We start from the raw sequence: 57671 nt of genomic DNA, 5'->3' as shown, positions 1-57671 counted from the left end.
AGTCGAACGTCGACCTCGCACACAGCACCCACAGCGTTCTCGAGGGTGCCCGCACGGTAGCGCCCGAGCGCGTCACCGGTGCGCAGTCGGTCGTCCGCTCGCTCGAGGAGATCGGTGTGGACACGGTCTTCGGCATTCCGGGTGGCTGCATCCTTCCGGTCTACGACCCGCTGCTCGACTCCACGAAGGTGCGCCACGTCCTGGTGCGCCACGAGCAGGGTGCCGGCCACGCCGCCACCGGCTACGCACAGGCCACCGGCAAGGTCGGCGTGTGCATGGCCACGTCGGGCCCCGGCGCCACCAACCTGGTGACCCCGCTCGCCGACGCGCAGATGGACTCGGTTCCGATCGTGGCCATCACCGGACAGGTGGGGCGTCCGCTGATCGGCACCGATGCCTTCCAGGAAGCCGATATCTCGGGCATCACGATGCCCGTCACCAAGCACAATTTCCTGGTCTACGACGCCGCCGAGATCCCGCGCGTGATCGCCGAGGCCTTCTATCTGGCACAGAGCGGTCGCCCGGGCGCGGTGCTCGTCGACATTCCGAAGGACGTGCTGCAGGAGGACACCGTGTTCTCCTGGCCCCCGCAGATCGACCTGCCCGGCTATCGGCCCGTGACCAAGCCGCACGGCAAGCAGATCCGCGAGGCCGCGCGGCTCATCGCGGCGGCGAAGTCGCCGGTGCTCTACGTCGGCGGCGGAGTGCTCAAGGCCGAGGCCTCCGACGAGCTGCTCAAGCTGGCCGAGCTGACCGGTATCCCCGTCGTGACCACGCTGATGGCGCGCGGTGTGTTCCCGGACAGCCATCAGCAGCACATGGGTATGCCCGGCATGCACGGCACCGTCGGCGCCGTCGCCGCACTGCAGCGCTCCGACCTGCTCGTCACCCTGGGGGCGCGGTTCGACGACCGCGTCACCGGCAAGCTCGACTCGTTCGCGCCCGACGCCAAGGTGATCCACGCCGATATCGACCCGGCGGAGATCGGTAAGAACCGGTTCGCGGACGTGCCGATCGTGGGCGACTGCAAGGAGGTCATCGCCGAGCTCATCGCCGCGATCTCCGAGGACCGTGCCACCATCGCGGCCCCGGACCTCACCGCGTGGTGGGAGTACCTCGACGGCATCCGCGAGACCTACCCGCTGGCGTACAACACCCCGTCCGACGGTGCTCTGAGCCCGGAGTACGTGATCGAGCGTCTCGGTGCCGCCGCCGGCCCCGACGCGATCTACTGCGCGGGCGTCGGCCAGCACCAGATGTGGGCGGCCCAGTTCGTCAAGTACGAGAAGCCCCGCACCTGGCTGAACTCGGGCGGTCTCGGCACCATGGGCTACGCGGTCCCCGCGGCTCTCGGCGCCAAGATGGGCGCGCCCGAGAAGGAGGTCTGGGCGATCGACGGTGACGGCTGCTTCCAGATGACCAATCAGGAGCTCGCCACTGCCGCGATCGAGGGCGCGCCGATCAAGGTGGCCGTCATCAACAACGGCAACCTGGGCATGGTCCGCCAGTGGCAGACGCTGTTCTACGAGCAGCGCTACTCCAGCACCGACCTGTCGACGCATTCGATGCGGATCCCCGACTTCGTCAAGCTGGGCGAGGCCCTGGGGTGCGTCTCCTTCCGCTGCGAGCGCGAGGAGGACGTCGACGCCGTGATCGCGCAGGCCCGCGAGATCAACGACCGTCCGGTGGTCATCGACTTCATCGTGGGCGCCGATGCCCAGGTGTGGCCGATGGTCGCTGCCGGCACCAGCAACGACGAGATCATGGCGGCGCGCGACATCCGTCCGCTGTTCGACGAGGACGACGCGGCCGACGAGCCCGCCGTCATCCACGCTGCGATGGAGCGTCCCGACGCTGCGACGCTGTCCGGGGAGGAGCACAAGTGAGCACCACGCACACGCTGAGCGTTCTGGTCGAGGATCGTCCGGGCGTGCTCGCCCGCGTCTCGTCCCTGTTCTCCCGCCGGGGTTTCAACATCGAATCCCTCGCGGTGGGCGGCACCGAGCTCAAGGGCGTCAGCCGCATGACGATCGTCGTGACGGTCGATGAGCTGCCCCTCGAGCAGGTCACCAAGCAGCTGAACAAGCTGGTCTCCGTGCTCAAGATCGTCGAACAGGATTCGACGACCTCGGTGGCGCGCGAGCTCATGCTCATCAAGGTGCGCGCCGACGCCACCTCCCGGGGCCAGGTCACCGACACCGTCGACCTGTTCCGGGCCAAGATCGTCGATGTCTCACCGGATTCGGTGACCATCGAGGCCACCGGCACGCCGGACAAGTTGGACGCGCTGCTGGCCGTGCTGGACCCGTTCGGGATCCGCGAGATCGCCCAGTCGGGTGTGATCGCACTGGGCCGGGGTCCGAAGTCGATCACGGCAACGCGATAATCATCACAAGTTTCTAGGAACCGAAGGGATACCGAACCAAGTGGCAGTGGAAATGTTCTACGACGAGGACGCCGACCTCTCGATCATCCAGGGCAAGAAGGTCGCCGTCATCGGCTACGGCTCGCAGGGCCACGCGCACTCGCTGAGCCTGCGCGACTCGGGCGTCGACGTGCGGATCGGCTTGCAGGAGGGCTCGAAGTCGCGCGCCAAGGCCGAGGAGCAGGGCCTCACCGTGGACACCCCGGCGCACGTCGCCGAGTGGGCCGACGTCATCATGATCCTGGCGCCCGATACCGCGCAGGCATCGATCTACACCAACGACATCGAGCCCAACCTCAAGGACGGCGACGCGCTGTTCTTCGGCCACGGCCTCAACATCCACTTCGACCTGATCAAGCCCCCGGCGAACGTCACGGTCGCGATGGTCGCGCCGAAGGGCCCGGGCCACCTCGTGCGCCGCCAGTTCGTGGACGGCAAGGGCGTTCCCGCGCTGATCGCCGTGGATCAGGACCCGACGGGAGAGGGGCAGGCCCTCGCGCTGAGCTACGCCGCCGCGATCGGTGGCGCCCGCGCCGGCGTCATCAAGACCACCTTCAAGGAGGAGACCGAGACGGATCTCTTCGGTGAGCAGGCCGTGCTGTGCGGTGGCACCGAGGAGCTCGTGAAGACGGGCTTCGAGGTCATGGTCGAGGCCGGTTACGCGCCCGAGATGGCCTACTTCGAGGTGCTCCACGAGCTGAAGCTGATCGTCGACCTCATGTACGAGGGCGGCATCGCTCGCATGAACTACTCGGTGTCGGATACCGCGGAGTTCGGCGGCTACCTATCGGGCCCGCGCGTCATCGACGCCGGCACCAAGGAGCGCATGAAGGAGATCCTGTCCGATATCCAGGACGGCACCTTCGTCAAGCAGCTCGTCGCGAACGTCGAGGGCGGCAACAAGCAGCTCGAGGCGCTCCGCAAGGAGAACGCCGAGCATCCGATCGAGGTCACCGGCAAGAAGCTGCGCGACCTGATGAGCTGGGTCGATCGGCCGATCACCGAGACCGCGTAACACGGTCTTTCCGCACGCGAGAGCCCCGTCGAACCGGTGAGGTCGACGGGGCTCTCGCGTCACCGGGTATACGGACGCGCTCGGTGAACGTCTCGTCGGCCACGAAGAAACCAGCACTGCTGATTGATAGTGATAGAGTGGCGCCAATCGGCTATCAAACGATGGTCCGTGGACGAAAGCGAGACGTGAGATGCGACTGGCACTGACGCACATGAGCCGGACCATGAACGATCCGTTCCCGGGGCAGGCGGAGTACGAGCAGACGCTCACCGACCTCTCCGAGGCGTCGGTGCGCCGCAATTTCGACCCGTACCTCGACATCGACTGGGACGACCCGGAGCTCGCGATCGTGCCGGACGATCCGCGCTGGGTGTGTGACTCCCGTTTCGATCCGATCGGCCGCCACCCCTGGTACCAGGCCCAGCCGCTGGCGAAGCAGATCGAGATCGGTATGTGGCGTCAGGCCAATGTGGCCAAGGTCGGCCTGCAGTTCGAGTCCATGCTGATCCGCGGCATCATGCAGTACACGGCGGCACTGCCGAACAATTCGCCGGAGTTCCGCTACGCCACGCATGAGGCGAAGGAGGAGTGCCAGCACACGCTGATGTTCCAGGAGTTCGTCAACCGTGTGGGAATGGACGTGCCCGGCGGCAGCTGGTTCCTGCGCCGCATCTCGCCGATCGTGCCGCTGGCCGCGACGATCGCGCCGCTGTACTTCTACATGATGGTGCTCGGCGGCGAGGAGCCGATCGACCACCTGCAGAAGCAGTTCCTGCGTTCGGGCTCCGAGCAGCATCCTGCGATGAGTTCCATCATGCAGATCCACGTGGCCGAGGAGGCCCGGCACATCGGCTTCGCGCACCAACTGCTGGAACACAAGATTCCCACCCGCGGCGCCTTCCCGCGCCTGGTGCTCTCACTGATGCTGCCCATCACGATGCGCGTGATGGTCACCATGATCATGATGCCGCCCAAGCAGTTCTGGGACACCTTCGATATCCCGCGATCGGTGAAGAAGGACATCTTCTGGCGCTCGCCCGAGTCGCAGCAGATGAAGCGCGACGTCTTCGGTGATGTGCGGATGATGGCCGACAAGGCCGGCCTGATGAATCCGCTCGCCAAGCTCATGTGGCGGATCTGCGGCATCGACGGACGTATCTCCCGGTTCCGAAGCGAGCCCGCCTACGCCGCGCAGTAGCTACAGTTTCGCGAGCGCGCGGCTCGCGGCGTGGAAGCCGCACATGCCGTGTGCGGCGGGACCGGGTGGTGTCGCCGCCGAACAGATGTACATCCCAGGCACCCCGAGGTCGTAAGGCTGCAGCGTGATCCGCGGCCCGAACACCAGCTGCATCGGATCCTTGGCGCCCGTGTTGATGTCGCCGCCCACGAAGTTCGCGTTGTAGCGCGACATCTCGGTGGTCGAGCACACCGCCGTGCCCACGATCCGCTCCCGGAATCCGGGGGCGAAGCGTTCGATCTGCGCGATGATCGCCCCCGTGGCGTCACCGGTGAACCCCGCGGGCACATGCGCGTACGACCACACCGGGTGCACATCGCCTGAGCTTCGCGACGGATCGGCGAGATACTGCTGCCCTACCAGGACGAAGGGCCGCTCGGGCATCCGTCCGGCTGCGATCTCCCGCTCGGTGGCGGCGACCTCGGCGAACTCACCGCCGAGGTGCACGGTGCCGGACCGTCGCGCATCGGGATTGGTCCAGGGCACCCCGCCCTGCACCGCGAAGTCCACCTTGAACGCGCCGGGGCCGTGCCGGAATCGGTTCAGCGCGCGGCCGATCCGCCGCGGGAGCCGATCGCCGAGAATACCGGCGACCTGGCGCGGATCCAGGTCGAACAGGGTGACATCGGTCTCGGGCAGGTTGCCCGCCGTGACCCGTGCCCCGGTCTCGATCCGCCCACCCAGATCCTCGAACTCGGCGGCCAGCGCGGCCGCGATCCGGCCCGATCCGCCCTCCGCCACCTGCCAGCCGTGGCGATGACCGGCCGTGATCAGCCCCAGGCCGATAGCGGAGGTCATCGGCCGGTGCAGCGGCTGGAAAGTGTGCGCGGCGATGCCGGCCCACAGCCCGCGCGCCGTCGGGGTCCGGAAGGCGCGCGCCACGGCCGCTGCGGGCAGCGGCGTCGGCATCCCGAATTCCGCGAGCGCCACCGGGTGGCGCGGTACCCGGAGCATCGGCCCCATCATGGTCGGCGCGATGGCGTCGAAGTTGCGCACCGACCGTCCGAACAGGCTCCGCCACACGCGGCTGTCGGGCCCCATGCCGGCTGCGGTCTCGTCCACACCGCGGTGCAGCACCCCGGCGCTGCCGTCGTCGAGCGGGTGCACGCAGTCCAGCTCGGCCGAGCGCCAGCGCAGGCCGCGCTTCGCGATGTCGATCGTCGCGAGGAACGGGGAGCCGACCGCCATCGGGTGGATCGCCGCGCAGTGGTCGTGGACGAGCCCCGGGGCCAGGGTCTCGAAGGACCGCACACCGCCGCCGACGGTCGCTCCCGCCTCCAGCAGGGTGGTCTCGATTCCCGCGCGGGCCAGGGTGATCGCTGCGGCGAGCCCATTGGGGCCGCCGCCGACGACGGTGCCGGTTGTCATACCGACGAGCCTACGGGGAAGCGCACCGGATCGGCCGTCCACGTGATCTCGCACGGGACCGGACCGTCGGGCAACCAGGGCTGGCTGGTCACGCAGTCGGTCACGTTCCATCGCCCGCGCGCGATCACACCCAGTGCGGCGTCGATGATCTTGAAGTCCTGGCTCATCCGGGTCACCGGCTGAGACTCGGCCCATACCACGATCAGCTCGCCGGGATCGAAGCCGACCTGCTCCTGTACAGCGGCGATCAACCGCTCGTCGTGCAGGTGGCCGTCACCGAAATTGAAGCCGATCAACGTATTGCACACCAGCTCGCCCTCGCGGAGCGTGCGCTGCTCCACATCCGGTACATGCCGCAGCATCATGGAGAACAGGCCCCGGCCGTTGCTGTGCAGCGCTCGCCAGCCGAGTCCCTTCTCCAGCAGCACCTCCGCCCATTTCCGCTCGATCCCGAAGGACACGAACTGGTCGACGGTGTTGTGCACCGGCCGCTGCACCCGATTGAGCTTCTCCTCAGCACCCGGCGCGAAGGCCCACATGCCCGTCGCCCAGTTACCGGCGTACTGCCGCAGCGAGGGTAGGAACGAGACCTTGTCGGGCCGGATGTTGCCGAGCACCGGGAAGAAGGCGAGCGCCGCAAGTGTGGGCAGCGCCAGCCACGCCGGCGACATGTCGAGCACGGAGAACCCCTCCTGCGCGGGGAATCCCACGAACAGGAAGACGGCAGTGTAGGCGAACAGCAGGTTCCACTCCAGCGGAACCGCCAGCGGGAAGGTGGAGATGATGAACAGGTGGTAGCACACCATGAAGACGGCGCAGACCACGGTGAGGGTGCGGTTCGTGGAGAACAGCAGAATCAGGGGAGCAGCGATCTCCACGAAGGTGCCCAGCCCCTCGGCCATGAACCGGGATAGCTTCGATGGCAGCAGATCGTTCGGGGCGTTGCGGTAGTGCGCCCGGCGCAAGCCCGTGAAGGGCATGCACGGGGAGTTGGAGACCATCACCGGGATCACCATGATGAAGTGTCGGCCGATCTTCGACAGCCCGGCGCCCACCCAGATCGACACGATGAGCAGCTTGAGGCCCACGATCATGGTTGCGAAGGACAGTAGTGGGAACACGGCGAACATGATCATCGCGGGCAGGTACTGTTCGCCGCGGGCGCCGAGGAAGATCGTCTTGTCGCGCAGGCCGATCAGGATCAGCAAGGCGATCGGCGCGACCATCGACCAGGACGGCAGAAGTGCAGAGGGGGAGTCGCCGACCGGCCCGCCGGGAAGTGCGATACCCACGATCAGTGCGGTGAGCAGGCCCAGGTACAGCCCCACGTCGACGCCCGTGCGCCGGTTGCCCTCCGTGAGCGGCACCCAGCTGTAAGGCCGCAGACGGATCGTCCCGGTGCGGGCCCAGAAGCGGATCCCGCCGGTCATCGGCTTGATCTTGAAGGTCAGCGGGCCCCACGCGCCGGCGATGCCGATGGCCTCGAGCAGCGTGGTCCACAGCACCAGCTTCTGGTAGACGATGGGCTGATTCCACCACTGCCCGATCTCCCAGAAGCGCAGGCCAGAGGTCGCGGTGGCCACGAGCACGCCGCCGAAGGCGAAGAGCACCACCAGTTTCGCGATGTACACGAGGTATATGCCCCACGCGCTGCCGAAGCCGTTGTCCACCCAGTGCTGGGTGGCGAACGTGACCCGCTCGCGGATCGGGCGGGCGAGGAACTCGTCGGGATCGACGGGCGGGAACGCGGGCTGCAGGAATCCCATGGCTGTCTTCTCTCTTCGCTACGGGCTCAGTGTGCGGCGTCGATGCGGCGCAGAGCGGGCTTGTCGATCTTGCCGACGGGGTTCTTGGGCAGCGCATCGACGATCGATACGGCGGTGGGCTGCTTGTACTTCGCGAGATGCTCGGCCGTATGCGCCAGGATGCGGTCTGCGGAGAGTGCTGCACCCGGCGCGGGCGCCAGATACAACACCGGCACTTCGCCGTACTTCTCGTCCGGACGGCCGATCACCGCTACCTCGGCCACACCGTCGAGCCCGTACACGACGGTCTCGATCTCCTTGGGGTAGATGTTCTCCCCGCCGCGGATGATCATGTCCTTCGCCCGGTCTACCAGGGTCAGGTACCCGTCGGCGTCGATGAGGCCGACGTCGCCGGTCCGGAGCCATCCGTCCGCCACCGTCTTCGCGGTCTCCTCGGGGCGGTTCAGATAGCCGCGCATGATGTTCGGCCCGGCGAGCAGAACCTCGCCTGCCTCACCCTGCGGCAGCTCGGTGCCGTCGCCGCCGACGATCTTCAGCTGCTGTCCGGGCAGCGGCAGCCCCACGGTGCCCACCTTGCGGACCCCGTCCAGCGGATTGCAGGTGGCGGCGCAGGTACATTCGGAGAGGCCGTACCCCTCGATGAGCGGGAAGCCGTACCGTTCCTCGAAGCCGACGAGCAGTTCGCGGCTCGCCGGGGCCGCGCCGCACACCGCGAACCGCATTCGAGAGGTATCGGGCTGCACCTCAGGTGGCAGGCCCGCGAGCATCGTGTAGATCGTGGGCACGCCCGAGAAGTAGGTAGCGCCGGTGGATTCGACGATGTCGAAGAACGTGCGAGGGTCGAAGCGGCCGATGATGGTGACCCGTCCTCCCGCGCGCAGCGGATTCAGCGTCGAGACCACGATCGCGTTCACGTGGAACAGCGGCAGGATCAGCAGGCTGTGCTCGCCGGGCCGGATCTCGAAAGCGGCGCTGGACATCTCACTCATGGCGGTGAGATTCGCGTGGTCGAGCATGACGCCCTTGGAACGGCCGGTGGTCCCGGAGGTGTAGATCAGTAGCGCCAGGTCCGACGGTGCCGCGACCGGCGCCGTCTCATCGGGGGCGTTCTCCAGCAACGCCTCCGGATGAAGGACGGGAACACCGTCGGGTGCGCCGCCGTCGGCGGCGATGAGAACCCGCGCTCGCGCATCGGTGATCTGGAACGCCGATTCATTCGGCGTGAGATAGGGATTGATCGGGGTGACGGCGGCGCCGAGCCGCCACGCCGCGAAGAGGCCGACCACGAGGAGCGCCGTGTTCGGCAGCCGGATGGCGACCACATCGCCGCGGCCCACCCCGGCCGCACGCAGTGCGGCGGCCGTCCGCCGCACGGCGTCGAGGAAGGCGGCGTTGTCGAGATCGAGCGCATCGTCGGCGACGGCGGGATCGTGCGGTGCGGCTGTCGCGCGGTCGTCGGGGACGGAGGCGAAGGTCGTGCTCACGGGGGCTCCTGTTCGGTCGGTGCCAGTAACGCTATGCCGATGTGATCGCGATCACTCCGTCTCTTTGCGACCAAGCTTCGGCCGGTATTCGTCTCCGGAGGACAAAGAAACCGGCACACGACGCATGATCAGCGACCTAGTCTGACCTCATGCGACAGACCTCCGGGAACGAGGAGCTCGGCGTCGATCCGATCGGCGCCGTGGTGGCGGGGGTGCTGCGGGAGCTCGAACCGCGCCTCGTCGCCGACCGGATGACCGCACTGATGCTGGCCGAGATCCCCGAACTGCGCGCTGATCACGCCCTCGACATGGCGCTCGCGGCCAGCGTCGCGGGCAATGTCGACACGGTGCTGCATGGCATGATGCTCGGCGTCGAGCCCGGTCGTATCGAGGCGCCGCTCGCCGCGATGGAGTACCCACGCCGCCTCGCGCAGCGCGGCTTGCCGGTCACGGCTCTGGTACGTGCTTACCGGCTCGGACAGGCCAGCATGGTGCGACAGATGCACGACGCAGTGCGGGCCACCGGGCTCACCGTGGAACAGAAGCTCGCCGCACACGAATGGATCACCGACTGGTCGTTCGCGTACTCGGACACCGTGATCGAGACCGTGATCACCGCCTACCAGCGCGAGCGCGACCGGTGGATGCAGGCGCGGTCGGGCGCTCGCGTGGCGCGGGTGCGCGAGCTGCTCGCCCACGACGGCGTCGTCGACGCCGACGCCGCATCGCTCGCCATCGGCTATCCGCTGCGTCGCAGTCACCTCGCGCTCATCGCCTCCTACTCCGATTCCGACGACACCGACGGCCCCGACCGTGTGGAGGTGTTCGTACGCGAACTCGCCGCCGCCGTCGGTCCCGTGGAGGCGCCGCTCCTACTCGCGGCCGATCAGCGCACCGTTTGGGGCTGGCTGCCCGTCGGCGACCCCGTCGAGGCGGTGGACCGGGCCCGCCGGCATGCGGCGGCATCGTCGGGCGACGGTCCGCGGGTGGCCTTCGGGGCCGTGCGTCCCGGTATCGAGGGGTTCCGGCGCTCGCACACCGAGGCGGCCGCGGCACGACGGACCGCGGGCGAGCGCCCCGTGGTGTTCGCCGGTGACCCCGGCGTGATGGTCGCGGCGCTGGTCGGGACCGATCCCGGGGCGGCGCAGCGCTGGGCTCGCGACGTGCTGGGCCCGCTGGCCGAGGACACCGAGGCCGATGCCCGCTTACGCCGCACGCTGGCGGTCTATCTACGCCACGGGGGTGGCTACAAGGCGGCGGCCGCCGAACTCACGCTGCATCCGAACTCGGTGAAGTACCGGGTACAACGCGCCCTGGAGCGCCGCGGCCGCGGTATCGGAGCCGATCGCCTGGATGTGGAGGTCGCGCTGCTCGTGTGCGACCCGGCGGTGAGCGGCGGCACCGCAGGTCACTAAGCTTCAGGCCACAACCGGCACCCTGATTGAGGAGCGCAAGTGAGCCGTCCCGTGGTATTGATCGCCGACAAGCTGGCACCGTCGACTGTGGAGGCGCTCGGCGACGGCGTCGAGGTGAAGCGGGTCGACGGTCCGGACCGTCCCGCTTTGCTGGCCGCGGTCCCCGAGGCCGACGCGCTGCTCGTGCGCTCGGCGACCACCGTCGACGCCGAGGTCCTCGCGGCCGCCACCAAGCTGAAGATCGTGGCCCGCGCCGGCGTCGGCCTCGATAACGTCGACGTGCCCGCCGCCACCGAGCGCGGTGTGCTGGTGGTGAACGCGCCCACCTCGAACATCCACACCGCCGCCGAGCACGCGGTCGCGCTGCTGCTGGCCACCGCGCGACAGATCCCCGCCGCCGATGCCACCCTGCGCGAACACGAGTGGAAGCGCAGCAAGTTCAACGGTGTCGAGATCTTCGGCAAGACCGTCGGTGTGGTGGGCATGGGCCGCATCGGCCAGCTCGTCGCGCAGCGCCTGGCCGCCTTCGAGACCAAGATCATCGCCTACGACCCCTACGTGAGCCCGGCCCGCGCCGCGCAGCTCGGCATCGAGCTGGTGACCCTCGACGAGCTCGTCGAGCGCGCCGACCTCATCACCGTGCACCTGCCCAAGACCCCGGAGACCAAGGGCCTCATCGGCCGCGAGCTGCTGGCCAAGACCAAGAAGGGCGTCATCATCGTCAACGCCGCCCGCGGCGGCCTCGTCGACGAGCAGGCGCTCGCCGATGCCATCACCTCGGGCCACGTCTTCGGCGCCGGCCTCGACGTCTTCGAGACCGAGCCCTGCACGGACAGCCCGCTGTTCGAACTCCCGCAGGTCGTCGTGACCCCGCACCTCGGCGCCTCCACCTCCGAGGCCCAGGACCGCGCCGGCACCGACGTCGCCAAGAGCGTGCAGCTCGCGCTCGCCGGCGAATTCGTCCCGGATGCCGTGAACGTCAAGGGCGGCGCCGTCGACGAGGAGGTCGCGCCCTGGCTTGAGCTCACCCGCAAGCTCGGCGTGGTGCTCGGCGGCCTGCCCGGCCCGCTGCCGGAGAAGGTCGGCGTCACGGTGCGCGGCGAGCTCGCCAGTGAGAACGTCGAGATCCTGCAGCTCTCGGCCCTGCGCGGCCTGTTCTCGGCCGTCATCGAGGACGCCGTCACCTTCGTCAACGCTCCCGCGCTGGCCGAGGAGCGCGGTGTGAGCGCCGAATTGGAGAAGCTCTCGGAGAGCCCCAACCACCGCAGCCTCGTGGATGTGCGTGCCGTGTACGGCGATGGCACCGTGCACAACGTCTCCGGCACCCTGTCCGGCCTCGGTCAGGTGCAGAAGGTCACCAACATCAACGGCCGCAACTTCGACCTGCGAGCCGAGGGCCTCAACCTGTACGTCGCGTACCCGGATCAGCCCGGCTCGCTGGGCAAGCTGGGCACCGTCCTGGGTGACGCGGGCATCGACATCCAGGCCGCTGCGCTGAGTCAGGACGCCGAGGGCAACGGCGCCACCGTGCTGCTGCGCGTGAGCCAGCCGGTCCCGGCCGATGTGCAGCAGAAGATCAGCGACGCCGTCTCGGCCACCACCGTGGTGCAGGTGGACCTGTCGTGAAGCTCGCGGTGATCGGTGGGGACGGTATCGGCCCCGAGGTGGTGGCGGAGGCACTCAAGGTGCTCCGCGTGGTGGCCGGTGATATCGAGACCACCGACTACGACCTGGGTTCGCGTCGCTATGAGCGCAACGGTGAGCTGCTGACCGACGAGGATCTGGCATCGCTACGCGAGCACGACGCGATCCTGCTCGGCGCCATCGGCGATCCGCGCAAGGTGCCGCCGGGCGTGCTCGAGCGCGGTCTGCTCCTGAAGATGCGCTTCGCGCTCGACCATCACGTGAATCTGCGGCCCTCCAAGCTGTTCCCCGGCGTGGAATCGCCCCTGAAGAACCCTGGTGAGATCGACTTCGTGGTGGTCCGCGAGGGCACCGAGGGTGCGTACACGGGCAACGGCGGCGCGATCCGCGTGGGCACCCCGCACGAGGTGGCCAACGAGACCTCGGTGAACACGCGTTTCGGCGCCGAGCGCGTGGTGCGTTACGCCTTCGCGCTCGCACAGACCCGCCGCAAGAAGCTGACGTTGGTGCACAAGACCAACGTGCTGGTCTACGGCGGCGGCCTGTGGCAGCGCACCGTCGACGAGGTCGGACGCGAGTTCCCCGATGTCGCAGTGGATTACAGCCACATCGACGCGGCCACCATCTACCTGGTGACCGATCCGTCGCGATTCGACGTGATCGTCACCGACAACCTGTTCGGCGACATCCTCACCGACGAGGCGGGCGCGATCTCCGGCGGTATCGGTCTCGCCGCGTCGGGCAACATCGACGCGACCGGCACCAATCCGTCCATGTTCGAGCCCGTACACGGCAGTGCGCCCGACATCGTGGGCCAGGGGATCGCGGACCCGACAGCGGCCATCTTGTCCGCGGCGATGCTGCTGCGTCACCTCGGGAACGAGGACGGCGCGCAGCGCATCGAGACGGCCGTCGCGGCCGATCTCGAGGCGCGCGGTGACGCCCCGGTCCGCACCGTCGAGGTCGGCGACCGCATCGCCGCCACCCTCAGCGTCTAGCAGCCACTCCGGCTTAACAGCGTTAGCCCATACTGTTTCCCCAGGAAGCGGTGTGGGCTAACGCTGTTAAGTCAGGTGGTGGGGGTCGACGGTGCCGCCTCGGGATGTTCCGGCACGTCCGCGGGCTTCGCGTCGGAGGGCACCAACGGGTAGGCGATCAGCGGCGCGAGGGCGACGATGGCGAAGGCCGCGGCGAAGCCGGTGGCGTGGATCAGGGTTCCCAGGACCGGCCCCGCGGCGGTGGTCACGATGAACTGCCCGGTGTTCTGGATTCCCAACGCGCGTCCGCTGTAATACGGGCCGGCCTTCTCGGCGATCGCGGTGAAGGCCAGGCCGTTATCGGCGACGGTGACCACCGACGCGATCAGGAACACCGCCACCGCGATCGGAGACCCGACGGCGGTGAGTGCGCCCAGTGCACCCATTGCCGCGGCTGCTCCCAGCGCGATCCACTTGATCGGCGCGGTGCGCGATCCCAGCCGGTCCGACCAGGCGCCCGCCGCGATCCGGCCTAGGGCACCGCACAGCTGGCTGGCGGAGACCAGCAGTCCGGCGGTGGCCGGTGCCCAGTTCAGGCCGACGATCAGCCATGTGATGCCCCATGTCCATATCGCGCCCTGCGGCAGCACGAGCAGCAGCGAGACTGCGTGGATGCGAGCAAGGAACGAGTCCTCGCGATAGGGATTCGTCCGCGCCTCGATAGCGGCCGCACCGGATTCGGGGCGCGGCGGGTCGACGATGAACGCCCACACCAGGATCAGGGACACCGCGGCGACCACGAGCGGTACGGTCATGGCCGCGGTGAGGCCGACCCGGTTCGCCAGCAGCGGCATGGTCAGCGACAGGATCGCGATGCCCAGCGGTTGCGAGGTCTGCCGGATGCCCATCGCGGTGCCGCGACTCGATGCGGGGAACCACCCCACCACGATGCGACCGCTCGCTCCGTTCCCGCTCGCCGCCATCGCGGACGAGACGAAGAGTCCGATCGCCACCATCGGTAGCGGAAGGTGCGCGGCGAACGCCGCGACGGTGCCGGCCAGTCCGGCGGTGGCGCTGGCAAGGCTCACCAGCAGCACGCGGCGCTCGCCGTAGCGGTCGATCATCGCCCCCCACAGGATCGTGGTCAGGAGCAGGCCCGCGGGCGCGGCAGCGGCGAACACCCCGGCACGCTGTGGACTGAGCCCGTCGCGGATGAGCTGGGGGAGGAGGAACGCCGTGCAGTTCACGGTGGCGGTGGTGGTGATCGCGGCGGTCATCGAGACCGCCAGGATCCACCAGCGGCGGGCGGCGGACATCTCCATCGCGACTCCCAACTGATGAGACGACATGCTTAACATCTGAGACAAAGCCTAGCTGATCGAAGTATTCCGGTCGACCGGTAGGCTCGCCTCATGCGCCTTGCACGAATCGCCAGCAGTGACGGAGTCGCGTTCGCGGCCATCGAGGGTGACCCGGACGACGGTGCCCGTGCCCGCGAAATCTCCGAACATCCCTTCGGCACACCGGAGTTCACCGGCCGTAGCTGGGCACTCGACGATGTGCGACTGCTCGCCCCGATTCTGGCCAGCAAGGTGATCTGCATCGGCAAGAACTACGCGGCGCATGCCGCTGAGATGGGCGGCGAGGCGCCCAAGGATCCCGTCATCTTCATCAAGCCCAATACCTCGATCGTCGGGCCGCTGGCTCCGATCAAGCTGCCGCGCAACTCCCAGCAGGTGGACTACGAGGGCGAGCTCGCCGTGGTGATCGGCCAGCCCTGCCGCGATGTCGCCGCCGCACGCGCCAAGGACGTCATCCTCGGCTACACCGTGGCCAACGACGTGACCGCCCGCGATCAGCAGGCGCACGACGGCCAATGGACCCGCGCCAAGAGTTACGACAGCTTCTGCCCGCTGGGGCCCTGGATCGAGACGGATTTCGACCCGTCGGATGCGCGGATCTACACCGAACTCGACGGCGAGATCAAACAGGACTCCCGCACCTCGCTGATGATCCACTCGATCGGCGACATCGTGGAGTGGATCTCCTCGGTGATGACCCTGCTCCCCGGTGACGTGATCCTCACCGGTACCCCCGAGGGCGTCGGGCCGATCCGTGCCGGCCAGCAGGTGGCGGTCACCGTCGAAGGCATCGGCACGCTCACCAGCCTTGCCGAGGACCGCTGATCACCGGTCGATGATCGCCGCCGTCCCGGGCTCGCCCGGGCGGTACGGCTCCCACGCCGGGGCGCCGGGACGTCCCGTCGCGACGAAGCCGGCGACGGCGCCGCAGAACCGCCGGGCCAGTGCGCGATCCGCGGCGCTCACGTCGCCGAGCATCGCTGCGCCGGCATAGCTGTCGAGTGTGTTGAAAGCGAACGGCAGGTCCGCGCAGTGCGTGGCGCCGAGCCCGGTCGGGTCCGGTGTCGTGGCGCGGTCGAAGCGATACGCGTACACGAGGTTTCCGGCATCGGCGTGCCGGTCGGCGATCGATCGGATGCCGAAGAGGGCGTCCCCCGCCGCGCTCTCGGCGTTCCGGTCGCGGGCGTGGCGCGGATCGACCGCGCGGAAGGCCGTCATCTCGTCGCGTACCGTCCCGATCATCAGCGCCTTGCCATTGAGCGCGCCGGCATCGAGCGACTCCTCCCACGGCCGCTCGGTTCCGAATCCGCCCAGTACCGGATACATCGGCGGTGCCACGGTGCCCGGTATCGAGGTCACCCCGGCCAGGTCGCGATACGCGTCGAGCAACTGAGCTGCCGCCAGCCCGCGCAGCGCTGCCGGATCGTCGACTCCTGCGAGCGCCACGTAGCGATCGGCGCGGGCGACGGCCTCGTCCTCGGGCTGTGGCGCCATCCCGAACGGCCCGCTCTGCGCGAGCACCGCATGCACTCGGGAGGCGGTCGCTGGGGACAGTGCCAGGTACAGAGCCGAATACGCCCCGGCGGACTGGCCGCCCACGGTGATCCGCGCCGGATCTGCGCCGAACGCGGCGGCATTGCGCGCCACCCAATTCAGCGCCCGGGCCTGGTCCTGGATGCCGAGATTGTCTGCGCCGAGGTCCGGATGGTGGATGAAGCCCAGCGGTCCCACGCGATAGTTCGCCGTGACCACCACGATGTCGCCGGCCCCGGCGAGCTGCGCACCGTCGTACCAGTCCCAACCGCCGCTGCCGCTGGTGAACCCACCCCCGTGGAACCACGGCAGGATCGGGCGGTCCGCGGCGCCGTCCGGGGCCCAGACGTTCAGGGTGAGACAGCCGTCCTCGTCCCAATCCGGCACGCGCCGCCCCATCACCGCCTCCAGCCGGGACGGTCCCTGCGGCACCGACGGCCCGGCGTGCGCGCCGTCGAGGACGCCCGCCCACGGCTCGCACGGCTGCGGTGGCGCGAAGCGCAGCGACCCGACGGGTGATGCCGCGTACGGGATGCCGCGGTACGTGGCGATTCCGTGAGCGACGGTGCCGCGCACCGTTCCCGACTCGGTCACGGCGATGCGTTCGGTCATATCCCGAGGCTAGGCCGGTCGCCCGGTGTGCGGCGACTACCCTGGTAGCCGTGACTGAACTGCCCTCGAACCCGACCGATCGCGCCGTGCGCGTGCGTTTCTGCCCGTCGCCCACCGGCACCCCGCATGTGGGCATGGTGCGCACCGCGCTGTTCAACTTCGCGCACGCCCGCCACACCGGCGGCACCTTCGTCTTCCGCATCGAGGACACCGACGCCGCCCGCGACAGTGAGGAAAGCTATGCCGCGATCCTGGAATCGTTGCGCTGGCTGGGGCTGGATTGGGACGAGGGGCCCGAGGTGGGCGGCCCGTACGGTCCCTACCGGCAGTCCGAGCGTAGGGAGCTGCACCTCGACGTGGTGCGGAGGTTGCTCGACGCCGGGCTCGCGTACGAGGCCTTCTCCACGCCCGAAGAGGTGGAGGCGCGGCACGTGGCCGCCGGTCGCAATCCGAAGCTGGGGTACGACAATTTCGACCGCGACCTCACAGCGGAACAGAAGGCGGCGTACGTCGCTGAGGGTCGCAGCCCCGTGGTGCGGCTGCGGATGCCCGACCATGATCTGGCGTGGAACGACATGGTGCGCGGCGAGACCACCTTCGCCGCCGGGAGCGTGCCGGACTTCGCGTTGACGCGGGCGAACGGCGATCCGCTCTACACCCTGGTCAACCCCGTCGACGACGCATTGATGAAGATCACCCACGTGCTCCGCGGAGAAGATCTGCTCAGCTCCACCCCGCGGCAGATCGCGCTGTACGAGGCACTGCAGAAGGTAGGGCTGGCCGAATTCACGCCGGAGTTCGGGCATCTGCCATTCGTCATGGGGGAGGGCAACAAGAAGCTCTCCAAGCGCGATCCGCAGTCGAACCTCTTCCATCACCGGGACCGAGGCTTCATCCCGGAGGGGCTGCTCAACTACCTCGCACTGCTCGGCTGGGGGATCTCCGCCGACAACGACGTTTTCAGCCTCGACGAGATGATCGCCGCGTTCGATGTGCACCGGGTGAACTCGAACCCGGCCCGATTCGACCAGAAGAAGGCCGATGCGATCAATGCCGAGCACATCCGTTTGCTCTCCGCCGAGGACTTCGCCGCCCGCCTGCGGGCGTTCCTGATCGAGCGTGGGCATGTGAGCGATGCGCAGCTCGGGCCCGAGTTCGTCACCGCCGCCGACCTCGTGCAGACCCGCATCGTGGTGCTCGGGGATGCGTGGGATCTGCTGAAGTTCCTGTACGTCGATGAGACGGAGTTCATCGTCGACCCGACTGCGGCCGCGAAGAACATCAAGGCCGACGCCGGCGCGGTGCTCGACGCCGCCTCCGAGGTGCTCGCGGACCTCGACGACTGGACGACCGAGGCCATCGAGAACGCGCTCAAGGTCACGCTGATCGACGAACTCGAACTCAAACCGCGCAAGGCGTACGCCCCGATCCGCGTGGCCGTCACCGGCTCGCCCGTGAGTCCGCCGCTGTTCGAATCGCTCGAGTTGCTGGGCCGCGAACGGACCCTGGGGCGCCTCGCCGCGGCGCGTGCTCTGGTGCCTGCGGGCGGTGCCACGGACCAGTAGGGGTTGACCAGCCGATTTGGCGTATCCGTTTCCGGTGGGTACGCTGAATCGCGGCTCAAAACGGGGTTGGAAACATCCCCGAGGCGAGTGATTGGCCTATGGTGTAATTGGCAACACAGCTGATTCTGGTTCAGCCATTCTAGGTTCGAGTCCTGGTAGGCCAGCGTGACAACGCTTCTGTGAACGCGGAAGCGTGTCCTAGCCCCCGTCGTCTAGCGGCCTAGGACGCCGCCCTCTCACGGCGGTAGCGTGGGTTCGAATCCCATCGGGGGTACGTTCGATGTCGGTTGTGCTACCTTCATCGGCAGTTCTAGCCCCCGTCGTCTAGCGGCCTAGGACGCCGCCCTCTCACGGCGGTAGCGTGGGTTCGAATCCCATCGGGGGTACGCAGACGAAAGGCCCGGACCGAGCGGTCCGGGCCTTTCGCGTTCTCGAGGAGGGCACGTGCTCGAACCGGACTTCTTCGATGCTCTTGACCGCCTGCTCGCCACCAGCGAGCTGATCGTGGATCGCCGGCATGGCACTGCGCACCCGCGCTATCCGGGCATCGTCTATCCCGTCGATTACGGCTATCTCGCAGGTACCGTCTCCGGTGACGGGCAGGGCATCGATGTGTTCCGTGGATCGGACCGCGGGCGCGGCGTGGTGGGCGCCTTCGTGACCGTCGACCGCGGTAAGCGCGATACCGAGGTGAAGCTGCTGGTGGACTGCACTATCGCCGAGATCGTCGCCGTGGACGCACTTCTCGGCCGTCTCCATCTGCCCCGCGCGCGACTGGTGCGGTGAATTCACTGGCCGCGCAAGAGCTCGTCCGGATCGGCGCGGATCTACAGCCGGCGTTGCAAGGCCTCCGCGGCCTGGAGAAGATCTGCGGCCCACCGCGCACCCGGGCGGCGGCCCATCCGATCGATGGGTCCCGAGACGGAGATCGCGGCGATCACGTCGCCGCGCGCATCGCGCACCGGCGCAGAGACGCTCGCCACGCCCGCCTCTCGCTCTCCGGCGCTCTGCGCCCAGCCGCGCTTGCGGACATCGGACAGGGTGCGGTCGCTGAACGAGGTATCGGACGCATCCGCCCACGCGGTGAGGACTTTCGCGCCCGAGCCCGCGGTCATCGGCAGTCGGGTGCCCACCGGTACCGTGTCGCGTAGGCCGGACGGAGGTTCGGCCGCTGCAACGCAGACGCGGTGATCGCCTTCGCGGCGGTACAACTGCACCGACTCTCCGGTGATCTCCCGCAGCCGGGGGAGCACCATGGCGGCCGCGTCCACCAGAGTGTCGGTCGTGCTGGCGGCCAACTCGCGCAGCGCGGTTCCGGGGCGCCACAGGCCGTCGCCGTCGCGGGAGAGCAGGCCGTGGAGCTCGAGTCCCACGGCCAGACGGTGCGCCGTGGCGCGGGGAAGCCCGGTGCGGCCGCAGAGGTCGGCGAGGCTGGCCGGCTCCGCGGCGGCGGCACGCAGTACGGCTACCGATTTGTCGAGTACTCCGATGCCGCTCACGGGGGCCGGAGCCGGACTTTCGGTCGGATCGGCCAGTGAGCTATTCTGTCCCATAGTTCGATACTAAGCTCTCGCATGGTGGGATTCAACGCACAGCCCGCGTCCCTCTGCGGAGCCCGATCGTAGGAGCAGGTGGAATCCATGCAGCCGCGCACCATGGCCGAGAAGGTCTGGGATCAGCACGTCGTCGTCAAGGGGGAGGGCGAGGGCGCATCGCGTGAGCCCGACCTGATCTACATCGACCTGCACCTCGTGCACGAGGTCACCAGCCCACAGGCGTTCGACGGTCTGCGCCTGGCCGGCCGCACCGTGCGCCGCCCGGATCTCACCATCGCCACCGAGGATCACAACGTGCCGACCGACACGCTGGTCCAGCCGATCGCCGATGAAGTCTCCCGCACCCAGGTCGAGACGTTGCGCCGCAACTGCGCCGAGTTCGGCGTGCGCCTGCACTCGATGGGGGACGGCGAACAGGGCATCGTCCACGTGATGGGACCACAGCTCGGTCTCACTCAGCCGGGAATGACGGTGGTGTGCGGCGACAGTCACACGTCCACGCACGGCGCCTTCGGCGCGATCGCCATGGGCATCGGTACCTCTGAGGTCGAGCATGTGCTGGCCACCCAGACATTGGCGCTCAAGCCCTTCAAGACCATGGCCATCAATGTTTCGGGCGAGCTGCAGCCGGGCGTTACCTCCAAGGATCTGATCCTGGCCATCATCGCCAAGATCGGCACCGGCGGCGGCCAGGGATACGTGCTGGAGTACCGCGGCAGCGCCATCGAGAAGCTCTCGATGGAGGCGCGGATGACCATCTGCAACATGTCGATCGAGGCCGGCGCCCGCGCCGGGATGATCGCGCCCGACCAGATCACCTACGACTACATCCGAGGGCGCGAGCACGCGCCGCAGGGCGAGCTGTGGGACGAGGCCGTCGCGGCGTGGGATGCCCTGCGCACCGACGAGGGCGCCGTCTTCGACGCGGAGATCGACATCGACGGCGGTGCGCTGACACCGTTCGTCACCTGGGGCACCAACCCCGGTCAGGGCCTGCCGCTGAGCGGTTCGGTTCCCGATCCGGCGTCCTTCGGCTCCGACGGGGAGCGCGAGACCGCGGCGAAGGCGCTGCAGTACATGGGGCTCGAGCCCGGCACACCGCTGCGTGAGATCGCGGTCGATACGGTCTTCGTCGGCTCCTGTACCAACGGACGGATCGAGGATCTGCGCGCCGTCGCCGAGATCCTGCGTGGTCGTAAGGTTGCCGACGGGGTGCGAATGCTGGTGGTACCCGGGTCGATGCGGGTCCGTGCGCAGGCCGAGGAGGAGGGGCTGGGGCAGATCTTCCTCGACGCCGGTGCCGAATGGCGGCAGGCCGGATGCTCGATGTGCCTGGGAATGAACCCCGATCAGCTCGCGCCCGGTGAGCGTTCCGCGTCCACCTCGAATCGCAACTTCGAGGGCAGGCAGGGCAAGGGGAGCCGCACCCATCTGGTCTCGCCCGCGGTGGCCGCCGCCACCGCGGTGCGCGGCACGCTGTCGTCGCCTGCCGATCTGGCCCCCGCCGATCTCGCTGCCGCTGGCGCCTGATCGCCGAATGCCCCGAGACCTCAGTCGCATCTAGGAGAGACCCGATGGAAGCCATCGTCACCCACACCGGTATCGGCGTACCGCTGCGCCGCACCAACGTCGACACCGACCAGATCATCCCCGCTGTCTACCTGAAGCGAGTCACCCGCACGGGATTCGAGGACGGGCTGTTCTCGGCCTGGCGCGCCGATCCCAACTTCATTCTCAATACGGCACCCTACGACCGGGGATCGGTCCTGGTGGCGGGCCCGGACTTCGGTACCGGCAGCTCCCGGGAGCACGCCGTCTGGGCGCTGATGGACTACGGCTTCCGCGTGGTCATCTCCTCGCGGTTCGCCGATATCTTCCGGGGAAATTCGGGCAAGGCGGGCCTAGTGGCAGCTCTGGTCGAGCAGGAGAACGTGGAACTGCTCTGGAAGGCACTCGAGAACGAGCCCGGACTGGAGGTCACGGTCGACCTCGAGGACCGCACGGTGACCGCCGGGGATCTTGTGGTCCCGTTCACGATCGACGATCCGGTCCGCCATCGGCTGATGGCCGGATTGGACGATATCGGCACCACTTTGCAGCAGTCCGACGCGATCGCCGACTACGAAAGTCGCAGGCCCGCATACAAACCCGTCACTATTTAGGCGGACTCAATTGCGTGGGGCGGTGCCGATTCGATCCGGCGCCGCCCCACGTGATTCCGACACACCCTGGATCAAATCTGGCGTGGCACTTGGATTGAATGCAATCCTGCGTTTACGGTATCCGTAGTTGGCTCAGCGGTGAGCCACCGACTGCAGAGGAAAAGCGTTCATGAACAAGGCAGAACTCATCGAGGAGCTCACCGAGAAGCTGGGCACCGACCGACGCACCGCCGGTGCCGCCGTCGAGGCGATCGTGGACACCATCGTCCGCGCCGTCCATGCCGGTGACTCCGTGACCATCACCGGTTTCGGTGTCTTCGAGCAGCGCAAGCGCGCCGCTCGTGTCGCCCGTAACCCCCGTACCGGCGAGACCGTCAAGGTCAAGCCGACTTCCGTGCCCGCGTTCCGTCCGGGTGCCCAGTTCAAGGCCGTGATCTCGGGTGCTGCCAAGCTGCCCGCCTCCGGCCCGGCGGTGCGTCGCAGCTCGGCGACCGCGACCCCGACCAAGGCGGCCAAGAAGACCGCGGCGAAGAAGGCTCCGGCCAAGAAGGCCGCGCCCGCCAAGAAGGCGGCGGTGAAGAAGGCGGCTCCGGCGAAGAAGGCCGCGCCTGCCAAGAAGGCCGTGGTGAAGAAGGCAGCTCCGGCCAAGAAGGCCACCCCGGCGAAGAAGGCCGTCACCAAGGCCGCACCCGCGAAGAAGGCTCCGGCGAAGAAGACCGTCACCAAGGCCGCACCCGCGAAGAAGGCTCCGGCCAAGAAGGCTCCGGCCAAGAAGGCCGCGCCCGCGAAGAAGGCTCCGGCCAAGAAGGCCGCAACCAAGGCCCCCGCCAAGAAGGCGCCTGCGAAGAAGGCTCCTGCCAAGCGCGGCAAGAAGTAACGAACCCCGCTCGCTGCCCCTGGAAGCCTCAGCGCTCCAGGGGCAGCGGCGTGTCGATGTGATCAGCGGTGAGTAGCACGCCGTCGGAGGTGGTCAGCACCCACACGCTGGCCTTGCGATTACGGGCGGCCGGAAGGCGCACACCGTCGACACTCGCCCACCATGCTGTGAGATCCGGGATCACGCCGCCCTGGCTGCACACCACGGGCACCACTCCCGATCGCTCGCCCTCGCGGGCGATCTCGCGGATCCGGCGGTGCGCCGCCACGGGGTCGCGGGCGTAGGCCCGCTCCGAGACCGTCGGCTCTTCGGTGATCGCCAGCCCGGTCTCCTCAGCGAGCGGCTCCAGAGTCTGCAGGCACCGCTGCGGCGGGGCCGACAGCAGACGTCCGGGACCGAAGGCGCCCAACAGATCCACCAGCGCCTCCGCCTGCGCCCGGCCGTTGCGGTCGAGCGGGCGCGCGAGATCGTCGCCCTGATAGCCCTGTTTGCGCCCGGCCTTGGCGTGCCGCACGATCAGCATCGTCGCGGTGGACGCGGGTTGCCGCGCGAAATCGCGCAGGATCCGCTGATCCATCGGGTAGGTCAGCAGTTTCATACCCGCCTGTACCGGCACCCAGCGCAGCTCGTCGGTCTCCTCGTTCGGCACGAAAGCGCCGTCACCGGCACGTGCCGACCAGTACGTCACGCGTTTGCGCGCGGTGTCGCCGCCACCACCGTGCCGTTTGCGACGGGGCACGTCGTAGGCCACCTTGCCCACCGCCCGTACGAACCGAGCCTCGAAACCGGTCTCCTCGACCACCTCTCGCAGCCCGCCCACCACGGGGTGCTCATCGGGCTCGACGTGGCCCTTCGGAAGCGACCAGTCGTCGTACCGCGGCCGGTGCACCAGCGCCACCTCCGGCCCGGCGGTAGCGGGACGCCACAGCACGCCGCCGGCGGCGTGGACCACCGGGCGCTTGCCGCCAGCGCTCATCGCCGCCCCGCGCGGTGCGCCCGCATGAGCTCGCGTTGATGGTCACGGACCGGATCACCCGGTGCCGGTGAGGCGTTCCAATTGCCGTCGGCGTCGAGCACCCAGCACCGGGTCGCAGGATCCAGCGCGGAGTCGAAGATGTCGCCGAGCTGTTGGGTGAGTCGCGGGTCCTTCACCTGCGCCATGACCTCGATGCGGCGATCCAGGTTGCGGTGCATCATGTCGGCGCTACCGATCCAGAATTCACCGGCGCCGCGGAAGTGCAGGATCCGCGAATGCTCCAGGAACTGTCCCAGAATCGAGCGCACGGTGATGTTCTCACTGACCCCGGCCATACCCGGCCGGAGCGCACAGATTCCGCGGACCACGACCTCGACCGGCACACCGGCCTGGCTCGCGCGATACAGCGCATCGATCACCTGCTCGTCGACCAGCGCGTTGGCCTTGAGCCGGATCCCGGAATCCTTGCCCGCGCGGTGCAGATCGATCTCCCGGTCGATCCGGTCGATGATGCCCGAGCGCACCCCGTGCGGCGCCACCAACAGGTTCCGGTACTCCTCCTTGCGGGAATAGCCCGTGAGCCGGTTGAACAGATCGGTCAGATCGGCACCCAGATCCGGATCGGCGGTGAGCAGGCCGACGTCCTCGTACAGCCGCGCCGTCTTCGGGTTGTAATTGCCGGTGCCGATGTGGCAGTACCGGCGGATGTGCGAGCCCTCCCGGCGCACCACGAGACAGGTCTTGCAGTGGGTCTTGAGACCCACCAGCCCGTAGACCACATGCACGCCCGCCTGTTCCAGCTTCCGGGCCCACTTGATGTTGGCCTGCTCGTCGAAGCGGGCCTTGATCTCCACCAGCGCCACCACCTGTTTCCCGGCCTCGGCGGCGTCGATGAGCGCATCCACGATCGGGGAGTCTCCCGAGGTGCGGTACAGGGTCTGCTTGATCGCCAGCACCTGCGGGTCGGCCGCGGCCTGCTCGATGAAGCGCTGCACGCTGGTCGAGAAGGAGTCGTACGGGTGGTGCACCAGCACATCGCCTTCGCGCAGGGTCGCGAACACGCTCTTGGGTGTCTCACGCTCTCCGAACGCGGGATGAGTGACCGGGACGAACGGGGCGTCTTTGAGCGCCGGACGATCCACCCCGTACAACTGGAACATGCATGACAGGTCGAGCAACCCGGGAACGGTGATCACATCGGCCGGGTCCACATCGAGCTCGCGCAGCAGTAGTTCCAGCATGTGCTCAGACATGTCCTCGGCGACTTCGAGACGCACCGGCGAGCCGAACCGGCGGCGTGCGAGCTCGCGCTCCAGCGCCTGCAGCAGATCTTCGTCGCGATCCTCCTCGACCTCGAAATCGGCGTTGCGCGTGATCCGGAAGACGTGGTGCTCGGCTACCGTCATCCCGGGGAACAACACATCGAGGTGTGCAGCGATCAGGTCTTCCATCGGCAGCACGGCGTTGTCCATCCGGTCCGACCGCACCGTCACGAGCCGACCGACGTTGTCCGGAACCTTGATACGCGCGAAATGCTCGCCCCCTGAGGTGGCGTCGCGGACCGCTACGGCCAGGTTCAGCGAGAGACCGCTGATGTACGGGAACGGGTGCGCCGGATCGACCGCGAGCGGAGTGAGCACCGGGAAGACCTGGGTGTGGAAGTACTCACCGAGCCGATCGCGCTCCTCCGCCGACAGCTCGTCCCAGCGCAACACCGAGATGCCCTGTGCCGCCAGCTCCGGGCGCACCGCGTCGCTGTAGACCATCGCGTGCTTGCGAGAGAGTTCCTGGGTGCGCTGGGAGATCAGGCGCAGTTGCTCCCGGGGCGACATGCCGTCGGCCGAACGGACCGACAGGCCCATCTGATCGCGTCGTTTGAGCCCGGCGACGCGGACCATGAAGAACTCGTCCAGGTTCGAGGCGAAGATCGCGAGGAACTTGGCGCGTTCGAGCAGCGGCTGCGAGGCGTCCTCGGCCATCGCCAGCACGCGGGCGTTGAAATCGAGCCAGCTGAGTTCGCGGTTGAGGTACCGGTCCTCGGGGAGATCACTCACCGCCTCCGTGGGCGCAGCCGGCGGGGCGGCGGGGATCGCGGTGATGCGCCCGGGCAGGACCGAGGCGGGAGGATCGGTCGGCGGGGCCGGTTCCGGTGCGGAATCGGGGGACTGCGGCTCGTTGGTCACAGTCCCATTCTGGCGTATCAGCCGCGCGAGTTCGACGCGATGCCGTGATCGCGGGCGGCGATCGCGGCCGTCGTGTGCGGGCCCAGCGCGGGACCGGCGCTCAGATCGGCGGGAGTGTCGATATCGGTCCGCAGGCCGGGCCACGGGCCGGCGAGGGGGACGGCGCCGCCCGCGGCGTGCGCGGCGGCCGAATCCGGCCCGAAGGCGGGACGCAACTCGTCGTCTGCCGGACTGAACAACGCTGCCGTGCCGGTGCCCGCGTGGTCCGGTACGAACGCGCGGCGACCGACGGTGGCATCGAGGAAGGCCGTCAGCTGATCGACGGTCACGCCGGGCAGGTCCGGCTGCAGAGCGAGGACGGCGATCGCGCCCGCGGCTCGCGCCGCCGCGGCGCCGGCCGAGAGCGCGGCGTTGAGGCCGCCGGGGGACGGCTCGGCGACGGTCCGCGCTCCGGCCCGCTCGGCGGCCGCACGGACGTCCGGATCGGGCGAGACCACGTAGGCGGCCACGATTCCCGGGGTGGCGAGCGCCGCGTCGAGCACGTCGCGCAGCATGGCCAAGACCAGGCCGGGTACTGCTTCCCGGTGGTGCGCACCGGGCGCGGCGAACCGCGACTTCGCGGCGTCGAGCGCCTTGACGGCGGTGACGACCACGATGGCGGGGGGCGCATCGGCGCCGCGCGGTGCGGTCATGACCACCAATCTAGGCGGGTGGAACGTGACCTGCCGATAGCGGGCGGACGATACGCTCGTTCTCGGGTTCCGTCGCGCGCCGGCGGGATGCAGTACGCGATGCGAGAAGGGTGGCCGAATGGTCGACGTTGCAGTGATGGGCGCCGGTTCCTTCGGCACCGCGATGGCGAAGGTCTTCGCGGAGGCCACCCGGCCGGAGGCGCACCGGGTCACCATGTGGTGTCGCCGCCAGGAGGTCGCCGACCAGATCAATGAGACCCGGATCAACGCCCAGTACCTTCCCGAAGGTGTGCTTCCCGAGAACCTCAGGGCCACACACGATCCCGAGGAGGCGATGCGCGGTGCCGGGCTGGTGGTGCTTGCCGTGCCCTCGCAGACGCTGCGCACCAACCTGGCGGAGTGGGGCGGACTGATCCCTCCCGATATCACCGTGCTCAACCTCGCCAAAGGTATCGAGATCGGCACCCTGAACCGGATGAGCGAAGTGGTCAGCGAGGCCGCCGACATCGACCCCGACCGGATCGCCGTGCTCACCGGGCCGAACTTCGCGAAGGAGATCGCCAAGCGGCAGCCGACTCTCGCCGTGATCGCCTCGACCAACGAGCGCCGAGCGCAGCACACCCAGTACGTGGCCCGCACCGACTACTTCCGTCCGTACACCAACGACGATGTGGTCGGCTGCGAGATCGGCGGCGCTACGAAGAACGTGATCGCCCTGGTGTGCGGTATCGCCTCGGGTATCAACCTGGGCGAGAACTCGCGGGCGGCGATCATCACTCGCGGTCTCGCCGAGACGCTGCGGCTCGGCACCGCCCTCGGTGCGCAGCCGCTGACCTTGGCCGGTCTCGCCGGGGTGGGTGACCTCGTAGCCACCTGCAGCTCGCCGCAGTCGCGCAACTTCAGCTTCGGTGCCCGGCTCGGTCAGGGAATGACCGTCGAGCAGGCGCAGGCCGCCGCCCACGGACAGGTGGCCGAGGGGGCGAAGTCGTGCATATCGATCGCCGACCTCGCCCGTAAGGTGGGCGTGGAGATGCCGCTCACCGAGGCGGTGCGGGCGGTCTGTTACGACGGTGTGCCGGTCTCGCGCGCCATCGACGACCTGCTCAATCGCGACGTCGGCGGAGAGTGGCACCGGCCCGGCGGAGCGTAACCACGTGGCCCCGTCCTGGGGTTCACCCGTAAGGTGGTCTGCCGTGACGGACTCGCGGATCAAGGTGGCAGTGGTATTCGGCGGACGCAGCAGCGAGCATGCGGTCTCGTGCGTCTCGGCCGGCAGCATTCTCGGCCATCTCGATCCTGCTCGGTACGAGGTGGTGCCCGTGGGCATCACCCAGTCCGGTTCCTGGGTGCTCTCCGACGCCGACGCGCAGAGCTTGCGGTTCGCCGACCGCGCGCTGCCGAGCGTGCCCGAGGGACCCACTGATCTCGCCCTGCTGCCCGGAGCCGAGCTGGTGTCGGTGTCCTCCGACGCCGCCGGTTCGGTGCTCGGCTCCGTCGACGTGGTCTTCCCGGTCCTGCACGGCCCGTACGGTGAGGACGGCACTCTGCAGGGCCTGCTGGAGATGGCGGGTGTGCCGTACGTGGGTGCGGGCGTGCTGGCGTCCGCCGCCGGGATGGACAAGGAGTTCGCGAAGAAGCTGCTCGCGGCCGACGGCCTACCGGTGGGCGACTTCCATGTACTGCGCCAGCGGGAGACCGAGGTACCGCCGGAGGTGCTGCATCGGCTGGGATTGCCGCTGTTCGTCAAGCCCGCTCGCGGCGGATCGTCGATCGGGATCACCCGAGTCACCGACCTCGCGGCGCTGCCGGCCGCGATCGCCGAGGCCCGCCGCTGGGATCCGAAGGTGATCATCGAGGCCGCCGTGATCGGCCGGGAGGTGGAGATCGGCGTGCTGGAGCGCCCCGATGGCACCGTGCACGCCTCGGCCATCGCCGAGATCGAGATGGCAGCCGACGCGGAGCACGCCTTCTACGACTTCGAGACCAAATACCTCGACGATCGCGCGCAGTACACCGTGCCGGCCGATCTCACTGAGGAGCAGACGTCCGCGATCGCTGAACTGGCGGTGCGCGCCTTCCACGCCTTCGACGGCCAGGGCCTGGCCCGCGTCGACTTCTTCCAGACCGCCGAAGGGCCGGTGATCAACGAGGTCAACACCATGCCGGGGTTCACCTCGACATCGATGTATCCGCGGATGTGGGCCGAATCGGGGATCGGCTACGCCGAACTGCTGAGCCTGCTCATCGACACCGCACTCGCGCGCGGCACCGGCCTGCGCTGATCAGTTCCCGAGGTCGAGTGACGCGGCCTGCAGGTTCTCCCGGATCGCGTCGGACACGGCCTGGATCGCCGCTGTGCCGGCACCGTCGGGCACCCACAGCACCACGTAGGGCCGGTGGTCGACCGCCGCCCAGTAGGCGCCGCCGTCCGGTGCGGGCGCTCCCGCGGGTGTGCTCTGCAACCACTGAACGCCGTTGACCACCTGCAACTTCGAGGTATTGGTCAGATCCGCCGGGCGCTCGGTGCCGCACCGCACCTCGACGGCGCCCTGCTTGTCGCTGGTCCACCGCGCGAAGCCGGTGGGATCGCTGCTGTCATCGCGCCGGAACGAGCCGAGTTCGGCCGGGATCGCGGCGAGGAGTTTCGTGCACGTGGGATCCCCGGCAGTCGGGGCCGTTACCGACTTCACATGGCCGGCCTCGGCGCTGGCGCGCAGTTCATCCTGCTTCTGCTGGGCGAGGACGAGGAACACCGCGAAGCAGACCACGACCGCCACCGGTAGGGTCACGACCGTCGCCAGAAGAGCCGGACTGCGGCGGGGGCGGGGCGCGGGGGCCTTGGTCTCGTCTGTGTCGTCCACGTTCGATACGGTAGCCGCGATGACAACTACGGGTCCGGACCGGGCCGGGCCGCCGGCCCGGCGCACCGTCGCCGAACTGGGCGAGGAGGGCGTGATCGCGCTCGCCACGGCGCCGATCGGGCCGGACCCGCGGGTTCTGCTGGGCCCGGGCGACGATGCGGCGGTGGTCGCCGCCCCCGACGGGCGTGTGGTGATCTCCTCCGACGCCCTCGTGGAGGGCCGGCACTTCCGCTTCGATCTCACCACCGGCGAGCACGTGGGTCGCCGGGCGATCGCGCAGAACGCCGCTGACATCGCCGCGATGGGCGCGGTCTGCACGGGTTTCACGGTGACCCTGGGCTGCCCGCCGCAGACGCCGGCCGCGCTGGTCGAGGCGATCTCGCGCGGAGTGGCACGCGGCGCGGCCGATGCGGGCGGCGCGGTCGCCGGCGGCGACGTGGTACGCACCGAGCAGGTGTTGCTGGCAGTCACCGCGCTCGGCGACCTCCAGGGTCGGGCGCCGGTGCTGCTGTCCGGAGCGCGCCCCGGCGATGCGGTCGCGGTGTGCGGGACACTCGGCCGGTCCGCAGCCGGGCTGGCCGCGCTCGATGCGGGCCGTGGTGTGGACTTCCCCGAGGTCGTCGAGGTGTATCGCTGCCCGGTGCCGCCGCTGGCCGCGGGTCCACACGCGGCCGAGAGCGGTGCCACTGCTCTGACCGACATCTCCGACGGGCTGCTCCGGGATGCGCGGGCGATGGCGGCGGCCAGCGGGGTGCGGATCGAGCTCGACGGTGCCGCCCTGCGTCCCGACGACGTGCTGGCCGATTGCGCCGCCGCCCTCGGTGCCGACCCCGATGCCTGGATCCGTACCGGCGGTGAGGATCATGCCCTCCTCGCGACCTTTCCGGCCGGCACCGTCCCTGCCGGATGGAGGGTGATCGGCGCGGTTCTCCCCGCCGAGGGCGCGGCGGGCGCCGTCACCGTGGACGGGCAGACAGGCCCGGAGCGCGGCGGGTGGAATACCTTCGAACGCGGTACCGACGACACCGGGAAGGAACGGCCATGACGGCGAGACCACTGACGGAGACCGTCGAGGCGGGCTGGGCGCGGGCGCTGGCCCCGGTCGAGGACGACATCGCGGCGATGGGTGCCTTCCTCCGCGCCGAGATCGCCGAGGGGCGCGGCTATCTGCCCGCGGGGGAGAACGTGCTGCGCGCCTTCACCCAGCCATTCGATGACGTGCGCGTCTTGATCGTCGGGCAGGATCCGTACCCGACGCCGGGACACGCTGTGGGCCTCTCCTTCTCGGTGGACCCCGCGGTGCGGCCGGTGCCGCGCAGCCTGCAGAACATCTACCAGGAGTACACGGCCGATCTCGGCCTGCCGGCGCCCGCCAACGGAGACCTGTCGCCATGGGCTCGCCAGGGTGTGCTGCTGCTCAACCGCGTCCTCACGGTGCGGCCGGGGGAGCCGGCGTCGCATCGGAAGAAGGGGTGGGAGAAGGTCACCGAGTGCGCCATCGACGCGCTCGTCGCGCGCGATGCTCCACTGGTCGCGATTCTCTGGGGCCGCGATGCGGCCTCGCTCGGGCCGCGGCTCGGTGACACGCCGCGGATCGAATCCGCGCACCCGTCGCCTCTGTCGGCCTCCCGCGGTTTCTTCGGCTCGCGGCCGTTCTCCCGCGCCAACGAGGCCCTGGTCGGGTTGGGTGCCGAGCCCGTCGATTGGCGTCTTCCGCACCTGGCCCAGGTGCGCTGACCCGGCTCCGACTGTTGACAGGATCGCTCATGATCCGCAAACTCGAATACGAATCGAGTTTGAAAATGGAAGGATCATCATGACCGAGCAGGTACGAGAAGAGAGCCGCGAGGTCGTCGTGATCGGCGCGGGCATGTCCGGGCTGATGGCGGGCAACACCCTCGCCGACCGCGACGTGATCGTCCTCGAAGCGAGCGATCGCCCCGGCGGTCGCGTCGAATCCGTCCGGCGGGGCGACTACTGGATCAACGTCGGCACCCAGTTCACGGAGGGCACCGGCACCCTCATCGAGGAACTCGACAAGCACGGCATCGAGCGCGGCACCCTTGCCGGCAAGAAGGTCGCACTCGTGCTCAACGGCCGCCTGGTCGATACCGCGAACCCCGTCGCGCTCCTGTTCCGCACGAAGATGACCATGCGCGACCGGCTCGGCATGGCCCTGGTCGGTGCCCGCATCGTCTCCGGCGCGATCGCCCTGGAGGCCAAGCCCGACGGTGCCATCGGTTCTCGGGTCCGGGCGGCACTCGACGACCGGCCCGCGTCGTACATCCTGCGGGGTGTGCGCTCGAAGGTCGCCGATGCGGTGGTCCGCGCGTTCTCCGGTCAATGGATGGGCTGCGAGCCCGAGGAAACGGCAGCGACGCAGTTCGTCACCTCGATCGGGATTGCCCTGGCGGATCCCGCCAAGGTCCCCAACTTCTCGCTCCCGGTCGGCGGCAACCAGACCCTCACCGACATCCTCGCCGAGGACCTCGGCGACCGGTTGCGGTTGGGCGCCACCGTCGACTCCGTCTCCCGCGACGGTGACGGCGTGCGGGTCGAGTACCACGATGCCGGCGGTCCCGCCCGAATCCGGGCGAAGCGGGCCGTGGTGACCGTTCCCGCCGACATCGCAGTGCGCATTCTGCCGGAGCTGCCGCGGGCGTACCGGGACGCGTACACGGACATCGCGTACGGCCGCTACGTGGTGGTCGGCTTCTTCACCGACGAGCAGGGCCCGCAGCGTTGGGACGACTTCTTCGCCGTCTCCACCCCGTTGCTGTCCTTCCAGGCCATGTTCAATCACGCTGCCGCGGTGCGCGGTCCGGGTGCGCGGAAGCCCGGGGGTGCGCTGGCCTGCTTCGCCGGCGGTGCGAAGGCCGACGAGTTGTTCCGCCTCACCGACGAGGAGATCGCCGAGCGGTTCACCCGCGATCTCCTGGGTGTGTACCCGGAACTCGCGGGCAAACTCGGTGAGCCGATCGTGCGCCGTCACCATCGTGTGGTGCCCTTCTGGGGGCCCGGCGAGCGGGCGTCGCTGCCCATCCTGCGCGAGCCGCTCGGTCCGATCCACCTCGCGGGAGACTTCCAACTCGACATGCCCTCGCTCGCCGATGCCGCGACCTCCGGCGAGCGCGCGGCGCGAGCGGTCCTCGCGAGCCTGTAACCGATCCGCCGTCAAGCCCTGTCCCGCCGCCGTGGGGCAGGGCTCGTCAGGTCATGGGGGCGTACGAGCCGAGATAGGAACTCAGCAGCCGCACCGCCTCGGCGATCACCGCATCATCGCCGTGCCGGTCGTCGCCGAAGGCGAGGTCCAGCAGGCGAGCACCGGCCTCGTACGCCAGGCGCACCACGAGCGCGGGGGTGTCGGCGGCGATCAGGTCGCGGTCGATCAGTAGCCGCCAGAGCTTGTCCGACTGGACCATGTCGAACTCCTCGGCGACCTCACTGAGTACGGCGTTGCGCCTGGCCAGCCACAATTCCACGAACCCCGGGTGCCGGCGGTAGTACCCGACGAACGCATGCACCACCAGGCTGAGCACCCGGTCCAGATCGGAGCGCCGGTCGGCCTCCTGTACTGCCGAGACGACGGATGCGGTCAGGTCTTCGGCATGTCGCCGCGCCACCTCGCCATCGACCTGCCCACGGTCCTTGAAGTAGTGGTAGACGGACGCAAGAGGAATCCCGGTGCGCTCACTGATCGCCTTCAGCGTGGCGCCCTCGTAGCCGGATTCGATGAACAGTGCCTCCGCGGCGTCAAGGATCGCGTCCCGCCGTACCTGCCCGCGGCGCTGCACGGGCGCCGGACGCCGCTCGGCGGAGGGGGAATCGGCCACGTCACGAACCTATCAGCGAACGAGACGAAGGCCCGCGACCGAAAAACGGTCGCGGGCCTTCGTGGATGTTCTCGCGGATCAGCCGCGAACGACCTTGCCGGCCTTGATGCACGAGGTGCACACGTTCAGGCGCTTGGTCTGACCGGGTGCCACCTGGGCACGCACGGTCTGGATGTTCGGGTTCCACCGGCGATTGGTACGCCGATGCGAGTGCGACACCGACTTACCGAAGCCGGGGCCCTTGTCGCAGACGTCGCAGACGGCAGCCATGTCGTGTACTCCTCGCAATAGATGAATCTGTCGTTCCGCCTCGCCGGTCGATACCCGAAGGACACGCCCGGACGCGAGGCAACCCTGCAATCATAGACCGATAGGGGTCTACAGGCCAAACCGCTCCGGCGCCCCTGTCCTGTGTGACGGCCCACTAGGCTGGTGGCCGTGACGGGACCGAGCGAGCAGGACGGCCGCGTGGTGGTGGCCTGGCTCCGGCGCGCGGTGCTCGGTCTCGAGCGTTCCGTCGACGAGATCAACGCCCTCAACGTCTTCCCCGTTGCCGACGCCGATACGGGGACGAACATGCTGGTCACTCTGCGTGCTGCTGCCCGCGCGGCCGAGGAGGCCGATCGGACGGAAGGGCCGCATGCGGTGGCCCGGGCGACGGTGGCCGGCGCTGTTTCCGGGGCCCGCGGTAATTCGGGTGTGATCGTCTCGCAGATTATGCGCGGCGTGGTCGGGCAGCTCGGTCCGGACGCCGACCTCGAGGCCGCGGGGCTCGCCGAGGGGCTGCGCACCGCCACCGGCTTGGTCACCTCCGCGGTCGCCGACCCGATCGAGGGCACCATCCTGTCCGTCCTCCGGGCCGCGGCCGACGGTGCCGCAGCCGCACTGGCGGGTGGGGCCGACCTCCCCGCCTGCGCTCGCGGCGCCGCCGATACCGCGTTCGATGCGCTCCTGCGCACCCGGGACCAGCTCGCCGACAACGCCCGCGCCGGCGTGGTCGACGCCGGCGGCCGGGGTTTGTTGGTCTTGCTCGACGCCCTCGTCGAGGTGACCGCCGGAGTGACACCGGAGCGCCCCCGGTTCACTCGCCAGGCGGCGCCGCACGTCCAGGTGAACGTCGACCCGGAGGATGCGGCCGACCATCCGCACGATCACGGCCACGACGATCCGCCCCGCGGACCCCACGTGGACTACGAGGTCATGTACCTGCTTCCGGATGCCACCGATGCCGCGGCCTCGCGCCTGCGCGACGAGTTGCAGACGTTCGGCGATTCCGTGGTCGTGGTGGCCGCCGCCGATCCCGATCCGGTGGCTACGTGGTCGGTGCATGCGCACACCACCGAGCCGGGGCGTGCCATTCAGGCCGGCCTCGCCCTCGGCAAGCTCCGGAGCATCGCCGTCACTGTGCTGCAGGAGACCGGCGAAACGCCGCTACAGGCGCTCCTGGACGCGCCGCGGGCGATCGTCGCCCTGGTCTCCGGCGACGGTGCCGCCGAGCTGTTCGCCGCCGAGGGCGCGGAGGTGATCCGCTGTGATGAGGGGATCACCCACGCCGGTTTGCTCGTAGCGCTGCACCGGTTCGAGGGCCGCGAGGTGTTGCTCATGCCCAACGGAGCGCTGCCGACTCCGGAACTTCTGGCCGTGGCCGCACGCTCACGGGAATCCGGTGTCCTGGTGACGCTTCTGCCCACCTCATCGATGGTGCAGGCGATCGCAGCACTCGCGGTGCACGATCCGCGCGGCCACGCCGCCGACGACACCTTCTCCATGGCCGAAGCCGCCGCCGGCGCGCGGTGCGGCTCGGTCGTGGCCGTCACCGAGGACGCCCTCACCATCCTCGGACCGTGCGGTCCCGGCGACTATCTCGGCATGGTCGGCGGTGAGGTCGTGGTGCTCGAAGAGGATCAGTACTCCGCGGGGGAGGCCCTCGCCGAGCTGTTGCTCGCCACCGGCGGCGATATGGTGACCGTGCTCCTCGGCGATGCCGGCGACGGCGACTTCCCCGACCGGGTCGCAGCCGCTCTGCGGCCCGACCGGCCCGAGGTGGAAGTGGTCGGCTACCGCGGCGGACAAACCGGGAGTGTGATGGAGATCGGCGTCGAATGAGCGCAGCCGCCGACCTCACCCTGCAGACTCCGCTGGTCGAGGCCATCGATCCCGAGATCGCCGACCAGGTCACCACCGAGCTGGGCCTCGCCACCGTCGGTGACCTGCTGCGGCACTTCCCGTTCCGGTACGAGGGCGGTGCCTCGATCGACGAGGGCACGCGCGCCACCGAACCGAAGATCGGCGATGACGTGGTGGTGATCGGCACGGTGACCGCGGTGACGCCGCCACGCCCGCACCATCGCGGGAAGAAGATGTTCAAGGTGCAGGTGGTCAACAAGGTCCGCGCCTACGACGTGACCTTCTTCAACTACCTGCCCAAGCCGATCCAGCCCGGACGTCAACTGCTGCTGATCGGGCGGTTGGGCGAGTTCAACCGGAAGCTCCAACTCACGCATCCGGACTGGCTGGTCCTGCCGGACGACGACATGTCCTCGACCGAGGCTCTCGCCGCCAACGAGACCGGCGCCACCAAAGCCGGTTCCAAGCGGCTCAAGCTCGCGAACCTCGCCCTGCTCACCGGGCCGGTGGTGCCGATCTACCACGGCACCAAGAACATGCCCACCTGGCTCATCGCTTCCATCGTCGACCTGGTCCTGACCCGCTTGGCGCCGGTACCGGAGTCCCTGCCGGACGGATTCCGCTCGCTTCACGGCTTGCTCGGCTTCGACGAGGCGCTGCGTGTGGCGCACTTCCCGAAGCGGCGCTCCGAGGCCGATGCTGCGCGGCGGCGGCTCTCGTTCGACGAGGCCGTCGCGATCGAGACGGCGCTCGCGCGGCGTGCCCATGACGTGGGCACGGTGCCGGCGCCGCAACTCGCCGCCGTCGACGGTCCGCTGCAGGCGGGGCTCCGGGAGCGACTTCCGTTCCAGCTCACCGCCGGTCAGGAGGAGGTGCTCGCGGAGATTCTCGGGGATCTGTCGCAGGGACACCCGATGACGCGGCTGCTGCAGGGTGAGGTGGGCTCCGGCAAGACGTTGGTCGCGTTGTTGGCGATGCTGGCCGCCGTCGATTCCGGCTACCAGGCGGTCTTGCTCGCACCGACGGAGGTGCTCGCCACGCAGCACATGCTCTCGATCACGAAGATGCTCGGCGACCTGGGCGAAGCGGGGCAGCTCGGCGCGGCCGACGCCGCGACCACCGTGACCCTGCTCACCGGGTCGATGAACACCAAGGCGCGGCGAGCGGCGTTGCTGCGGATCGTCAGCGGTGAAGCGGGCATCGTGATCGGCACGCATGCGCTGCTCGAAGACACCGTCGACTTCTTCCGGCTGGGTCTGGTGGTGGTCGATGAGCAGCACCGGTTCGGTGTGGAGCAGCGGGACCGTTTGCGGCGCAAGGGACCCGACGATATGACCCCGCACCTGCTGGTCATGACGGCCACGCCGATCCCGCGCACCGTGGCGCTCGCCCAGTTCGGTGACATGTCCACCTCGGTGCTGCGCGAGCTCCCGCGCGGGCGGCAGCCGATCCAGACGTCGGTGGTCCCGGAGGGCAGGCCCGGGTGGATCGATCGGGCCTGGGCCCGGGTCGACGAGGAGGTCCGCGCGGGCCGCCAGGTGTACGTGGTGTGCCCGCGGATCGGTGATGACCCCTCGGGCGAGCAGGCGAAGACGTCGTTCACCGACGAGGACTACCAATTCGAGCAGGTCGCTGCCCCGGTGCGCCGGGAGAAGGACCGCGGTGATGCCGGGGGCGAGGACGCCGCCGAGAGCGAGCAGCCGAAGATGACGTCGGCGATCGACATGTACGACCAGCTCGTCGGAAGTGAACTCGGACAGCACCGGATCGCCCTGCTCCACGGCCGTCTGCCCGCCGAGGAGAAGGCCTCCGTCATGGCCGAATTCGCGGCCGGCGAGATCGATGTGCTGGTGGCGACCACGGTGATCGAAGTGGGTGTCGACGTCGCCAATGCCACCACCATGGTGGTGATGGACGCTGAGCGGTTCGGTATCAGCCAGTTGCACCAACTGCGCGGCCGTGTCGGACGTGGCGGCTTGCCGGGGCTGTGCCTACTGGTGACCGACACCCCGTCGGCGCGCACCATGGAGCGGCTGGAGTCGGTGGCGGGCACCGTCGACGGATTCGCCCTCGCACAGCTCGACCTCGAGCACCGCGGTTTCGGCGATATCCTCGGCGTGGACCAGTCCGGCCTCGCGCGGCGCCTGAGTTTCCTCGACCTCGCGAACGACGGCGACGTTCTCGACGCCGCCCGGGCATTCGCCTTCGAGGTGATCGACGAGGACCCCGAACTGGAAGGTCATGGAGCGCTGCGGGAGATGAACGCGGTGATCCTCGGCGGTAGTCGTGAGGACTATCTGGACAAGGCCTGATTAGCGCGCGGCGGCGAGATTGGCCAGCTGGGCGCCCCAGAACTCGACCACCTGTTCACGACGTTCCGCATCGTCGGACAGCAGATCCGCGAGGCCCAGGCCGCGCGCCAGGTCGAGCGTCGCCTGGACGGCGCGGCGGCCCTGTTCGTCGTCACGATCGAAGCCCAGCAGCGTCATCGCGAGCCCGAACACCTCTCGCGAGTGCCGGTTCTCGAAGGGCAGCATGCGTTCCCGGAGCGCATCGTCGCTCGCGGCCGCGGTCCACACATGCAGCGCCGCCTTGAACAGATCGTCCGTGTAGTACTCCACGATGAGCCGGGCAACCGCGAACGGGCGTTCGGGTCCGTCGGGCACCGCGGCCCCGGCTTGCCGGGCGTGCTCGATCCGTTGCTCGCCCATGTACTCCAGCGCGGCGGAGATCAAATCCTCACGGGTGGGGAAGTGGTGTTGTGCGGCCCCGCGTGACACGCCCGCCTGCCGGGCGACGCTGCCGACGGTGGTCGCACCCCAGCCGCGGTCGGCGAGCGAGGCGATCGTCGTCTCCAGCAGCCGCTGCCGGGTTTCCCGGCTGCGGGACTGCTGGGGTGCCCGCATCGGCGGGCGGAGGGCGCTCATTCCGCTCAGCCTAGTGCGCGGCCGCGGGCTCGGCCCAGCTCGGCGCGCGCTTCTGCAGGAACGCGGTCATGCCTTCCACCGATTCGGGCGAGCCGAACAGGCGAGCCGACTGGTCGCCCAGGGCGTTGGCCCGCTCGTCGAACGAGGCGAGCACGTCGTGCCACAGGATCTGCTTGGTCTCGCGCAGACCCTGCGGGCTGCACAGTCGCAGTTCAGCGAGCTGATCCGCCACCGCGGCCTCGGGATCGTCGACCGCAGCGGTGATCAGGCCGTGGCTCGCCGCCTCGATCGCGTCGAACTTCCTACCGGTGAGCAGCAGTGACGAGGCGACGCGCGAGGGAAGGTGCGGCAGCAGTACCAGCGAGACCATCGCGGGTGCCACGCCGATTCGGGTCTCGGTAACGGCGAAGGTCGACTCCGGTCCGGCGAAGACGAAATCGCAGGAACCGATGAGGCCGAAGCCGCCTGCCCGGACGTGGCCGTTCACCTGTGCGATCACCGGCTTGGGAGATTCGATGACACCCCGCATCGCATCGATCATGGCGAGCGTGCGCGACTTCGGGTCCGATCCCGCACCGCTCGCGGCCGCTTCCTTGAGATCGGCACCGGCGCAGAAGGTCCCGCCGTCGTGGGTGAGTACCACGGCGCGGACGGTGTCATCGATACCTGCGCGGTCGATACCGGCCCGCAGGTCGGTGAGCAGCCGCTGCGAGATCGCGTTGCGGTTGTGCGGGCTGTCGATCGTGAGGTATGCGGCGCCGTCGCGTACCTCGTACCGCACCAGGGGAGCGTCGGTCACGGGTACTCCTAGTAGCTCTTCGGTAGGCCGAGTGAGTGCTCGGAGATGAAGTTCAGCACCATCTCCCGGCTCACCGGCGCGATCCGGAACAGGCGTGAGGCCACCAGCATCTGGGCCAGACCGTACTCGGTGGTGAGGCCGTTACCGCCGAGCGAATGGATCGCACGGTCGACGGCCTTCGCCCCGGCCTCGGCGCCGGCGAACTTCGCCATGTTCGCGGCTTCGGCCGCCGCGAACTCCTGGCCGGCGTCGTAGAGCGTGGCGGCCTTCTGCAGCATCAGCTTCGCCAGCTCGGTCTCCACTTTGAGTTCGGCGAGAGGATGGGCGATCGCCTGATGCGCGCCGATCGGGACCTTGAAGACGGTGCGGCCCTTGGCGTACTCCACCGCCCGATCAATGGCGTAGCGCGCCGAGCCGACCGCACCGGCGGAGGCCATGATCCGCTCGGGATTGAGCCCCGCGAACAGCTGCGCGATGGCGGCATCCGGCTCACCGACGAGCGCTTCGGAGGGCAGCCGGACATCGTCGAAGAACAACGTCCACTGCGATTCGGGGAGTCCCACCTCCATGGGGATCTTGGTCTTCTGCAGCCCCGGCGAATCGGTGGGCATGAGGAACAGTGCCGGGCGGAGTTTGCCGGACTTGGCGTCCTCCGTGCGCGAGACCACCAGCACCACATCGGCCAGCTCGATGCCGGAGATGAAGGTCTTCTGGCCCGAGATGATCCAGTCGTCGCCGTCGCGGCGCGCGGTGGTGGTGATCCGGTGGCTGTTGCTCCCCGCATCGGGCTCGGTGATCGCGAACGCGGCGATGGTCTCGCCCGACGCGATGCCCGGCAGCCAGCGCTGCTTCTGCTCCTCGGTGCCGAACCGCGAGATGATGGTGCCGTTGATCGCCGGGGAGACGACGAGCATCAACAACGACGAGCCGACCGCGGCCAGCTCCTCGCCGACGATCCCCAACTCGTACATGCCGGCGCCGCCGCCGCCGTACTGCTCGGCGATGTTCACACCGACCAGGCCGAGATCACCTGCGGCCTTCCACAGTTCGGTGGGGCCCTCCCCGGATGCGATCTTCTCGCGCATATACTCGGGCCCGAACTTCCTGCCCAGCTCAGACACGGTCTTTCGGAGAGCGACGCGCTCTTCCGACTCGATGACGTCCATCGATACGGTCATGGTTACTCCTGCTCCTCCAGCACGGCGACCACTGCGCCGGCGTCGATGTTCTGGCCCACCTCGACCGCGATCGTGGTGAGGATCCCTTCGGCGGGCGCCGCAATAGCGTGTTCCATCTTCATGGCCTCCATCCACAGCACGGGCTGCCCGGCGGCGACCGTATCGCCCACCGCGGCGCCGATCCGGGTGATCACGCCGGGCATCGGTGCCAGGAGCGACCCCGCGGCCGCGGCGGCCTCGCCGGACGGCAACGGGTCGATCAGGGTGAGTGTCGCCGCACCGCGGGCCGAGTCGATCTCGATGACGGTCTGATCGCCCGGGTACGCGGTCACGGTCACGGTGCGCCGGATTCCGTCGCGTTCGACGGCGACCGCGGCGGTGGTGCCGTCGTCGCCGACCGTGGCGATGGCACCGGAATCGGCGGTGAACCGCTTCTGCGCGGCGTCCTCGAACTCCGGCAGCAGAGTACGTGCCCCCACGTTGCGCCAGCCGGGCGCCACGTGCGGTAGCGGACTGGCCGCCGCGGCACGACGATCCAGTACGGCGCCGGCGGCATCGGCGGCGAGGGCCAGGTCGGCGTCGTCGAGCAGGGGCGCAGCCAGACGTTCCAGGCGATCGCCGGTGAGGAAGTCGGTGGCGAAGTCGCCGGCCTGGAAGTCGGGGTCGGCGAGGATGCGTACCAGCAGATCCCGGTTCGTGGTGAGCCCGTGGATCGTTGCCTTGCGCAGCGCCGCCTCGGTGATCGCCAATGCCTGCGCCCGGGTGGGGGCGTAACCGATCACTTTGGCGAGCATCGGGTCGTAGAACACCTCGACCACGCTGTCGGTCGGCCACAGAGCGCTGTCGAGGCGGATACCGGGACGATCGGGCCCGGCGAACTCGCTGACCACGCCGGGGACCTCGAAGCGGCGAACCACACCGGCGGCGGGGCGCCAGTCGTTGGCGGGGTCTTCGGCGTAGAGCCGGGCCTCGATGGCCCAGCCCCGCGCCGCGGGCGGCTCGGGGGACGGGAGGGGAAGCCCGGCGGCCACGTCGAACTGCAGGCCCACCAGGTCGAGTCCGGTGGTGGCCTCGGTGACCGGATGCTCCACCTGCAGGCGCGTGTTCACCTCGAGGAAGAAGAACTCACCGGCATCGGTGGCAAGGAATTCGACCGTGCCCGCACCGGTGTAGCCGATCGCTGTGGCGGCGTTGGCGGCCGCCTCGTACAGCGCCGTGCGCATCGCGGGGTGCCGCTCCACGAGCGGTGACGGTGCTTCCTCCAGGACCTTCTGGTGACGGCGCTGGATGGAGCATTCGCGCTCGCCGACGGCCCAGACGGTGCCCTGGGAGTCCGCCATCACCTGCACCTCGATGTGCCGGCCGCGCTCGAGGTAGCGCTCGCAGAAGACGGTGCCGTCGCCGAACGCCGACTTCGCCTCGCGCTCTGCGGCTTCGAGGTTGTCGGCCAGCTCATCGCGGCTACGGACCACGCGCATACCGCGGCCGCCGCCACCGGCGGACGCCTTCACCAGCACCGGGAAGTCGCTGTCGGACACCTGGTCCGGGGTGAGGTTCGTGAGCATCGGCACACCGGCCTCGGCGAGCTTCGCCTTCGCCGCCACTTTGGAGCCCATCGCGGTGATGGCCTCGGGCGAGGGACCGATCCAGGTGATCCCGGCAGCGATCACGGCCGCCGCGAAGTCGGCGTTCTCGGAGAGGAAGCCGTAGCCCGGATGGATCGCCTGGGCCCCCGTGGCCTTGGCGGCGGCGATGATCTTCTCGCCCTGCAAGTAGGTGTCGGCGGGGGATTCACCGGGCAGGCGCACCGCGTCGTCGGCCTCGGCGACGTGCGGTGCATCCGCATCGGGGTCGGAGAAGACGGCCACAGCGCGCAGACCGCGGGCGTGCGCCGCGCTGATCACGCGCCGCGCGATCTCGCCACGGTTCGCGACGAGGACGGAATCGAATGCAGTCATGGTTTCCTCACATCCGGAAGACGCCGAAGGCGTCGGTGCCGTGGACGGGTCCGCTGTGGATGGCGGAGAGGGCCATGCCGATGGCGGTGCGGGTGTCGCGGGGATCGATGATCCCGTCGTCGTAGAGCATCCCCGACATGAAGGCGGGCAGCGATTCCTTATCGATCTGGGTCTCGATGGCGGTGCGCATGCCGTCGACGAACGCCGGGTCCATGGCCTGGCCGCGGGACGCGGCGGAGGCCGCGGCGACCTCGGTGACCACGTCGGCGAGTTGCTTGGCGCCCATCACCGCGGACCGGGCGCTGGGCCAGGTGAATACGAACCGTGGGTTGAAGGCGCGGCCCGCCATGCCGTAGTGACCCGCGCCGTACGATGCGCCGGCGATCAGCGAGATGTGCGGCACTTCCGAGTTGGAGACGGCGTTGATCATCATCGAGCCGTGCTTGATCATCCCGCCGCGTTCGTACTCGGCGCCCACCATGTAGCCGGTGGTGTTATGGATGAACAGCAGCGGTGTGTTGTACCGGTTGGCCAGCTGGATGAATTGCGTGGCCTTCTGTGCCTCCTCGGAGAACAGCACGCCGCGGGCGTTCGCCAGGATGCCGATCGGATATCCGTGCAGGTTCGCCCAGCCGGTGGTGAGTGAGCCGCCGTAGAGCGGCTTGAACTCGTCGTAGTCGGAGTCGTCGACGATGTGCGCGATGATCTCGCGCGGGTCGAACGGGATCTTCAGATCGTCGGGAACGATGTCGAGCAGTCCTTCTGCGCCGTATCGCGGTGGCTTCACCAGCGCCGACGGTGCCGGACCCTGCTTGTGCCAGTTGAGTCGTCTGACGATCGACCGAGCGATGCGCGCGGCGTCCAGCTCGTCGTTGGCGAGATAGTCACCGAGACCGGAGGTGCGCGAGTGCATCTCGGCGCCGCCGAGCGTCTCGTCATCGGAGATCTCGCCGGTGGCGGCCTTCACCAGGGGCGGGCCGGCGAGAAAGACCTTCGAGCGTTCCTTGATCATCACGACGTGGTCGCTCATACCGGGGATGTAGGCGCCGCCTGCGGTGGAGTTGCCGTAGACCACCGAGATGGTGGGGATGCCCGCCTTGGAGAGCTGGGTGAGGTTGCGGAACATCGCCCCGCCGGGGACGAACACTTCCTTCTGGGTGGGCAGATCGGCGCCACCGGACTCCACCAGGGAGAGCACAGGGAGTCGGATCTCCCGGGCGATGTCGTTGAGGCGCAGCGATTTGCGGAGCGTCCACGGGTTCGAGGTCCCGCCCTTGACCGTGGGGTCGTTGGCCACGACCATCACCTCGACGCCCTCGACCACGCCGATACCGCCGACGAGCGAGGCGCCGACCTGGAAGTCGCTACCCCAGGCGGCGAGTGGCATCAGCTCCAGGAACGGTGAGGCCGGGTCGAGGACGCTGTCGATCCGCTCACGAGCGGTGAGCTTGCCGCGCTTGCGGTGTCGCTCCACATACTTCTCGCCGCCGCCCGCCAGGGCTTTGTCGAACTCGGCGGTGAGATCGCCGAGCTTGCCGAGCATCGCCTCGCGGTACTTACCGGCATCGGACGCCGGTGTGCTGCGGAGCACCGTCATATCGGGAGTCCTTCCGGTCTACTTGTAGCCCAGGCGGTTCGCCGCCAGGGTGGTGAGGATCTGGGTGGTGCCGCCGCCGATGCCCAGGATGCGGACATCGCGGTAGTGCCGCGACACCTCGTACTCGGACATGTAACCGTGTCCGCCGAAGAGTTGCACGGCCTCGTTCGCCACCCACTCGCCGCATTCGACGGCGGTGTTCTTGGCGAAGCAGGCCTGCGGCACCAGTTCGGCGGCTGCGGCCGGCCCACCGGACTCCAGTGCGGCCGTGTACAGGTCGGCGACGTGCCGGCTGTACACACGGGCCACCTCGATCCGGCGGCGCATCTCGGTCACGGTGTTCTGAACGGCTTGGCGCTTGATCAGAGGCTCCCCGAAGGTCTCACGCTGGCGAACCCAGTCGAGCGTGAGGTCGAGGCACCGTTGGGCGTGTGAGTAGGCCTGCACGGCGAGGCCGAGGCGCTCGGTGACGAACGCCGCACCGATCAGCAGGAACCCGCTGCCCTCGGGGCCGATCAGGTTCTCCGCCGGAACGCGGACGTCGGTGAAGGAGAGCTCGGCGGTATCGGAGGCGTGCCAGCCCAGCTTCTTCAGCGGCGCGCTGACCTCGAAGCCGGGAAGTCCCTTGGGGATCACCAGCAGGCTGATCCCCGCGGCACCTTCGCCACCGGTGCGCACGGCTGTGACCACCCAGTCGGCGCGGACGCCGGAGGTGATGAAGGTCTTCGCGCCGTTGACGATGTAGTGATCACCGTCTTTGCGGGCAGTGGTCGTGAGATGGCCGACATCCGAGCCGCCGCCCGGCTCGGTGATCGCGAGCGAGCTGATCTTCTCGCCCGCCAGGACGGGGGCGACCCACTTCGCCTTCTGCTCGTCGGTGCCGGCGAGGATGATGTGCGGCACCGAGATCCCGCAGGTGAACAGCGATGCGAACAGGCCGCCGGAGCCGCCCGCCTCGTGCATCGCCTCACACACCACGAGGGCGTCACGGGGATCGCCGCCCCCGCCGCCCACGGCCTCGGGGAAGGAGACGCCGAGCAGGCCGAGTTCGCCCGCCTTGCGGTGCAGGTCACGCGGGAGCAGGCCATCGGCCTCCCACTGATCGAGGTTCGGCAGGATCTCGCGCTCGGTGAAGGCGGCGACGGTTTCGTGCAGTGCGCGTCGCTCCTCGGTGTCCCAGGCGGTGATGGTCATGCGGTCTCCTCGATCCGGGGCGGAAGCAGGCTGGCGGGCAGGTCGACGGTGCGCGAGCGCAACCATTCGCCCAGCCCCTTCGCCTGCGGATCGAAACGGTAGCCGTGTGCGACGCCCTTGCCCAGCAGGTCTTCGATGACGAAGTTCACGGCGCGGAGGTTGGGCAGCTCGTAACGCCGCACCGGGAGCTCACCGGTCTCTGGAAGCAGTGCGCGCAGAAGCGCTTCGGTGAGGTGGTCGCGGAGCCAGGTGTAGGCCTCGTCGGTCTCGGCCCAGACACCGATGTTGGCGCTGCCACCCTTGTCGCCACTGCGGGCGCCGAAGACCGTACCGAGTGGGACCGCGACGGTGTCGGGCGGCGCGGGAGGCGTGGTTCCGGGCTGCGAGGGATCGGCGGGCAGTTCCTGCGTGAGGCTCGGGGGAGCAATCTCGACGACGGTGCCGTCGGGCCGGTGCGCACGGTGCGGCACCTCGCCGTTGGGCACGTAGACCGCTTGGTAGACGCCGTAGGGTCCGCCCTTCCCAGGGGGTGCCATCGGCGAGGCGCCGGGGTAGGTGGCGAGTGCGAGTTCCACCGCGGCCGAGCTGAAGGCGCGGCCCACGCGATTCGGGTCCGCGTCCCAGGCGACGGCGGTCAGCGTAGCCGACGCGGCGGCTTCGGTGTCGGCGTTCGGGTGATCGGTGCGGGCGAGGCGGAACTGCAGGTCCGATGGGGCCGGTTGCACTGCATCGCGCAATTGGGTCTCCAGCAGCGCGGCCTTGCGCTCGATGTCGAGACCGGTGAGCAGGAAGGCGATCTCGTTGCGGAATCCGCCGAGCGTGGTGGTGGCCACCTTCGTGGTGGTGGGCGGAGCTTCGCCGCGGACGCCGGTCACGGCCACGCGGTCGTCGCCGTCTTGGGTGAGTGTCATCGAGTCGAGGCGCAGCGTGACATCGGGGTTGGCGTAGCGCTGACCGGTCACCTCGTAGAGCAGCTGCGCGGTTACGGTGCCCACCTCGACCACGCCGCCGGTACCTGGTTGTTTGGTGATGACGAACGAACCGTCGGCGCTGATCTCGGCGATCGGGAAACCGGGATGCAGCAGCTTCTCCAGGGGGTGCCGGTCGAAGAAGGCGTAGTTGCCGCCGGTGGCCTGGGTGCCGCATTCGATGATGTGCCCGGCCGCGACGGCTCCGGCCAACGCATCGAAATCTGTCCGATCCCAGCCGAATTCGGCAATCGCGGGTGCCACGATCACACTGGCGTCGGTGACCCGACCGGTGATCACGATGTCGGCTCCGGCGTTCAGGCAATCGGCGATGCCGAAGGCTCCCAGGTAGGCGTTGGCGGTCACCGCGTTCGGCACGCCCAGTTCGGCGGACCTGGCCAGGAGATCGTCACCGTCGACCCAGCCGACGCGGAGGCCGCGGGCCGCCTCCCCTGCGTCCTCGATGGCCTTCTCGACCGCGTCGGCGAGCCCTCCGGGGTTGAGCCCGCCCGCGTTGACGACAACCTTGGTGCCGCGTTCGGCGAGCGTGGCCAAGTGCGGGGTGAGGTGTCGCAGGAAGGTCTTGGCGTAGCCGAGGTCGGCGTCTTTGAGCCGGTCCCGGCCCAGAATCAACATGGTGAGTTCGGCGAGGTAGTCGCCGGTGATGTAGTCGACGCGGGGACCGTCGAGGATCTCGCTGAGCGCTGCGGCGCGGTCGCCGTAGATGCCGGAGATATTGGCGACGCGGATGGGGCGGTCGGTGGCGGTCACTGCGATGCCTCCTGCGGTGCGCGTCCCGCGCCGGGCGCGCCGGCGAAGCACTGGGCGATGGTCAGCCAGTGAATGGCGTCGTCGCCCGTGGCCACGAGGTCGGTGTCGGCCACGTTGACGCGCTGTGTCGCCAGGCGGCAGAAGTCCTCCAGGGAACCGGTCACGCGCTGAGCCGCGTCGCCTGGGCCGAAGGCGATCTCCTCGCCGTCGGGTGCGGTGAGGACCACGTCGAACGGGTCGGCGGGCGGAGTCTCGCCGTTGACCGTGTAGGCGAAATCGCGGGTCTTGTAGGCGATCTTGGCCACGTGGGGGAGCGCTTCGGGCACGTCGAGCGTGGTGCCCGCGGCGTCGGCGATGTCGAGTCCGTGCGCCCAGGTCTCCATGAGTCGGGCGTTTGCCATAGTGGCCGGCCGCATCGGTGGGCCGAACCAGGGGAGCGGGGTTCCGGGATCGGCGGCGCGCAGCGCGTGGGCGAGGGCGACCCGGCTCCGGTCCCAGCGGGCGCGCAGGTCCGGATCGGCGGCCAGTTCCTCGGCGCCGGCGTCGACGAATCCCATCGGGTCCTTCATCGCCTCCTGCAGGATCGCGGTGAAACCGTCGGGATCGGTGGCGGCGACGAGGGAGACTTCGTCGGTCCAGGCGAGGTGGGCGACCTGATGCGCGACGGTCCAGCCATCGGCTGGAGTGGGCAGCGACCAGTCGCTGAGAGAATCAGCGATCGCGGCGACCGCGGTCGAAGTGGCTTCGAGCGCGTCGAAGACGGGAGCTGAGGTGGGCACGGCCCCACTGTGTCATCCAGTGGACAAAAAAACAAGCAGCAATGCTTGTTTAGGTGCGAGGTGTCCGGCCGCGGGAGTGGTCGTGGTGGTGTCTATTTCAGAATCCTTAAGTTTGTAGGTGCAGTTGATTCGTGATGAATTACGTTCGGCTGTAGCCCGGGTGGGCCGGGTGTGGCCGTTGCTGCTTTGCCGGCCTGTCGTGGTGCGGCTTGAAAGGATTGGCCGCCCGGCCTGCCTGGACGTCCTCGGGCCGCTGATTGAGATCTGCGAGTGATCGCTTGTTTAAGGAAATGCTGGCGAGGTTGTCCATCGGGTTCTCACTGGTAGACAAGCGAATAGGAGCGCAGAGATGGCCGGTCCGGATCGATGGTGGGTGGGAGTTGACGTCGGCAAGGAGTTCCACTGGGTCGCGGTCTGTGATGACGCCGGCAAGGTGGTCTCCTCCCGCAAGGTGGTCAACGACGAAGCTGCGATCGCCACGGTGATCGCCGAGGTTGATGGCCGCGGCGGAACGGTGTCGTGGACTGTGGACTTGATCAGCCCCTATGCGACGTTGTTGTTGACGATGCTCGCCGCCGCAGGGCACTCGGTGCGGTACCTGACCGGCCGCGCGGTGTGGCAGGCATCGGTGGTTTACCGCGGCGGCGAAGCGAAGAGCGATGCCAAAGACGCCCGCGTCATCGCTGATCAGGGACGGATGCGTGGTGATGATCTGCCACTGCTGACTCCGGCTGATGGCCTGGTCACGGAGCTGGCGATGCTCACCGCCCACCGGTCGGATTTGGTCGCGGACCGCACCCGCACGATCAACCGGCTGCGTCAGCAGCTGGTCTCGGTAAGTCCCGCGCTCGAGCGCGCCGCGGAACCGACTGCCGACCGTGGCTGGGTGAGGCTGCTGGCCCGCTACCAGCGCCCGAAAGTGCTGCGCCGAACTGGTGTCGTAAGGCTGACCCGCATGCTCTCCGACGCTGGTGTGCGTAACGCCGGCAAGATCGCCGAAGCTGCAGTCGAGGCGGCGAAAGCGCAAACCGTGGCACTGCCCGGGGAGGATGTCGCCGCCGCGCTGGTTGCTGAGCTCGCGCAGGGGGTGATCGACCTCGATACGCGGATTAAGAACGTCGATGCCGCCATCGAGGAGCGATTTCGCCGACACCCTCTGGCCGAAGCGATCGTGAGCCTGCCCGGCATGGGCTTTCGTCTCGGTGCTGAATTCCTCGCTGCCGTCGGAGATCCCAGCCGAATCGTCTCCGCTGATCACCTCGCGGCGTGGGCCGGCCTGGCCCCGGTTTCCAAGGACTCCGGCAAGCGCACCGGCAGGCTGTGCACCCCCAAGCGCTATCACCGCGGACTGCGACGAGTGATGTACATGTCCGCGGTCACCGCCACCCGCTGCGACCCCGAATCCCGGGCCTACTACCAACGCAAACGGTCCCAGGGAAAGAAACACATTCCCGCGACGATCTGCCTGGCCCGAAAGCGCGTCAACGTTCTCTACGCCCTCATCCGCGACAACCGCACCTGGCAGCCCACCGCACCGCAAATCACGGCCTCGGCTGCTTGACAGCTTCATTGAGAATCCTTTCAGCGAACCGAGAAGGGGACCGGCATGTGCAGCGCGGCCTGGGCGGAGGTGTTGACGTCGAACGAGATCGCGCGGATCGTCTTGAGCGAGCGCAGGTCGTCGGCTATGCGCCCATCACCGAGCTGGAGGTCTACCCCGCGCGGGAGGAGGGAGCGGCCGCTCGCGAGGATGTTCGTCTGGTTGAGTGTGGCGTGCCATGCGCCCTCCCGCTTCGTGTACGAGGTGAGGGTCGAGACCTTCTCGCCGCTCGCGATGCGGCGCTGCTTCGGGGTAGCGGCGAAGAGGGCGACGTCGATCCCGCCATCGGCATTCGCTATCCGGGCGCTGGTGCTGGTCTCGTCGATGTCGACGTCCAGCCCGGTGACCCACTTGGGGAAGCCATAGCCGTCGTGGCCGCGGACCTGGGCGATCTCGGTGCTCACCGGCAGGGAGAGCACGTACGAGTACAGGTGATCGTCACCGAGGGCGGAGACGGCATCGGCGACCGCCGTGCGCAGGCCGCCGTTGCGGGCGGGCCGCACCGCGACACCCACGGCCGCCTCCGTGTAGAAATCGATGTCGCACACGTCGTACCGGAAGAGCATCAGCGAGACCATGCCGAGCCCTGGAGCGACTTCGAGGGGTGAGAGCTCCTCGGGGAGCCGCGAGCGGATCGCGCTGCTCGGGGCGAGCAGAGTGAGCCGCGCCGAGGACATCGCGTAGTAGAAGTTCGGCGTGCGCGTCGAGCCGATCGGCGACCGCACCTCCGTCTTCGGGAGGGTGCGGAAGAAGTCGACGCCCGGCACCCGAGGGTCGGCGGCCACTTCGTCGAGGGGCACATCCATTCGGTAGCGGTCGAACAGTCCGGCCTTCGGGACCGAGACGGTCCGTTCGCCCAGGTTCACAGTGACAGTTGCTCCGGTTCCAGTGCTCATGTGCGCAATCCTCAGTCTATGTATGCAGCGCTTACATAGCGACGGTAGACGGGCTGTGTAAGCACTGTCAACATGTGTGAGCTACCTCGTATGATGCATGCTCCGGGCGGTGTTGACACTGCTTACATTCACGCATACCGTGGAACTATCGCGGCGGTCGCCGCAAGCATCGCGACAATGAAAGGTCCTCAGGTGCAAACGATCCTCGGCGCGAACGGCCAGATCGGGACCGAGCTCGCTCGGGAACTCCACGCTCGGTACACCACTGACATCCGCCTCGTCAGCCGCAATCCCCAGCGATTGCACCCGACCGATGAGCTGGTGGCGGCGAACCTGCTCAGCGCCGAGGAGACCGACGCAGCGGTCGCCGGCAGCGAGATCGCCTACCTCACGGTGGGCCTGCCGCCCGACGCGCAACTGTGGGCGGAGCAGCTGCCCGTGATGATGCGCAACACCATCGACGCGTGCGCGAAGCACGGCACCAAGCTGGTGTTCTTCGACAACACCTACATGTATCCGATGACGGACGTGCCGCAGACCGAGGACGCGCCGTTCCGTCCCGCCGGTAGCAAGGGGCGCACCCGGGCGCAGATAACGACCATGCTGCTGGAGGCCATGGCGGCGGGGCGTGTGGAGGCCGTCATCGGCCGCGCCCCCGAGTTCTACGGCCCCGGCAAGACCCAGGGCTTCACCAACACGATGGTCGTCGACGCGATCGCCGCCGGCACGAAGGCGCGCGTCCCGCTCCGTGACGATGTCCGCCGCAGCCTGATCTGGACGCCGGACGCCAGCCGTGCGATGGCGCTGATCGGCAACACCCCCGCGGCGTACGGGCAGACCTGGCACCTGCCCGTCGACGACACGCGTCCGACCTACGCCGAACTCATCGGCATCGCCTCGGCGGCCTGGGGTCGGGAGATCGACTACTCGGTCGTGCCGAAGGCCGCCTTCTTCGTGGCCCGGCTCTCCAACAAGGGCGTTCGCGAACTGTGGGAGCTGCTGCCGCGCTACGAGGTGGACAACATCTTCGTCTCGGACAAGTTCAAGGCCGCGTTCCCCGAATTCCGCGTGACCACCTTCCAGGAGGGGGTGGCCACCATCCACCACGAGCACGACGCCTGACCAGATGAATGAACTCGACCACCCAGAAGGGGTCACCATGTCCAAGCGCATCCTCACCGTCGTCACCAATGTCGGTCACTACGACGACCCGTCGCACAAGACCGGCCTGTGGCTCTCCGAGCTCACCCACGCCTGGCACGTCTTCGAGGAGGCGGGGTTCGAGCAAGTGCTCGTGAGCCCGAGCGGCGGCCCGGTGCCGCTCGAGCCGCGGTCGCTGAAGTTTCCCAACTACGACAAGACGGCCAAGGCGTGGCGGGCGGATCCGGCGCGAATGGCGTTGCTGGAGAACACCCTGAGCCCTGACGAGGTCGACTCCGAGGATTTCGACGCCATCTTCTTCACCGGCGGTCACGCAGTGATGTACGACTTCCCCGACAGTGCCGGTCTGCAGCGGATCAGCCGCGAGATCTTCGAGCGCGGCGGCATCGTCTCGTCGGTCTGCCACGGCTATTGCGGCCTGCTCAACACGCGCCTGTCCACTGGCGAGTACCTCGTCGCGGGGCGCAACGTCACCGGCTTCGCCTGGCAGGAGGAGGTTCTCGCCCGGGTCGACAAGCTGGTCCCGTACAACGCCGAAGAACAGATGAAGCAGCGGGGCGCCCGCTACAAGAAGGCGAAACTGCCGTTCGTCTCCTACGCGGTGGTGGACGGGAACCTCGTCACCGGGCAGAACCCGGGCTCGGCGAAGGAGACCGCGACAAAGGTCGCCGCGCTCCTCTGACGGGGCGCGGACGCCTCGGGCGGCCTACGCTCGACGGACGGACTCGACGGCTCAGGCGAGCCGGGGGAGGATCGCCCGTGCATTGCCGGCGTAGATCGCAGCCTTCTGCCCGGCCGTGAGGCCGGTGTCGACGTCGAGGATCCGGTTGAAGCGGTGTGCGACCGGCTCCGGCGCGTAGGGGAAGTCGCTCCCGAAGAGGATCCGCTCGGGATCGGCGAACTCCTGGAAGCCGGCGAACGCGTACCTGCCCGAGGAGAGCGCGGTGTCCCAATAGAACTTCCGGAACGTCGCGAGCAGTTCGTCGCTGCCGGGGCCGCTCGGATCCAAGGCCGGCTGCAATTCGCAGAATCGCAGCACGGAGTACGGCACGAACCCGCCCGCATGGGACAGGATGATCTTGACGCGCGGATACCGGTCGAGAACGCCGTTGAATACCATGTGGACCGCATTGCGCGTCGTGTCGAACGGGTAGTCCACCAGCGGGCCGGGCACCCCGTCGAGAAGCGGGAGGGTCGGGTGGGCCGGGTGGATGAAGACGACCGCGGCGCGGGCATTGAGGGCCTCCCACAACGGAGCGAACCGTGCATCGCCCAGGTACACGCCGTCGTAGTTCGACAGCAGCACCACACCGTCGGCCCCGAGCTCGCCGAGCGCGTACTCGGCCTCTGCGACGGCACCGTCAACGTCAGGAAGAGGAAGTGTGGCGAAATTCCCGAACCGAGTTCCGTTGCTGGAGACGAGGTCCGCGACGTAGCCGTTCACGCGCCGCGCCATGTTGCGTCGCTCGGCGCCGTTCCAGCCGACGACGCTCGGTGCGGTGAGCGAAAGGACACTGGTCGCGATACCGTTCTCGTCCATGTAGCGCAGGTGCTCTCCGGCGCTCCAGCCCGGCAGGGCCCAGCCCGAGGGGTCGCCGCCGTGCGCGGGGAGTTGCTCGCCCCAGAACGGTGGGACGACATGGGTGTGTACATCGATTCTGCTTGTATCGGTCATGTGTTCAAGCTATTTCGGCCGACAGTGGCGCGGCAGGGGAGAGATCGCTACCCCCTCGGTCGAGGACGGGACCTGTCATGAGGCGCGACCCGCGCTTGCGGGAGTTGGGGGCCTTCCTTCGAGCACGGCGCGGCGAGGCCACCCCTGGTGGGCGGTCAGGAATCGTCCGACCGGGCCGGCGACAGGTGGCAGGCCTCCGCCGCGAGGAGGTCGCCGCCCTCGTCCACGTCAGCACGGAGTACTACACCCGCATCGAGCAGGGGCGCATGGCGCCTTCGCGTGACTTGGTGCGGCGCCTGGCGACGGCGTTGCATCTCGACGACGGTCAGCTGACGTACGCATTGGAGCTGCTCGATCACGAGGCGACGCCCGTACGAGGACGGCCCGAGGTTGACGTGGCGCTATCCCGTGTACTCGACCGATTCGTGGGCGTCCCGGCTCTCGTCATCGGGCCGAACACCGCGATCCTGGAATGGAATGCAGCGGCGACGGACCTGTTCTTCGACTTCGGTCGAGTTGCCGAGCCGGAGCGTAGTTTCCTGTTCCTGATCTTCACCGACCCGACCTTCCAGAGCAGGTTCCGCGACCTCGTGGCGATGCAAGCGACTGTGGTGGGGATCGTCCGGTCGGGGATGGCAGCGGCAGTGGCGGCCGGAGCGCCGGGGCCGACGATGGTGGACACCCTTGGCGATGTTCCCGCATTCCGCGCGCTGTGGGAGCGGCACGATGTGACGCGACCGAGGGGTTCGATCGAAGTACCGATGACAGATCCGGGGAGCGGAGATATCACCGTCGACCTGATCGCGCTGAGCGTGGCCGACGACCCGACACAACGTGTGCTGTTGTTCAACGGCAGGTCTTGATGGCCTCGTCGATCACGGCGGCCGAAGCACGGTCCACAGGCAGCCCGTACTCGCGGGCGACGAAAGCGAACTGGCGGACGTACTGGCAGTGGAACCGTTCGTTCGATGGCATCCATCGTCCGGGTGGGCTATCGCTCTTGTTCTCGTTCGCGGGACCGTCCACCGCAGCTAGATTCCGCGGATCGTTCGCGAACCGGGTGCGCTTGTCGTCGTCCCACGACCAGGCGCCCATGTCCCAGGCGTAGGCGAGCGGGATCATGTGGTCGATCTGCACTTTCGCCGAGGTCTTCGCTCCGCGTTCGAACCGGACGGTGCTGCCGCTGTACGGATCCGCGAGCTTCCCGGTGGCCACCGCGTTCGGGCATCCCGACGTGCGCACATAGGACTTGTCCGTGAGATCGCGGTCCAGGATGTCGTTGCGGGTATCGCAGCCGTTGTGCCCCAGGGGTGCCGACTGATCGTCGGTCCACGCCGTGCCGAACGCCGCTCGGCGGTAGGGGTGTGGGGCGCGCTCCCGGGTCGGCACGATCGTCACCCCGGCGAGCGGCGTGCCGTCGGCGGCGGTGGTGGGCGCGGTGGTGGGCAGGACGCCGTCAGACCTGTCGCGGACCGCACCCACGGCGACGACGACGGCGGTGAGCACCGCCGCGATCAGCGCCGCCCACACCTGCGGCGACAACCGTCGCGTCCTCCCCCGAGAAGTCACCGCCGGAACGTAACACCGCGGTCCGACACGATCGGCGGAAACGAAGGCACGGTGAGGTCGGTCGTCGCCGGGCGGAACTGTCGTCTACAGGATCGGTTCGGGAAGTGGGAGCTCGATGAGGGAGGTCGTCTCGCTTTCGGTGAGTCCGAAGCCGCGCAGAAGTTGCGCCGTCACGGCGTCCGTGGCTGCGGCGTCGTCGCGCTCAGGGGCTTCGAGTAGGAGAACCGCCAGCGACAGTGCGGCGCCCGAAGCGATCGTGAGCGCGAGCTCAGGGTCGCTGGCACGGAAGCGACCAGCCGCGATAGCGGCGGTGATGTCACGGCGTGCGCGAGGGAGCAAGCCGGTGTTGGAGGCCAGCAGTTTCGGGCCGCTGTTGACCACGATCCGGCTCATGGACGGCATTCGTCGGTGCAGTCGCCCCGTCATGCGGAAGCTCTGGGTGAAGGCTTCCGCAGGGTCGGTGATGCCTTCGGTGAGTCGGTCCATCGCTGCCCCGTGCTCGTCGATGACGGCCAGCACCGCTGCATCGAACAGTTCCTCCTTCGTAGCGAAGTGGTTGTAGAAGGAACCGTTGCCCACATCGGCAAGGGTGGTGATTTCGAGCACCGATACGGCTGTTCGCTCCTCCGCCAACAACTGTTGCGCTGCCGTCACAAGCGCCTGCCGGGTGCGTAGCTTGCGCCGCTCCGTCCGGCTGAGCGTCTCGGTTTCCGTCATCACGATGCTCCCTTCGGAACGTCCATCGTCGCATGCGTTCAACTCTGACGAAAACATCAGGCCCTCTTGACTGACGATACCGTCGTGAGTGACGATATCGTCAGAACAAATGAAGTCAGAACAGATGAAACGGAGCTTCGATGTGACCATCACCCGCGACGTGCACGATGGATTGCACACCGACGAAGGGGCCCTACCGGGTGAGCACCCCGGCCGGCATCCGAATCCCGTGATCAAGGTCCGCGATATCGCGTGGCTCGAGTTCGATAAACCCGACCTGGTACGCACCGCCGCGTTCGCGGTCGACTTCGGCCTCACGCCGGTCCTCCAGACCACAGACGAACTGCATCTGCGCGGCGCGCTCGCGGGTCCTCCCTGTGCGATCGTGCGGCGCGCTCCGCGCAGTGCTTTCACGGGCCTGGCCTTCCGCGCCGCTGACCGGTCGGACCTCATGGCCATCGGGGCTGCGTGGGGACGCAGCGTCCATCCCCTGGGGGACGCGCTCGGCGGTAACGCCGTCACCACCCGTGATCCGAGTGGATGTCGCGTCCGGGTGGTCTCCGATGCGACCGAATGGCCTGCGCTGCCTCTGCAAGCGGCGCACGAATCGTTCAATTTCGCCCGGGCGGTGCGCAGGGTGAACGCCACCCAACGACCGCCTCGGGCGCCGGCGGTCGTCGAACGGCTCGGCCATATCGTCCTGCAGTCCAACCGGTACATGGAGTCGCTGAATTGGTATCTGAAGCACCTAGGGCTCATCGTGAGTGACTTCCTCTATTACCCCGGGCAGCGTGATCGCGGCCCGGTCATGAGCTTCATCCGTTGCGACCGCGGCACCGAAGCATCGGATCATCACACCCTGGCGATGGCGCTCGGACCGGCGAACCGTTACGTGCACTCGGCGTACCAGGTGAGCGACCTGGATGCGCTCGCCGCGGGCGGAGAGTTCCTCGTCGAACGGGGCTACCGCCGTTCCTGGGGAGTCGGGCGCCACATTCAGGGCAGTCAAATCTTCGACTACTGGCGCGACCCCGATGGTCTCCTCGTCGAGCACTTCACCGACGGTGACCACTTCGACCACACGGTTTCCACCGGCTGGGCCGCGATGACCGCATCCGGCCTCAACCAATGGGGCCCGCCCGCGACAGCGGACTTCCTCGGAGTCAGGCCCGGCCGTGCCGCCGTGCAGGAGTTCGCTTCGATCCTCTCATCGTTGCGGGAGTCCGACAACGAATTCGATGTCCAACGCCTTCGTGGCCTACTGAAAGTTGCACGCTCATGAGCTTTTCCGTTCTTCGCACTGCCGATGCGTGGTGGGTATCGGTACCCGCCGGCGTCCGCCGTGTCGACACCCTCGCCACCACGACCGCCGAATTGATCGCCGACGCCGCAGCGGTCGCAACCGCTGCCTCAGGCGACGGTGACGTGGTGGATCCGACTACTCTCACGCTGATCTCTCCCGTGACCGCACCGTGCCGGGTGATCGCGCAGATGACGAATTACATCTCTCACGTGAGGGATTCGGGGATGGACCCGGACAAGGTGCCCCTGACGTTCTTCCGGAAGTCCTCGGGATCGATCTCCGGTCCGTTCGATGACATCGTCAAGCCCGCCCACGTATCCCTGCTCGACTATGAGGTCGAGATCGGAATCGTATTCGGAAGGACGATTCCCGTCGGAGCGTCGATCGATGCCGCCGGCCTGGCCGATGCAGTCGCGGGCATCGTCGTCACCAACGACGTGTCCGCGCGCGATGTGCAGCTGCCGAAAACGCAATTCTACGAGTCGAAGTCCTATCCGACTTTCACCCCGGTCGGGCCGGTGCTGATACTCCTCGAACGGGGCGACTGGGAGAAGTTCCCCACCCTTACACTGGAACTGCGAGTCAATGGTGTGACCCGGCAGAACAGCACCGTCGCGGACATGATCTACGGTCCGCTCGAGGCCGCGCGAACACTGGCCCGCTTCCAGCAGGTCGATCCCGGTGACCTGCTTCTCACCGGCACACCCGGCGGCACGGCGTTGACCGCACCGGCCAAGCCCATCGAGATCCTCGGATCCCTGTTGCCGCCGCATCTGAAGTGGAATGCCTTCTTCAAGCGCCAGGCGGCAAATCCGAAGTACCTCCGCGACGGCGATATCGTGGAAGCCACCGTCCGCTCCGGCGATGGGGCCCTCGATTCGGGAACGCAGCGCACGGTTGTGCGGTACAC

The 57671-nt window shown here is 68.5% G+C and carries 50 protein-coding genes and 3 tRNA genes (2 of these 53 only partly in view); 29 read left to right on the top strand and 24 right to left on the bottom strand.

Going from position 1 to position 57671, the window contains the following annotated elements; all coding sequences use genetic code 11:
• From TPAU_RS14345 to TPAU_RS14330, 4 genes are all read left to right on the top strand, one after another.
• Positions 1–1886: the 3' portion of an acetolactate synthase large subunit gene (locus TPAU_RS14345; protein ID WP_013127476.1), read on the top strand. 94 nt of this gene lie to the left of the window's left edge; 1886 of the gene's 1980 nt are visible here — the last part of the coding sequence; its start codon lies beyond the left edge, outside the window; its stop codon occupies positions 1884–1886.
• The gene (gene ilvN, locus TPAU_RS14340; RefSeq protein ID WP_013127475.1) at positions 1883–2386 is read left to right on the top strand and encodes an acetolactate synthase small subunit; all 504 of its coding nucleotides are present in this window, start codon (positions 1883–1885) and stop codon (positions 2384–2386) included. Before TPAU_RS14345 ends, ilvN begins: the two co-directional genes overlap by 4 nt.
• Before the next feature lie 52 nt (positions 2387–2438).
• A complete protein-coding gene (ilvC, locus tag TPAU_RS14335) occupies positions 2439–3440 on the top strand; it encodes a ketol-acid reductoisomerase (protein ID WP_013127474.1) in 1002 nt (333 codons plus the stop codon).
• 190 nt (positions 3441–3630) lie between these two features.
• Positions 3631–4638, top strand: coding sequence for an AurF N-oxygenase family protein (locus tag TPAU_RS14330; RefSeq protein ID WP_013127473.1), 1008 nt, complete (start codon positions 3631–3633; stop codon positions 4636–4638).
• On the opposite strand, the gene TPAU_RS14325 is transcribed toward TPAU_RS14330, so the two are convergent.
• The 3 genes from TPAU_RS14325 to TPAU_RS14315 are packed head-to-tail and all read right to left on the bottom strand — an operon-like array spanning position 4639 to position 9295.
• Positions 4639–6045 (bottom strand): phytoene desaturase family protein, encoded by a 1407-nt coding sequence (locus tag TPAU_RS14325; protein WP_013127472.1) that lies wholly within the window; start codon positions 6043–6045, stop codon positions 4639–4641.
• The gene (locus tag TPAU_RS14320) at positions 6042–7811 is read right to left on the bottom strand and encodes a DUF3556 domain-containing protein (RefSeq protein ID WP_013127471.1); all 1770 of its coding nucleotides are present in this window, start codon (positions 7809–7811) and stop codon (positions 6042–6044) included. Before TPAU_RS14320 ends, TPAU_RS14325 begins: the two co-directional genes overlap by 4 nt.
• 26 nt (positions 7812–7837) lie before the next feature.
• Positions 7838–9295, bottom strand: a complete 1458-nt coding sequence (locus TPAU_RS14315; RefSeq protein ID WP_013127470.1) for a class I adenylate-forming enzyme family protein — start codon at positions 9293–9295, stop codon at positions 7838–7840.
• Between the two features lie 149 nt (positions 9296–9444).
• On the opposite strand from TPAU_RS14315, the gene TPAU_RS14310 reads away from it, so the two are divergent.
• From TPAU_RS14310 to TPAU_RS14300, 3 genes are read left to right on the top strand one after another with little or no spacing between them, the layout of a single operon-like run.
• Positions 9445–10710 (top strand): PucR family transcriptional regulator, encoded by a 1266-nt coding sequence (locus TPAU_RS14310; RefSeq protein WP_013127469.1) that lies wholly within the window; start codon positions 9445–9447, stop codon positions 10708–10710.
• Positions 10711–10749: 39 nt separating this feature from the next.
• Positions 10750–12336 carry a phosphoglycerate dehydrogenase gene (serA, locus tag TPAU_RS14305; protein WP_013127468.1) on the top strand — a complete coding sequence of 529 codons (1587 nt, stop codon included), beginning with the start codon at positions 10750–10752 and terminating at the stop codon, positions 12334–12336.
• Positions 12333–13352: a 3-isopropylmalate dehydrogenase gene (locus TPAU_RS14300; protein WP_013127467.1), complete on the top strand. Its 1020-nt coding sequence runs from the start codon at positions 12333–12335 to the stop codon at positions 13350–13352. Before serA ends, TPAU_RS14300 begins: the two co-directional genes overlap by 4 nt.
• Positions 13353–13423: 71 nt before the next feature.
• Here TPAU_RS14300 and TPAU_RS14295 read toward each other — a convergent pair whose 3' ends face one another.
• The gene (locus tag TPAU_RS14295; protein WP_245537796.1) at positions 13424–14680 is read right to left on the bottom strand and encodes an MFS transporter; all 1257 of its coding nucleotides are present in this window, start codon (positions 14678–14680) and stop codon (positions 13424–13426) included.
• A gap of 63 nt (positions 14681–14743) precedes the next feature.
• Between TPAU_RS14295 and TPAU_RS14290 the strand changes: the two genes are divergently transcribed.
• Entirely contained in the window at positions 14744–15517 is a 774-nt protein-coding gene (locus tag TPAU_RS14290) for a fumarylacetoacetate hydrolase family protein (protein WP_013127465.1), read from the top strand.
• Here TPAU_RS14290 and TPAU_RS14285 read toward each other — a convergent pair whose 3' ends face one another.
• On the bottom strand, positions 15518–16837 hold the full coding sequence (locus TPAU_RS14285; protein ID WP_013127464.1) for a carboxylesterase family protein: 1320 nt from the start codon (positions 16835–16837) through the stop codon (positions 15518–15520). It lies immediately after the preceding gene.
• Between the two features lie 134 nt (positions 16838–16971).
• Between TPAU_RS14285 and gltX the strand changes: the two genes are divergently transcribed.
• From gltX to TPAU_RS14260, 5 genes are all read left to right on the top strand, one after another.
• On the top strand, positions 16972–18402 hold the full coding sequence (gene gltX / locus TPAU_RS14280; RefSeq protein ID WP_245537929.1) for a glutamate--tRNA ligase: 1431 nt from the start codon (positions 16972–16974) through the stop codon (positions 18400–18402).
• A 92-nt stretch (positions 18403–18494) separates the two neighbouring features.
• A tRNA-Gln gene (locus TPAU_RS14275) sits at positions 18495–18566 on the top strand.
• Positions 18567–18603: 37 nt separating this feature from the next.
• A tRNA-Glu gene (locus TPAU_RS14270) sits at positions 18604–18676 on the top strand.
• A gap of 39 nt (positions 18677–18715) precedes the next feature.
• A tRNA-Glu gene (locus TPAU_RS14265) sits at positions 18716–18788 on the top strand.
• Positions 18789–18846: 58 nt separating this feature from the next.
• Positions 18847–19188 (top strand): inorganic pyrophosphatase, encoded by a 342-nt coding sequence (locus tag TPAU_RS14260; RefSeq protein WP_013127462.1) that lies wholly within the window; start codon positions 18847–18849, stop codon positions 19186–19188.
• A gap of 41 nt (positions 19189–19229) precedes the next feature.
• Here TPAU_RS14260 and TPAU_RS14255 read toward each other — a convergent pair whose 3' ends face one another.
• Positions 19230–19955, bottom strand: coding sequence for an IclR family transcriptional regulator (locus TPAU_RS14255; RefSeq protein ID WP_013127461.1), 726 nt, complete (start codon positions 19953–19955; stop codon positions 19230–19232).
• A gap of 87 nt (positions 19956–20042) precedes the next feature.
• On the opposite strand from TPAU_RS14255, the gene leuC reads away from it, so the two are divergent.
• From leuC to TPAU_RS14240, 3 genes are all read left to right on the top strand, one after another.
• Positions 20043–21488: a 3-isopropylmalate dehydratase large subunit gene (leuC, locus tag TPAU_RS14250; RefSeq protein ID WP_013127460.1), complete on the top strand. Its 1446-nt coding sequence runs from the start codon at positions 20043–20045 to the stop codon at positions 21486–21488.
• 44 nt (positions 21489–21532) lie between these two features.
• Positions 21533–22120: a 3-isopropylmalate dehydratase small subunit gene (gene leuD, locus TPAU_RS14245; RefSeq protein ID WP_013127459.1), complete on the top strand. Its 588-nt coding sequence runs from the start codon at positions 21533–21535 to the stop codon at positions 22118–22120.
• A gap of 169 nt (positions 22121–22289) precedes the next feature.
• Complete coding sequence (locus TPAU_RS14240; protein ID WP_013127458.1) at positions 22290–22997, top strand: HU family DNA-binding protein; 708 nt, start codon at positions 22290–22292, stop codon at positions 22995–22997.
• Between the two features lie 28 nt (positions 22998–23025).
• Here the strand turns inward: TPAU_RS14240 and TPAU_RS14235 are convergent, their stop codons facing one another.
• The 3 genes from TPAU_RS14235 to cofC form a co-directional block, all read right to left on the bottom strand.
• Positions 23026–23973 carry an NUDIX hydrolase gene (locus tag TPAU_RS14235; RefSeq protein ID WP_013127457.1) on the bottom strand — a complete coding sequence of 316 codons (948 nt, stop codon included), beginning with the start codon at positions 23971–23973 and terminating at the stop codon, positions 23026–23028.
• The gene (locus TPAU_RS14230) at positions 23970–26084 is read right to left on the bottom strand and encodes an RNA degradosome polyphosphate kinase (RefSeq protein ID WP_425358568.1); all 2115 of its coding nucleotides are present in this window, start codon (positions 26082–26084) and stop codon (positions 23970–23972) included. The genes TPAU_RS14235 and TPAU_RS14230 overlap by 4 nt, the downstream gene beginning before the upstream one ends.
• 89 nt (positions 26085–26173) lie before the next feature.
• Complete coding sequence (gene cofC / locus TPAU_RS14225) at positions 26174–26848, bottom strand: 2-phospho-L-lactate guanylyltransferase (protein WP_013127455.1); 675 nt, start codon at positions 26846–26848, stop codon at positions 26174–26176.
• Between the two features lie 118 nt (positions 26849–26966).
• On the opposite strand from cofC, the gene TPAU_RS14220 reads away from it, so the two are divergent.
• Together TPAU_RS14220 and TPAU_RS14215 are read left to right on the top strand one after the other, a co-directional pair.
• A complete protein-coding gene (locus TPAU_RS14220) occupies positions 26967–27998 on the top strand; it encodes an NAD(P)H-dependent glycerol-3-phosphate dehydrogenase (protein WP_013127454.1) in 1032 nt (343 codons plus the stop codon).
• A gap of 43 nt (positions 27999–28041) precedes the next feature.
• On the top strand, positions 28042–29130 hold the full coding sequence (locus tag TPAU_RS14215) for a D-alanine--D-alanine ligase family protein (protein WP_013127453.1): 1089 nt from the start codon (positions 28042–28044) through the stop codon (positions 29128–29130).
• On the opposite strand, the gene TPAU_RS14210 is transcribed toward TPAU_RS14215, so the two are convergent.
• Positions 29131–29709 (bottom strand): DUF3515 domain-containing protein, encoded by a 579-nt coding sequence (locus TPAU_RS14210; protein WP_013127452.1) that lies wholly within the window; start codon positions 29707–29709, stop codon positions 29131–29133.
• Positions 29710–29728: 19 nt separating this feature from the next.
• On the opposite strand from TPAU_RS14210, the gene TPAU_RS14205 reads away from it, so the two are divergent.
• The 3 genes from TPAU_RS14205 (at position 29729) to TPAU_RS14195 (ending at position 32872) form a co-directional block, all read left to right on the top strand.
• Positions 29729–30754: a thiamine-phosphate kinase gene (locus TPAU_RS14205; protein ID WP_013127451.1), complete on the top strand. Its 1026-nt coding sequence runs from the start codon at positions 29729–29731 to the stop codon at positions 30752–30754.
• A complete protein-coding gene (locus TPAU_RS14200) occupies positions 30751–31446 on the top strand; it encodes a uracil-DNA glycosylase (RefSeq protein WP_013127450.1) in 696 nt (231 codons plus the stop codon). The genes TPAU_RS14205 and TPAU_RS14200 overlap by 4 nt, the downstream gene beginning before the upstream one ends.
• 79 nt (positions 31447–31525) lie before the next feature.
• Positions 31526–32872, top strand: coding sequence for a flavin monoamine oxidase family protein (locus TPAU_RS14195; protein WP_013127449.1), 1347 nt, complete (start codon positions 31526–31528; stop codon positions 32870–32872).
• Positions 32873–32918: 46 nt separating this feature from the next.
• Here the strand turns inward: TPAU_RS14195 and TPAU_RS14190 are convergent, their stop codons facing one another.
• Both TPAU_RS14190 and rpmB read right to left on the bottom strand, forming a co-directional pair.
• Complete coding sequence (locus tag TPAU_RS14190; protein ID WP_013127448.1) at positions 32919–33542, bottom strand: TetR/AcrR family transcriptional regulator; 624 nt, start codon at positions 33540–33542, stop codon at positions 32919–32921.
• Between the two features lie 78 nt (positions 33543–33620).
• The gene (gene rpmB, locus TPAU_RS14185; RefSeq protein ID WP_013127447.1) at positions 33621–33812 is read right to left on the bottom strand and encodes a 50S ribosomal protein L28; all 192 of its coding nucleotides are present in this window, start codon (positions 33810–33812) and stop codon (positions 33621–33623) included.
• Positions 33813–33980: 168 nt separating this feature from the next.
• Between rpmB and TPAU_RS14180 the strand changes: the two genes are divergently transcribed.
• Both TPAU_RS14180 and TPAU_RS14175 read left to right on the top strand, forming a co-directional pair.
• Complete coding sequence (locus tag TPAU_RS14180) at positions 33981–35648, top strand: DAK2 domain-containing protein (protein ID WP_160160268.1); 1668 nt, start codon at positions 33981–33983, stop codon at positions 35646–35648.
• Positions 35645–37981 carry an ATP-dependent DNA helicase RecG gene (locus tag TPAU_RS14175; RefSeq protein WP_013127445.1) on the top strand — a complete coding sequence of 779 codons (2337 nt, stop codon included), beginning with the start codon at positions 35645–35647 and terminating at the stop codon, positions 37979–37981. The genes TPAU_RS14180 and TPAU_RS14175 overlap by 4 nt, the downstream gene beginning before the upstream one ends.
• On the opposite strand, the gene TPAU_RS14170 is transcribed toward TPAU_RS14175, so the two are convergent.
• From TPAU_RS14170 to TPAU_RS14135, 8 genes are read right to left on the bottom strand one after another with little or no spacing between them, the layout of a single operon-like run.
• The gene (locus tag TPAU_RS14170; protein ID WP_013127444.1) at positions 37982–38596 is read right to left on the bottom strand and encodes a TetR/AcrR family transcriptional regulator; all 615 of its coding nucleotides are present in this window, start codon (positions 38594–38596) and stop codon (positions 37982–37984) included.
• Positions 38597–38606: 10 nt separating this feature from the next.
• On the bottom strand, positions 38607–39395 hold the full coding sequence (locus TPAU_RS14165; RefSeq protein ID WP_013127443.1) for an enoyl-CoA hydratase family protein: 789 nt from the start codon (positions 39393–39395) through the stop codon (positions 38607–38609).
• An 8-nt stretch (positions 39396–39403) separates the two neighbouring features.
• Positions 39404–40573, bottom strand: coding sequence for an acyl-CoA dehydrogenase family protein (locus TPAU_RS14160; protein ID WP_013127442.1), 1170 nt, complete (start codon positions 40571–40573; stop codon positions 39404–39406).
• Between the two features lie 2 nt (positions 40574–40575).
• On the bottom strand, positions 40576–42531 hold the full coding sequence (locus TPAU_RS14155) for an ATP-binding protein (RefSeq protein WP_013127441.1): 1956 nt from the start codon (positions 42529–42531) through the stop codon (positions 40576–40578).
• A 7-nt stretch (positions 42532–42538) separates the two neighbouring features.
• Entirely contained in the window at positions 42539–44128 is a 1590-nt protein-coding gene (locus tag TPAU_RS14150) for an acyl-CoA carboxylase subunit beta (RefSeq protein WP_013127440.1), read from the bottom strand.
• Positions 44129–44146: 18 nt separating this feature from the next.
• Positions 44147–45322 (bottom strand): acyl-CoA dehydrogenase family protein, encoded by a 1176-nt coding sequence (locus TPAU_RS14145; protein WP_013127439.1) that lies wholly within the window; start codon positions 45320–45322, stop codon positions 44147–44149.
• On the bottom strand, positions 45319–47061 hold the full coding sequence (locus tag TPAU_RS14140) for an acyclic terpene utilization AtuA family protein (protein WP_013127438.1): 1743 nt from the start codon (positions 47059–47061) through the stop codon (positions 45319–45321). Before TPAU_RS14140 ends, TPAU_RS14145 begins: the two co-directional genes overlap by 4 nt.
• The gene (locus TPAU_RS14135) at positions 47058–47840 is read right to left on the bottom strand and encodes a TIGR03084 family metal-binding protein (RefSeq protein ID WP_013127437.1); all 783 of its coding nucleotides are present in this window, start codon (positions 47838–47840) and stop codon (positions 47058–47060) included. Before TPAU_RS14135 ends, TPAU_RS14140 begins: the two co-directional genes overlap by 4 nt.
• A gap of 349 nt (positions 47841–48189) precedes the next feature.
• Here TPAU_RS14135 and TPAU_RS14130 point away from each other — a divergent pair, with 349 nt between their 5' ends.
• Positions 48190–49401: an IS110 family RNA-guided transposase gene (locus TPAU_RS14130; RefSeq protein ID WP_013127436.1), complete on the top strand. Its 1212-nt coding sequence runs from the start codon at positions 48190–48192 to the stop codon at positions 49399–49401.
• 20 nt (positions 49402–49421) lie between these two features.
• On the opposite strand, the gene TPAU_RS14125 is transcribed toward TPAU_RS14130, so the two are convergent.
• The gene (locus tag TPAU_RS14125) at positions 49422–50336 is read right to left on the bottom strand and encodes an acetoacetate decarboxylase family protein (RefSeq protein WP_013127435.1); all 915 of its coding nucleotides are present in this window, start codon (positions 50334–50336) and stop codon (positions 49422–49424) included.
• Positions 50337–50528: 192 nt separating this feature from the next.
• Here TPAU_RS14125 and TPAU_RS14120 point away from each other — a divergent pair, with 192 nt between their 5' ends.
• Both TPAU_RS14120 and TPAU_RS14115 read left to right on the top strand, forming a co-directional pair.
• Positions 50529–51458, top strand: a complete 930-nt coding sequence (locus tag TPAU_RS14120; RefSeq protein WP_041944444.1) for an NAD-dependent epimerase/dehydratase family protein — start codon at positions 50529–50531, stop codon at positions 51456–51458.
• Positions 51459–51495: 37 nt separating this feature from the next.
• A complete protein-coding gene (locus TPAU_RS14115; protein ID WP_013127433.1) occupies positions 51496–52179 on the top strand; it encodes a type 1 glutamine amidotransferase domain-containing protein in 684 nt (227 codons plus the stop codon).
• Between the two features lie 51 nt (positions 52180–52230).
• On the opposite strand, the gene TPAU_RS14110 is transcribed toward TPAU_RS14115, so the two are convergent.
• Positions 52231–53172: an amidohydrolase family protein gene (locus TPAU_RS14110; RefSeq protein ID WP_013127432.1), complete on the bottom strand. Its 942-nt coding sequence runs from the start codon at positions 53170–53172 to the stop codon at positions 52231–52233.
• Between the two features lie 77 nt (positions 53173–53249).
• On the opposite strand from TPAU_RS14110, the gene TPAU_RS14105 reads away from it, so the two are divergent.
• Positions 53250–54035: a helix-turn-helix domain-containing protein gene (locus TPAU_RS14105; protein ID WP_013127431.1), complete on the top strand. Its 786-nt coding sequence runs from the start codon at positions 53250–53252 to the stop codon at positions 54033–54035.
• On the opposite strand, the gene TPAU_RS14100 is transcribed toward TPAU_RS14105, so the two are convergent.
• Together TPAU_RS14100 and TPAU_RS14095 are read right to left on the bottom strand one after the other, a co-directional pair.
• Positions 54019–54741: an HNH endonuclease family protein gene (locus TPAU_RS14100; protein WP_115329644.1), complete on the bottom strand. Its 723-nt coding sequence runs from the start codon at positions 54739–54741 to the stop codon at positions 54019–54021. The genes TPAU_RS14105 and TPAU_RS14100 overlap by 17 nt on opposite strands.
• 84 nt (positions 54742–54825) lie before the next feature.
• Positions 54826–55458: a TetR/AcrR family transcriptional regulator gene (locus TPAU_RS14095; RefSeq protein WP_013127429.1), complete on the bottom strand. Its 633-nt coding sequence runs from the start codon at positions 55456–55458 to the stop codon at positions 54826–54828.
• A 142-nt stretch (positions 55459–55600) separates the two neighbouring features.
• On the opposite strand from TPAU_RS14095, the gene TPAU_RS14090 reads away from it, so the two are divergent.
• On the top strand, positions 55601–56740 hold the full coding sequence (locus tag TPAU_RS14090) for a VOC family protein (RefSeq protein ID WP_041945095.1): 1140 nt from the start codon (positions 55601–55603) through the stop codon (positions 56738–56740).
• On the top strand, positions 56737–57671 hold the 5' portion of the coding sequence (locus TPAU_RS14085; protein ID WP_013127427.1) for a fumarylacetoacetate hydrolase family protein. Its footprint extends 4 nt past the window's final position; only the first 935 of its 939 coding nucleotides appear in the window; its start codon is at positions 56737–56739; the stop codon falls past the right edge of the window. Before TPAU_RS14090 ends, TPAU_RS14085 begins: the two co-directional genes overlap by 4 nt.

Origin of the sequence: Tsukamurella paurometabola DSM 20162 (assembly GCF_000092225.1) — a bacterium.
Lineage (GTDB): Bacteria > Actinomycetota > Actinomycetes > Mycobacteriales > Mycobacteriaceae > Tsukamurella > Tsukamurella paurometabola.
This window is presented reverse-complemented; position numbering and strand designations above follow the sequence as displayed.

Coding starts and splice junctions, on each gene's coding strand:
- ilvC (WP_013127474.1), top strand. CDS start 2,439: ATGTTCTACGACGAGGACGCCGACCTCTCGATCATCCAGGGCAAGAAG.
- TPAU_RS14330 (WP_013127473.1), top strand. CDS start 3,631: ATGCGACTGGCACTGACGCACATGAGCCGGACCATGAACGATCCGTTC.
- TPAU_RS14325 (WP_013127472.1), bottom strand. CDS start 6,045: ATGACAACCGGCACCGTCGTCGGCGGCGGCCCCAATGGGCTCGCCGCA.
- TPAU_RS14320 (WP_013127471.1), bottom strand. CDS start 7,811: ATGGGATTCCTGCAGCCCGCGTTCCCGCCCGTCGATCCCGACGAGTTC.
- TPAU_RS14310 (WP_013127469.1), top strand. CDS start 9,445: ATGCGACAGACCTCCGGGAACGAGGAGCTCGGCGTCGATCCGATCGGC.
- TPAU_RS14295 (WP_245537796.1), bottom strand. CDS start 14,680: ATGTCGTCTCATCAGTTGGGAGTCGCGATGGAGATGTCCGCCGCCCGC.
- TPAU_RS14290 (WP_013127465.1), top strand. CDS start 14,744: ATGCGCCTTGCACGAATCGCCAGCAGTGACGGAGTCGCGTTCGCGGCC.
- TPAU_RS14285 (WP_013127464.1), bottom strand. CDS start 16,837: ATGACCGAACGCATCGCCGTGACCGAGTCGGGAACGGTGCGCGGCACC.
- gltX (WP_245537929.1), top strand. CDS start 16,972: ATGGTGCGCACCGCGCTGTTCAACTTCGCGCACGCCCGCCACACCGGC.
- TPAU_RS14255 (WP_013127461.1), bottom strand. CDS start 19,955: ATGGGACAGAATAGCTCACTGGCCGATCCGACCGAAAGTCCGGCTCCG.
- leuC (WP_013127460.1), top strand. CDS start 20,043: ATGCAGCCGCGCACCATGGCCGAGAAGGTCTGGGATCAGCACGTCGTC.
- leuD (WP_013127459.1), top strand. CDS start 21,533: ATGGAAGCCATCGTCACCCACACCGGTATCGGCGTACCGCTGCGCCGC.
- TPAU_RS14240 (WP_013127458.1), top strand. CDS start 22,290: ATGAACAAGGCAGAACTCATCGAGGAGCTCACCGAGAAGCTGGGCACC.
- TPAU_RS14235 (WP_013127457.1), bottom strand. CDS start 23,973: ATGAGCGCTGGCGGCAAGCGCCCGGTGGTCCACGCCGCCGGCGGCGTG.
- cofC (WP_013127455.1), bottom strand. CDS start 26,848: ATGACCGCACCGCGCGGCGCCGATGCGCCCCCCGCCATCGTGGTCGTC.
- TPAU_RS14220 (WP_013127454.1), top strand. CDS start 26,967: ATGGTCGACGTTGCAGTGATGGGCGCCGGTTCCTTCGGCACCGCGATG.
- TPAU_RS14205 (WP_013127451.1), top strand. CDS start 29,729: ATGACAACTACGGGTCCGGACCGGGCCGGGCCGCCGGCCCGGCGCACC.
- TPAU_RS14200 (WP_013127450.1), top strand. CDS start 30,751: ATGACGGCGAGACCACTGACGGAGACCGTCGAGGCGGGCTGGGCGCGG.
- TPAU_RS14195 (WP_013127449.1), top strand. CDS start 31,526: ATGACCGAGCAGGTACGAGAAGAGAGCCGCGAGGTCGTCGTGATCGGC.
- rpmB (WP_013127447.1), bottom strand. CDS start 33,812: ATGGCTGCCGTCTGCGACGTCTGCGACAAGGGCCCCGGCTTCGGTAAG.
- TPAU_RS14175 (WP_013127445.1), top strand. CDS start 35,645: ATGAGCGCAGCCGCCGACCTCACCCTGCAGACTCCGCTGGTCGAGGCC.
- TPAU_RS14170 (WP_013127444.1), bottom strand. CDS start 38,596: ATGAGCGCCCTCCGCCCGCCGATGCGGGCACCCCAGCAGTCCCGCAGC.
- TPAU_RS14160 (WP_013127442.1), bottom strand. CDS start 40,573: ATGACCGTATCGATGGACGTCATCGAGTCGGAAGAGCGCGTCGCTCTC.
- TPAU_RS14155 (WP_013127441.1), bottom strand. CDS start 42,531: ATGACTGCATTCGATTCCGTCCTCGTCGCGAACCGTGGCGAGATCGCG.
- TPAU_RS14150 (WP_013127440.1), bottom strand. CDS start 44,128: ATGACGGTGCTCCGCAGCACACCGGCGTCCGATGCCGGTAAGTACCGC.
- TPAU_RS14145 (WP_013127439.1), bottom strand. CDS start 45,322: ATGACCATCACCGCCTGGGACACCGAGGAGCGACGCGCACTGCACGAA.
- TPAU_RS14130 (WP_013127436.1), top strand. CDS start 48,190: ATGGCCGGTCCGGATCGATGGTGGGTGGGAGTTGACGTCGGCAAGGAG.
- TPAU_RS14125 (WP_013127435.1), bottom strand. CDS start 50,336: ATGAGCACTGGAACCGGAGCAACTGTCACTGTGAACCTGGGCGAACGG.
- TPAU_RS14115 (WP_013127433.1), top strand. CDS start 51,496: ATGTCCAAGCGCATCCTCACCGTCGTCACCAATGTCGGTCACTACGAC.
- TPAU_RS14110 (WP_013127432.1), bottom strand. CDS start 53,172: ATGACCGATACAAGCAGAATCGATGTACACACCCATGTCGTCCCACCG.
- TPAU_RS14105 (WP_013127431.1), top strand. CDS start 53,250: ATGAGGCGCGACCCGCGCTTGCGGGAGTTGGGGGCCTTCCTTCGAGCA.
- TPAU_RS14095 (WP_013127429.1), bottom strand. CDS start 55,458: ATGACGGAAACCGAGACGCTCAGCCGGACGGAGCGGCGCAAGCTACGC.